Below are 57,271 nucleotides of genomic sequence, written 5' to 3' on the forward strand. Positions count from 1 at the left end.
GGGCGCCAGCTCGCGTGGAGCCATCCTTGAAATACCACCCTTGAGGTCTCTGGCATCTAACCGCGCTCCGTGATCCGGAGCCGGGACCCTGCATGGCGGGTAGTTTGACTGGGGCGGTCGCCTCCCAAAGCGTAACGGAGGCGCGCGATGGTTGGCTCAGAGCGGTCGGAAATCGCTCGACGAGTGCAATGGCATAAGCCAGCCTGACTGCGAGACGGACAGGTCGAGCAGAGACGAAAGTCGGCCATAGTGATCCGGTGGTCCCACGTGGACGGGCCATCGCTCAACGGATAAAAGGTACGCCGGGGATAACAGGCTGATGACTCCCAAGAGTCCATATCGACGGAGTCGTTTGGCACCTCGATGTCGGCTCATCACATCCTGGGGCTGGAGCAGGTCCCAAGGGTTCGGCTGTTCGCCGATTAAAGTGGTACGTGAGCTGGGTTTAGAACGTCGTGAGACAGTTCGGTCCCTATCTGCCGTGGGTGTCGGAGTTTTGCGAGGATCTGTCCCTAGTACGAGAGGACCGGGATGGACATACCTCTGGTGGACCGGTTGTGACGCCAGTCGCATCGCCGGGTGGCTAAGTATGGACGGGATAACCGCTGAAAGCATCTAAGCGGGAAACCCACCTCTAAACCAGAACTCCCTTGAGAGCCGTGACAGACCATCACGTCGATAGGAGGCATGTGGACGGGCGGCAACGCCTGAAGCTGAGCCTTACTAATCGCTCGATCGGCTTGATCCCACCGCGCAGCACCACGCGCAGCGGCCAGCCCACACAAGCAAGCACCCCAACTCCGCCGCAAGAACAAAACGTCCTCACTTACCAAAGCCCGTCCGGTTGGATGGCTCGCGTGTGCCTTGGTGACCTGGTGGTCATGGCGAGGCTCCCAACACCCGATCCCATTCCGAACTCGGCCGTGAAACGCCTCAGCGCCGATGGTACTGCGTCTCAAGACGTGGGAGAGTAGGTCGCCGCCAGGTCACCACGGCACACGCCAATCCCTTCCGGCTGGACGGCGATCGTCAGTCACTTACGCACGTCTTCACGAACACACGAAAAGCCGGCGCTCCCCTCAGGAGCGCCGGCTTTTCGTTGTTGGCGCGTTGGCTGGACCGGAAAGCGCCGGGCGTTGGGCCCCCACCCCGGCCCTCCCCCGCTGGGCGGGGGAGGGAGAGAAGCTCAGTCTTTGTAGGATTGCACCGTCTGCTGTTGTTCGCCGAGGCCCTCGATGCCGAGACGCATCGTTTGGCCGGGCTTCAGCCAGGGCTGTGGCTTTTGGCCCAGGGCGACGCCCTGCGGCGTGCCGGTGGCGATGATGTCGCCGGGAAGAAGGGTCATGAAGCGGCTGATGTAGGAGACGATATCGGCGACCGTGAAAATCATGTCGCCGGTCGTGCTGTCCTGCCAGCGCTTGCCGTCCACCTCAAGCCAGAGGCGGAGCGCCTGGGGATCCGGGACCTCGTCGCGCGTGACCATCCAGGGGCCGAGCGGGCAGAATGTGTCGGCGCTCTTGCCCTTCACCCACTGGCCCGTGCTCTCGATCTGGAAGGCGCGCTCCGACACGTCGTTGACGACGCAATAACCGGCGATGTGATCGAAGACGTCGGCCTTTTCGACATAGCGGGCGGTCTTGCCGATGACGATGCCGAGTTCGACCTCCCAGTCGAGCTTCGTGGAGCCTTTGGGGGCGATCACCGGGTCGTTGGGGCCGCTGATCGACGTGGTCGCCTTCATGAACAGCACCGGTTCTGCCGGTTCGGCCATGCCCGACTCGGCGGCGTGGGCGCGATAGTTCAGGCCGACGCAGACGACCTTCGACACGCCGGCGACGCAGGGACCGAGACGCGCGCCTTCCGGCACCGCGGCCAAGCGCTCCGGGTCGAGGGCGCGCAGCCGCGCCAGCCCTTCGTCGGTGAGGGTGGCCGGATCGATGTCGGCCACGACCCCCGACAGGTCGCGGACGACGCCGTTCCCGTCCAGAAGACCCGGCCGCTCGTGCCCCTGCGGACCGAAACGCAACAGCTTCATGACAGACCTCTTCCCTTCCCGGTTTGGTTGGACCGCGCCTTCGCCGCTGAACGCGTGCGGTTGGGGACGCCCGCAAAGGGGCTGTTCCGTCGCGGTTTGGTCTGGTGTACGCTTTTTTCAGGGATGGGGAAACCAGACGGGAGGCGGACATGCCGGTGTGGCGCCGTTACCTCGTGAAGGAAACGTCCGGGCGGTTGGTCGAACTGCCGAGCCGGCTGTACGACCGCGCCGACGACGGCACCGCGCCCATTCCCGACTTCGCCGGCCGTTGCGTAGAAATGGTGGCCGCCGTCATGGTCGGAGCGACCGGCCGGGACGTCCAGGTGACGGAAGTCAGCTTCACCAAGCTGTATTTCGACCAGTCCGGCTTCGTTGACCAAGCCAAGCGGGACCGCATGATCCGGTTGATGCTGGAGAGTTGCGCGGACCGGCGCTGCCCGGAGGACGCAAAATCCCCTGCGCGGCTGGTGGTCGACGGGGCGGGACGCTCGTCCGGTAAGAGGAGCTGTGCAAAGGACTGCGCGATGCTGGCCCGCCGCGCCGACGCTGCACGCCACGAACTGATGCGCGACTTCGGCTGGAAGCCCGCGCCTGCGGATATGGACGCAGTGCGTCACGTGCTCGACGTGCATGGGGTTGGCGACCGGACCACGACCCCGGCTATGACAAAGCCGGCTATGACAAAGAGTGAGCACGGCGCGCCGACGGTCCATTGACGGGAGCGGGGAGGGCGTCGGCCCCTGGTCCTGCGGCGATCCGGCCCCATATGGGACTGGGTAGCCAAGGAGAACCGCGCGCCCATGCATCGCCCCGACACCGCCCGCAGCCTGTCGCTCGCCCGCTTGCGGCAACTCGCCCTGATCGGCATGGGGTGGACGATCATCGGGCTGGGCGTGCTGCTCGCGCCCTTGCCGGGTCCGGGCGGTCTGCCCGTCATGCTGCTCGGTGGGGCCATCCTTCTGCGCAATTCCGCGGACGCGCGTCGGCTGTTCGTGCGCATGAAGCGCCGATACCCGCGCCTGTTCCACCCCGTCGAACGCATCCGCCTGCGGCTGCGCCGCCGCCGCTACGAGGCCCGCGCCGGGAGCATGGCGGACTGACAGGGCTGGACAGGCGTTCGCCGCTACGGCAATCCTGTGCTCCCCCGGAGAGAGGTCCGGCGGTGCACTGGAGGCTGTGGTGAAGTCCGGCAACGCGATCCTGTCGAGCTACGGAACGACGATTTTCGAGGTGATGTCCCGCCTGTCGGAGGAGCATGGGGCGATCAACCTCGGCCAGGGCTTTCCCGACGACCGTGGTCCCGCCGATGTGCTGGAGGCGGCGTCGAAAGCGTTGCTGGAGGGCTGGAACCAGTATCCCTCGATGATGGGCACGCCGGACCTGCGCCAGGCGCTCGCCGCGCACGGCAAACGTTTCTACGGGCTGGACGTCGATTGGAAGACCGAGGTGATGGTCACCTCCGGCGCCACCGAGGCGCTGACCGCCTGTCTGCTCGGCCTGATCAATCCGGGCGACGAGGTGGTGCTGTTCCAGCCGATGTACGACAGCTATCTGCCCATCGTCCGGCTGGCCGGCGGCGTTCCCCGCTTCGTCAGCCTGAAGGCGCCGGACTGGAGCTTCAGCCGGGCCGACCTGGAGGCGGTGTTCTCGCCGAAGACCAAGCTCGTCCTCATCAATGATCCGTTGAACCCCGCGGCCAAGGTCTTCTCCCGCGCGGAGTTGGAGTTGCTGGCGGAGTTCGTGCAGCGGTTCGACGCCTTCGCGGTCTGCGACGAGGTGTACGAGCACATCGTCTTCGACGGCCGCACCCACATCCCGCTGATGACCCTGCCGGGAATGCGCGACCGCTGCCTGAAGATCGGTTCGGCCGGGAAGACCTTCTCGCTGACCGGCTGGAAGGTCGGCTACGTCACCGCGGCGGCGCATCTGCTGCAACCGGTCGCCAAGGCGCACCAGTACATCACCTTCACCACGGCGCCCAACCTCCAGACCGCGGTGGCCTACGGGCTCGGCAAGGAGGACGCCTATTTCGGCGGGCTGGCCTCCGGGCTTCAAGGCAAGAGGGACCGCTTGGCCGAGGGGTTGCGCTCCGTCGGATTCGATGTGCTGCCGTCGGCCGGCACCTATTTCGTGGTCGCGGACGTGTCGCCCTTCGGCTTCGACGGCGACGACGAGGCCTTCTGCCGCCATCTGACGGCCGCGGCCGGCGTGACCGCCATCCCGGTCGGCGCCTTCTTCGTCCAGGATGCCCCCAAGACCTTCATTCGCTTCTGCTTTTCGAAGAAGGACACCATCCTCGACGAGGCGGTGGAGCGTCTGCGGCGGCATTTCGGGCGACGCTGATCCCCTGCGACAATTCGCCAGGGATGCAGTCCCTTTTCGGGAGGATTTTCGGCGTGCTTATGGTTTAGTGTCGATATCATCGCGACACGATCTTGCGCCGCGCGGCACGACCGCGCGTGGCGTCGGGGATGAACCAGATGCAGGCACCGGTGTCCTTCCGATGGGGCGTGGTTGTTGCCACCGCGGTCGCCCTGGTGGTCGTGTGGGGAGGCTACGCCCATGTCGCCCGCACGGTGCTGCACGACCACATCAAGGTGACGGTCGCCCAGGCCGAGACCATGGCCCGTGGGTTTGAGAACAGCACCCACCGCGCCGTCCGCGAGGTGGACATCAGCCTGCGGAACCTGGGGATGGAGCTGGAGGAGGGCGGGGTGGAGCACGCCCGCCGGATCGCCGACCAGGACCTCTACGACCGCAACCTCATCCGCCGCTTCACGGTTTTCGACATCGACGGACGCCCGGTGTTCCGCAGCGACGGCAACGCGGGGGCCCAGTCGCGCTGCGAGTCCGCGGCCTTCGCCCATTTCAAGGGCGGCGGGCCGGATGAGCTGCGCATCGGGCAGCCCTACGCGGACCCGAACTGCGGACCGGGCATCCCGTTCAGCCGGCGCGTGGCCGGGCCCGACGGCCGGTTCGACGGGATCGTCGTCGCCAACGTCGACCCGCAGGTGCTGGCCGACTTCTACCGCCAGGCGAACCTCGGGCCGCGGGGATCGGTGACCCTGGTCGGGCTCGACAAGGTCATCCGCGCCCGCGGGGCGTGGGGCGAGCAGGACGCGGTCGGGCTGGACATTTCCCACTCGCGCCTGTGGGAGGAACTGGACCGGGCGCGGGCCGGCGTCTACTGGCAGGAGACCAGAACCGATGGGCTGCTGCGCGCCTACGCCTACCGCGCGCTGGAGGGATACCCGCTCCTGGTCGCGGTGGGCGTGGCCATGGCCGACATGGAGGACGGCGTCGCCGACCTGCGGCGCACGCTGCTGATCATCGCCGCGCTGCTGACCAGCTCGACCGTGCTGGTGGCCGCTTTCCTTCTGGTGCAGCACCGGACGTCGGAGCGGCTGCGCGCCGCGCTGACCGTGAACCGCGATTTCCTGGCCCGCATCAGCCACGAGCTGCGCACCCCGCTCAACGCGATCCTCGGCTTCTCCGAGGTGATCCGCGACCAGCTTCTGGGGTCGTCGGCCGGACCGCGCTACGCCGGTTACGCCAAGGACATCCACGACTCCGGGCGGCACCTGCTGTCTCTGATCGACGACATCCTGGACCTTGCGCGGTTGCAGGCCGGCGATTTGCCGCTGGACCCGCGTCCCCTGGACATCGCCGCGACCGTCCAATGGGCGATCCGCATGATGGCGCCGCAGGCGCAGGCCAAGCACATCCGCCTGGACATGCACGTCGATCCCGCAACGCCGTCGGTCACCGCCGACGACCGCGCGATGAAGCAGATGCTGCTGAACCTGTTGAGCAACGCCGTCACCTTCACGCCGGAGGGTGGGCGCATCCTGGTCCGCGCGGCGGGCGCGCGGGGCTGCTGCCGGATCGAGGTGGTGGACAACGGCATCGGCATGACGCCGGAGCAGCTCAATCAGGCGGTGGTGCCGTTCGGGCAGCCGACGGCCATGGTGGTGCGGCCGGGGCAGGGCAGCGGGCTTGGCCTGTCCATCGTCAAGTCGCTGATGGAAGCGCACGGCGGGCGCCTGCGCATCGACAGCCGCCCCGGCGAGGGCAGCCGCTTCACGCTCGAATTCGGTGGCCGCGCCCTCTGCTGACGGCCCCTGTGTTGAACGTCGCCCCTTGTTGCACTTTTTGACGGCGTGTTGCGTTTTTCGGGGACGGACCGCAAAGCCATAGCGAAACCACAAACGCTTGGGCATACTCCGCGCCGATTTTTCTAAAGCGCCGTCCCGGCCGCCTGCGGGCGAGGATGGCTGGTCCAGGGAATCTCGTATGCTGCGTGCTTTGGCGCGTGTCTGTGCCGTTCTCGTCGCCTCATCCACCCCCGTCATCGCCGCCGACGCCCCGCCGCCGGAGCCCGCGCCCTTTGGCGTGTCCGGCGCCGAGGTGGTCGCCGAGCGCGACGTGCCGCAAGCCTGCTTCACCTTCACCGACCGGCTGGAGAAGTCGCGCGCGGTGAACTACCGCGACTATGTGGAGGTGGTGCCGCTGGGCGAGGGGGCGGCCCGGGCCGACGGCGCCCAGCCGCCGGCGCGCGACGTCGTCGCCCGCGACCGCACGCTGTGCGTGGACGGGCTGCAGCACGGGCAGAAGTACCGCATCACCCTGCGCGACGGCCTGCCGGGCAACGACAGCAAGCGCCTGCCGACCGCCGATGTCCGCGAGATCGAGGTGCCGAACCGCAAGCCGTCGCTGGCCTTCCGCGGCGCCGGCTACATCCTGCCGCGCATCGGGGCGGACGGGCTGCCGCTGCGCTCCATCAACCTGGACCGCGCCAAGCTCCAGGTGCTGCGGATCAACGACCGCTCGCTGGTCGAGAAGATCTATTTCGGCCGCATCAGCCAGCAGCTGTCCGACCACGAGGTGGGCGAGATCCTCGACCGCTCCGGCCAGGAGGTGTGGCGTGGCGAGATGGCGATCAGCAACAGCCGCAACCAGGCCGTGGTGACGCCGTTCCCGATCGACGCCGTGCTGGGCAAGCTGGAGGCCGGCGTCTACATCGCCGTCGCCAGCACCGAGGACATCAAGCCCGGCGGCTGGGACCACAAGGCGACGCAGTGGTTCGTGGTGTCCGACCTCGGCCTCAACACCATCATGGGGGACGACTCGCTGGTCGTCTTCGCCCGATCGGTCGCCACCGCGGCGCCGGCGGAGGGGGTGGAGCTGCGGCTGCTCGCCCGCAACAACACCGAACTCGGCAAGGCGCAGACCGGGCCGGACGGGCTCGCCCGCTTCGACCTCGCGGCGCTGCGCGCGGCCGGCACGGAGCCGGCGCAGGCGCTGTTCGCCTACCGCGGGGCGGGCGATTTCGGCTTCCTCGACCTCGCCACGCCGACGGTGTCGAACAGCACGCCGAACGCCGGGAGCCCCGGCGGGGCGCCGGCGGGTGCCGCGCCGGTCCGCGTCACCCTGCGGCCGGGCCAGCCCGACGCCTTTCTCTACACGGAACGCGGCATCTACCGGTCGGGCGAGACCGTGAACCTGGCGATGCTTCTGCGCGACGCCGACGCCAAGCCGGTCACCGGCCGCCCCGTCACGCTGGTCATCCAGCGCCCGGACGGATTCGAGGTGGAGCGGCGCCCGCTGGCGGAGTCCGGCGGCGGCAGCGCCTCCACCCGCATCGAGCTTCCGCCCAGCGCCTTCACCGGCACCTGGACGGTCACCGCCCATGGCGAGCCGGACCCGGCGGCCGGCAACAGCGGCCAGGGCAGCGGTCAGAATGGCGGCCAGGGCAGCGGAGTCGGGCCGGTGCTCGGCCGCACGGAGTTCCTGGTGGAGGACTTCGTTCCGCCGCGCCTCGACGTGGCGCTGAGCGCGGACGCGAAGGAGTTGCCGGCGGATGGTGCGACGACTCTGACGCTCGACGGCCATTTCCTCTACGGCGCCCCGGCGGCGGGCCTGCCCGGCGAATTGTCGGTGACCCTGCGCGCGGCGGCCAACCCCTACCCGAACCTGCCCGGCTACCGATTCGGCCTCGCCCAGGAAGAGGTGAAGCCGCAACGCGCCGACCGGCCCGGCTTCACCACCAACCGCAACGGCCAAGCCAAGCTCGACCTCAGCCTGCCCAAGGCGCCGGAGAGCACGAAGCCGTTGGAGGCGGTGGTCCGCGCCACCCTGCTGGACATCGGCGGCCGTTCGGTCAGCCGCGACCTCGTCCTGCCGGTGCGCCACCAGCCCTTCGCCATCGGCGTCCGCCCGCGCTTCGAGGGAGAGGGGGTGCCGGAAGGCGCCACCGCCGGATTCGACGTCGTGGCGGTCGGCCCGGACGGGCAGCCCATGGACAAGGATGACCTGTCCTACGAGCTGTTCGAGGAGGACTACGACTATGTCTGGTTCGAGGCGAACGGGCGCTGGGACTACAAGGTGACCGTGCGCGACCAGCGCGTCACCGGTGGAACGCTGGCCGCGCAGGCGGCCAAGCCGGCCTCGGTGGAGGCGCCGGTCGGCGCCGGCCGCTATCGGCTGGAAGTGTTCGATTCCAAGACGGGCGTCGCGACCAGCCTGCGGTTCGCCGCCGGCTGGTGGATGACGCCGACGGCCGGCGAGCGGCCGGACGAGGTCGACGTGACCGTCATGCTGCCGGCCTACAAGGGCGGCGAGACGGCGTGGGTCTATGTGAAGCCCCCCTACGACAGCCAAGTGATGATCGCGGTCGCCGACCGCCGAATCCGGCAGGCCACCACCCGTCGTATCGGGCCGGAGGGCGCCTTCCTGGAAATCCCGGTCGACCCCACCTGGACCGGGGGCGTCTATGTGCTGGCGACGGCCTTCGCCACGCCGGACGCCCAGAACGCGGCGGGGGGCACCGCTGGCAAGGGCGGCGGCCCGCGGCGCGCCGTCGGTTTGTCCTGGCTGGGCGTCGACGCGGGGCAGCGGGCGCTCGACGTGCGCGTCGCGGCCCCGGCGGAGACCGAGCCGCGGCGCCCGGTGACCGCCGAGGTGACGCTGAACGGCGTGCCGGAAGGCGCGCCGGCCTTCGTGACCGTCGCCGCGGTGGATGACGCGGTGCTGCAGCTGACCGACCAGCACACGCCGGATCCGAACGACCATTACCTGGGCAAGCGCCGCCTGGGTGTGGAACTGCGCGACGTGTTCGGGCGGCTGATCGACCCGGCGGTTCTGGACGCCACCCGCACGCGCCCCACCGCCGCGCCGCGCCTGCGGCAGGTCGGCGTGACCGTGCCGCAAAAGTCGGAACGCGTGGTCTCGCTGTTCTCCGGCGTCGTGCCGGTGGGGGCGGACGGCAAGGTGTCCGTGCCGCTCGACATTCCGGATTTCCAGGGGCGCCTGCGCCTGATGACGGTGGCCTGGGCCGGCGACAAGCTGGGCCACGACGAATCGTCGATGCTGGTCCGCGACCCGGTCCTGGCCGACCTGGGCGTGCCGCGTTTCCTTGCGCCTGGCGACAGGGCCGTGGTGCCGGTCACGCTGGACAACATCGGCGGCCCGGCCGGCGATTATCAGGTGAAGCTGATCGCCAGCGGCGCCGTCTCGCTGAGCGATCCGGAGGTCGCCGTGAAGAACCTCGGCCGCGGCAAGCGCGCGTCGGCCGGCCGGGTGCTGACCGCGACGGGCGTGGGCGCCGGCCATGTGGCGCTGGACGTCACCGGGCCGGATGGGCTGCGCATCACCCGCCAGTGGGAGGTCGCGGTGCGGCCCTCCACCCCGCTGGTCACCCGCCGCATGGCCATCATGGTGCCGCCGGAAAAGCCGGTGGAACTGCCGACCGACCTGTTCTACGGCATCCGGCGCGAAACGGCCGCGGTGTCGCTGTCCTTCGGCGCCCTGCCGGACATCGACGTGCCGGGGCTGCTGGCGTCGCTTGAGCGGGCCGGCGCCAACGGGCTGGAGGCGACGGTCAGCCGCGCGCTGCCGCTGCTGTCCATGGGCGACGTGGCGGTCGGGCTCCGCATGGCGTCCGACGAGCGGGTCAAGGCGCGCGTGCAGCGCGCCGTGGACCGCGCGCTGACCTTCCAGCGCCAGGACGGCTCCTTCGCCGCCTGGTCGCCGAAGGGCGACGCCGACTCCTGGCTCACCGCCTACGCGCTGGACTTCCTCAGCCGCGCCAAGGCCGCCGGCTATCGCGTGCCCGAGGTGCCGCACCGCCGGGGGCTGGACGGGCTGCGGGCGACGCTCGACAACGCCTGGGTGGAAGGCGACGAACTGCCGGGCCGCGCCTACGCGCTCCATGTGCTGGCGCGCGCCAAGATGATCGACGCCGGGGCGGTCCGCTATTTCCAGGAAAACTTCTGGGACAAGCTGCAGACCGACTTCGCCCGCGCCCAGGTCGCCACGGCCATCGCCGCGCTCGGCGACGGCAACCGCGCGGGCGAGGCCTTCGCGCGGCTGAGCGGCGCGCGGGTCGTGTCGGCCAGCCTGCGCGACTACGGCTCATCCCTGCGCGACGACGCCGGGGTGGTGGCGCTGATGGCGGAAAGCGGAGTCGTGGACCGCGACCGCCTGGCCCAGGCGGCGGAGCGCCTGTCCAAGACCTACGCCGCGTTGCGCGTCACCAGCGCGCAGGAGCAGGCCTGGACCCTGCTCGCCGCCAAGGCGCTGATCGACCGGGCGCCGCCGGCGAAGATCGCCCAGGGCGATCAGATCGTGGAGGCGGCCAAGCCCCTGTTCCAGCGCGTCGATCCGGCGGCGGTCCCGGCGGTCCGCAACGCCGGCGGCGAACCGCTGCGCCAGATCGTCTCGGTCGTGGGCATCGCCGAGCAGGCGCCCGCGGCGGAGGAGCAGGGCATGACCGTCACGCGCGGCCTGTTCGACATGACCGGCCATCCGGTGGACCCGGCCGGCGTGCGGCAGAACGACCGCTTGGTGGTGATCCTGGAGGGCTCCGCCACCGATCCGGTGGACCACCAGACCTTGGTCACCGACCTGCTGCCGGCCGGCTTCGAGATCGAGGCCGTGCGGCTGGCCGGCACCGGCGGGCCGCTCGGCGACCTGTCCTGGCTGGGCGAGCTGACGACTCCGCGCGCCGTGGACTACCGCGACGACCGCTTCGTCGCCGCCGTGGATCTGACCAAGCAGGCGCCGCGCTTCCGACTCGTCTACCTGGTGCGCGCGGTGACTCCGGGCGAGTTCACCATGCCCGGCGCCGTGGCGGAGGACATGTACCGCCCCTACCAGACCGGTCGCACGGCCGCTGTCCGGCTGCGCGTGCTGCCGGAGTGAGGGGAGCGATGTGATCTGTTGGGTTTCGCTTCGCTGCACCCAACCTACGGCTCAGCCCGACGGGACGGTCGTAGGTCGGGTGAAGCGAAGCGCAACCCGACAAATCCCTAGATCAAATCCCTAAATCAGTTTCCGGCGGTCGTCGTCGCGCTGCCGCGTGATCAGCATCATGATCACCACCACGACCGCGAAGAAGGCGGTCAAGGCCACGTAGAACAGCAGCGCGAACCCAACGGTCATGGTGCCGACCAGCACCATGGCGAGTATCCAGACCCCCAGCGATACGATGGCGCGTGACGACATCGGCTGCCCCAACCCGTGCTGGTCCGCCCTGGGCCGCGGCGTCTGGGCGGCGGTGACCGGCGGATCTTTGTTTGCGATTCGAAGGTGCCATAGTTTGGTGTCCAAACGATGTGGCATCCTGTCACAGCGCGCGTGCGCCGCACCCCGTTTGAAACAGCCAAGGGTAGAGGCCGTTGCGGTACCCCGCAGTCCGGCTTGACAGCGATTGGAGTCGGCCTTACCTTTACGTAAACGTCAACCAATGACGGACGCGGCCATCAAACGGGGCCGACAACGGGCATGGGAAGGGTGGGACGGCATGGCGCAGCCGGCGCGAAGCATGGGCTGGGACGCCCGCGACACCGAAGGCCAGGGCGCAGGCACGCCTGACGATGGGCGCAGCTACAGCATCGGTGCGCTCGCCGACGAGTTCGGCCTGACCCACCGCACCATCCGCCATTACGAGGACGAAGGGCTGCTGGCCCCGGCGCGCGAGGGCACGGCCCGAGTCTACAGCCGCCGCGACCGGGCGCGCCTCGCCCTGATTTGCCGCGGCAAGCGGCTGGGCTTCAGCCTCGCCGAGATCAAGGAATTCCTGACCCTCTACGACGCCGACGAGGCGCAGTTGGAGCAGATGCGCTTCATGCAGCGCATCGCCCGGCGGCGCATCGGCGACCTTGAACGCCAATTGCAGGATGTCCAGCAGACGCTGGCGGAACTGCGCACCATTGACACCCAGATCTCCGATCACTTCCGCCGCAGCGGAATCACGGAGACGCAGACCCCGGAGGAACCGCGCTCATGAAATCGGTCGTCATCGCCGGCTATGCCCGCTCTCCCTTCACCTTCGCCAGCAAGGGCGAACTGACCAAGGTCCGTCCGGACGACCTGCTGGCCCACGTGGTCAAGGCGCTGGTCGAGCGCACCGGCGTGAACCCGGCGGACATCGAGGACGTGGTCGTCGGCTGCGCCTTCCCCGAGGGCGAGCAGGGCATGAACGTCGCCCGCACCGTCTCCTTCCTGGCCGGCCTGCCGCAGAGCGCCGCCGCGACGACGATCAACCGCTACTGCGGATCGTCCATGCAGGCGATCCATCAGGCGGCGGGCGCCATCCAGATGGGCGCCGGCGAGGTCTTCGTCTGCGGCGGCATCGAGTCGATGACCCGCGTTCCGATCATGGGCTACAACCCGCTGCCCAACCCGACCCTGAAGCAAAGCTATCCGGAGTCCTACTGCTCCATGGGCATCACGGCGGAGAACGTCGCCCGCCGCTATGAGATCGCCCGTGCCGACCAGGAGGCCTTCGCCGTGGCTTCCCACGCCAAGGCCGCCGCCGCGCAGGCCGAAGGGCGTCTTTCGGAGGAGATCGTCGCCATCCCGACGACCGGCGGCGCCGCGGTGGAGCGCGACGGCTGCATCCGCCCGGGCACGACGGCGGAGGGGCTGGCCGGCCTGAAGCCCGCCTTCATGGCCGACGGATCGGTCACCGCCGCCACCTCCTCCCCCCTGACCGACGGCGGCGCCGCGGTGCTGGTGACGACGGAGGAGTACGCGAAGGCCAACGGCCTGCCGATTCTCGCCCGCATCCGTTCGGTCGCGGTCGCCGGCTGCGCTCCGGAGGTGATGGGTCTCGGCCCGGTTCCCGCCGCCCAAAAGGCCTTGCAGCGCGCCGGCTTGTCCGTCGGCGACATCGACATCATCGAGCTGAACGAGGCCTTCGCCTCCCAGGCCATCGCCTGCATGCGCGACCTGGACATCGACCCGGCCAAGGTGAACCTGGACGGCGGCGCCATCGCGCTCGGCCACCCGCTGGGCGCCACCGGCGCCCGCATCACCGGCAAGGCCGCGGCCCTGCTGAAGCGCGAGGGCAAGCAGTTCGCGCTGGCCACCCAGTGCATCGGCGGCGGCCAGGGCATCGCCACCATCCTGGAAGCGGTCTGACGGCGCGGCCGGGAAGGGAGGCAACGACCATGACCATCAAACGCGCCGCCGTGATCGGCTCCGGCGTCATGGGCAGCGGCATCGCCGCCCATTTCGCGAACGCCGGCATCCCGGTCGTCCTGCTGGACATTCCGGCAAAAGAGGGTGACGACCGCAGCGCCATCGCCAAGGGGGCTCTCCAGAAGCTGCTGAAGGCCGACCCCGCGCCCTTCATGCACCCCAAGAACGCCAAGCTGGTCACCCCGGGCAACCTGGAGGACGACCTGCACCTGCTGGCCGACGTGGACTGGATTGTCGAGGCGATCGTGGAGAACCCGGCCGTGAAGGCCGACCTCTACAAGCGCATCGACCCGGTGCGCAAGGACGGCTCCGTGGTGTCGTCCAACACCTCGACCATTCCGCTCGGCGTGCTGGTGGAGGGCCAGTCGGAGTCGTTCCAGCGCGACTTCATGATCACCCACTTCTTCAACCCGCCGCGCTACATGCGCCTGCTGGAGATCGTGGGCGGGGAGAAGACAAGGGGTCACGCGCTGGCCGCCGTGGCCGACGTCTGCGACCGGCAGCTCGGAAAAGGCGTGGTCCGCTGCAAGGACACGCCGGGCTTCATCGCCAACCGAATCGGCGTCTACTGGATCCAGACGGCCATCAACGCCGCCGTGGACCTGGGCCTGACGGTGGAGGAGGCGGACGCCGTCGTCGGCCGCCCCATGGGCATCCCGAAGACGGGCGTGTTCGGTCTGGTGGACCTCGTCGGGCTCGACCTGATGCCGCACATCGCCAAGAGCCTGCTCGCCACCCTGCCGGAAAACGACGCCTACCGCAGCGCCTTCCGGGAGCATCCGGTGATCACGCGGATGATCGCGGAAGGCTACACCGGCCGCAAGGGCAAGGGCGGCTTCTACCGCCTGAACCGCGCGGGCGGCGGCAAGGTCAAGGAAGCCATCGACTTGGTTACCGGCGAATACCGCCGCTCCGACAAGCCGAAGCTGGAGAGCGTCACCGCCGCCGGCCGCGACCTGCGGGCGCTGGCGGAATTCCCGGACAAGACCGGGCAGTACGCGCGCCGGGTGCTGGCCCACACGCTGGCCTACGCCGCCTCGCTGGTGCCGGAGATCGCCGACAGCATCGTCGCGGTCGATGAGGGCATGAAGCTCGGCTACGCCTGGAAGCAGGGCCCGTTCGAGTTGATCGACCGGCTGGGCACGGACTGGTTCGCGGAACTCTGCCGCAGCGAGGGCATCCCCGTGCCGCCGCTGGTCGAACAGGCCGCCGGTCGTCCCTTCTACCGGGTGGAGGATGGCAAGCTCCAGCACCTGACCACCGCCGGCGTCTACGACACGGTGGTGCGGCCGGACGGCGTGCTGCTGCTGGCCGACATCAAGCGGGCGTCGAAGCCGGTGTGGAAGAACGGCTCGGCCAGCCTGTGGGACATCGGCGACGGCGTGCTGTGCGTCGAATTCACCAGCAAGATGAACGCGCTGGACGGCGACGTGATGGCCGCCTATGGCAAGGCCATGGGGCTGATCGGCGACGGCAAGGGTGACTGGAAGGCGCTGGTCATCCACAACGAGGCCGACAACTTCTCCGTCGGCGCCAACCTGGGCCTCGCCCTCTTCGTGCTGAACATCGGCCTGTGGCCGCAGATCGAGGAGATGGTGGAGGCCGGCCAGCGCACCTACCGCGCGCTGAAATACGCGCCCTTCCCGGTGGTGGCGGCCCCCAGCGGGCTGGCGCTCGGCGGCGGGTGCGAGATCCTGCTGCATTCCGACCACGTCCAGGCCCACGCCGAAACCTACATGGGCCTCGTCGAAGTCGGCGTCGGGCTGATCCCGGCCTGGGGCGGCTGCACGGAGATGCTGGCCCGCGCCGCGGCGAACCCCAAGGTGCCGAAGGGGCCCATGCCCCCGATCGCTACGGCCTTCGAGACCATCAGCCTCGCCAAGGTCGCCAAGTCGGCGGCGGAGGCCAAGGACCTGATGTACCTGCGCCCCTCCGACGGCATCACCATGAACCGCGACCGGCTGCTGGCCGACGCCAAGGCAAAGGCGCTGGAACTGGCGGCCAACTACAGCCCGCCGGAAAAGACGACCTACACGCTGCCCGGCCCGACCGGCGCGGCCGCGCTGGAACTGTTCCTGGAAGGCTTCGCCCTGCAGGGCAAGGCCACGCCGCACGACGTGGTCGTCTGCGGCAAGCTGGCCGGCGTGCTGACCGGCGGCCCCAAGGCCGACGTTACCCAGCCGGTGACCGAGGAGCAGATGCTGAGCCTTGAGCGCAAGGCCTTCATGGAACTGGTGCGCACCGCCGGCACCATCGACCGGATCGAGCACATGCTCACCACCGGCAAGCCGCTGCGGAACTGATCGGGGAGGACGCAAGAATGCCGATTTACAAGGCTCCGCTCGAGGATGTGCGCTTCGTCCTCGACGAGATCGTGGGCGCCGGGAAGCTGGCCGAACTGCCGGGCTACCAGGACGCCACGCCGGACCTGATCGCCCAGGTGCTGGAGGAAGGCGCAAAGCTGTGCGAGGAGGTGCTGTTCCCGTTGAACCAGTCCGGCGACGCGGAAGGCTGTACGTTCGAGAATGGCGTGGTGCGTACGCCGAAGGGCTTCAAGGAAGCGTACGGCACGTACATCGAGGCGGGGTGGCAGGGCCTGTCCTGCGACCCGGCCTATGGCGGGCAGGGCCTGCCGAAGCTGGTCAACACGATGCTGGAGGAGTTCATCTGCTCCGCCAACCTCAGCTTCGGCATGTATCCGGGCCTGTCGCTGGGCGCCTACAACGCGCTGTCCACCTATGGCTCCGACCCACTGAAGCAACGCTTCCTCGGCCGGCTGGTGGACGGGACCTGGGCCGGCACCATGTGCCTGACGGAGCCGCATTGCGGCACCGACCTCGGCATGATCCGCACCAAGGCGGTCCCGCAGGAGGATGGCAGCCACAAAATCACCGGCACGAAGATCTTCATCTCCGCCGGCGAGCATGACCTGACCGAGAACATCCTGCACCTCGTCCTGGCGCGCCTTCCCGACGCGCCGGCCGGGACGCGTGGAATCAGCCTGTTTCTGGTGCCCAAGTTCCTGCCCAACGAGGACGGCACGGTTGGCCCGCGCAACGGCGTCGCCTGCGGTTCCATCGAGCACAAGATGGGCATCAAGGCGTCCTCGACCTGCGTCATGAACTTCGAGGAGGCCACCGGCTGGCTGGTCGGCGAGCCCCACAAGGGCATGCGCGCCATGTTCGTGATGATGAACGCGGCCCGCCTCGCCGTCGGCATCCAGGGGCTGGGGCTGGCCGAAGTCAGCTACCAGAACGCGGTCGCCTACGCGAAGGAGCGTCTGCAGGGCCGGTCGCTGAAGGGCGCACAGCACCCGGACAAGCCGGCCGACCCGATCATCGTCCATCCGGACGTGCGGCGGAACCTGATGACCGCCCGCGCCTTCACGGAGGGCGCTCGTGCGCTCGGCGCATTGGTCGGTTACCAGCTCGACGTGGCCGAACGCCACGCCGACGAGCGGACGCGGAAGGAGGCCGACGAGTTCGTCCAGCTGATGACGCCGATCGTCAAGGCCCTGTTCACCGACATCGGCTTCGACGCCGCGAACATCGCGGTCCAGGTGCATGGCGGCCACGGCTTCATCTGGGAAACCGGCGTGGAGCAGTATGTCCGCGACGCGCGCATCTGCCAGATCTACGAAGGCACCAACGGCATCCAGGCGCTCGACCTCGTCGGCCGCAAGATGCCGCAGGACATGGGGCGCCTGCTGCGCCGCTTCTTCCATCCCGTCGCCGCGGACATCGAGGCCGACATGGAAACGGAGGATCTGGCCGAGTTCGTCCTGCCGCTCGCCAAGGCCTTCGCCAAGCTGCAGCAAGCGACCGCGGTCATCGCCCAGAAGGGCCTGAAGGACCCGGAGGAGGCCGGTGCGGCCGCCAGCGACTACCTGCGTCTGTTCGGCTTGGTGGCGCTCGGCTGGATGTGGCTGCGGATGGTCAAGGCCGCCCGAATGAGGCTGGCGACCGAGGAGGGCAACGCGGCCTTTCTGGAGGCCAAGGTCAAGACCGCCCGGTTCTACATGGCCAAGCTGCTGCCGCAGACCAACGCTCTGTTCATCACCATCATGGCCGGCGCCAAGCCGCTGATGGAGTTGGAGGAGTCCGCCTTTTAAAACCTTTCCAGACGAGCTTCCCGCTGTCGGGCCGGGTCTGGTGTGAAAGCACCAGTTCCGGCCCATTTTCATAAAGAAGAGCGCATAAGGGGAATGCGGACTTGTCTCTTGCGACCTCTTCCTTTAGATGCCTTTTTGCTGTGCGAGCGGTTTCCACCCGCCGTCGAAGGCTATATGATGCCAATACCATATCCCCGGTCGCCGTGTGGCTTTCTATGCCGGTGTATGCCTATGAGTGTGACAAAGGTTAAATTCAGGTTGTCCGCGCACGCCGAAATGTGGTACATCTGAATAGACATTACACTAGGTATGGCCTTTTTATATCTTTTGGATTTGGGTCATATGATGGTTGAAAGTGGCCCGAATTTTTTCCGTAACCGTGTGACAGAGCATTGATAGCACTGCGTACAGGAGCATCGCTCATGAAGATCCTGATCGGAGACGACCACGTGCTGTTCCGGGAGGGATTGCGCAGGCTGCTGGAGCAGCTGAAGGAAGGCGCTTCTTTCCAGGAAGCCAGCAACTTCGATGAGCTGCTGGAGAAGGCCGGGGCGGGGGAGACCTACGACCTCGTCCTGACCGACTTGCGCATGCCGGGTTGGCCGGGCTTCAGCGGCATCCAGATGTTGCGCGAACGCCAACCGGACGCCAAGGTCGTGGTGGTGTCAGCGTCGGAAGCGCATCACGATGTGCGCGACGCGCTGGAGCATGGTGCTTCCGGCTACATTCCCAAGTCGTCCAGCGTGAAGATCATGCTGAGCGCCCTGGATCTGATCTTCTCCGGCGGCGTCTATGTGCCGCCCACCGTGCTGCGCGAAGGCACCGAGGCGGAGACGCGGATCGGTTCCGGTGCCGGCGCGATGCCGCCGACCGACCCGCAGCTGGAGCAGCTGCTGACGCAGCGCCAGCGCGAGGTGCTCGACCGCCTGCGCGAGGGCAAGTCCAACAAGCAGATCGCCCACGAACTTGGGCTGTCGGAAGGAACCGTGAAGATCCACATGACGGCGATCTTCAAATCGCTCGGCGTGCGCAACCGCACCCAGGCGGCGATGGCCTTCCCGCAATCCCATTCCGCCTGACCGGCCGGTCGCCAAGGCGGCTCGACATGCGAAGCGCCCGCGGCTCTCTCCGCGGGCGCTTCGCGTTTCAGGGTATTCCGTCCGTGACGCTGGTTCAGCCCATGCCGGCGACGTAGCCGCGCAGCGACTCGACCTCGAGTTCCGCGTCGTCGAGCCGAGCCTTGACCACGTCGCCGATGCTGACGAGGCCAACGAGCTGGTCGTTCTCCATGATGGGCAGATGGCGGATGCGGCGCTCGGTCATGACCGCCATGATGCGGGATACGGTGTCGCTTGGCCGGCCGGTCACCAGATCGCGCGTCATCAGGTCGGCGGTCGGCCGGTCCAGTGCCTGGGCGCCGTCCGCCGCAACGGCGCGGACAATGTCACGCTCCGACAGGATGCCGACGGGTACTCCGTCGTCCCCCATGACCAGGACGGCACCGATGCGGTGCTGGGCGAGCGTGCGGGCGACGGCGGAAACCGGGTCGTCAGGACGCGCCGCGATGATGGCGCTGCCCTTCCGCTTCAGTACGGCGGCGATGTGCATGTTGCTCGTTCCTCCCTTGCGGATGTCGCATGGCTGATGCTCCCGCAGCATCGGCTGTGGTGGAAGGCTCGAAAAAGAACAGGCCGGGCACCCCCAACGGAGTACCCGGCCTGTTTTCGACCACCGCGATGCGCGCCCGAGAGCGCGCCCCGGCCTGATGATTAGAAGCGGTAGCCGATGCCGACGCCGACCAGCCACGGGTCGAGGTGGACCTTCGACTTCACGACCGGGCCCAGGTTGGTCTGGGCGGTCACGTCGGTCTTCAGGAAGATCTTCTTGACGTCGAAGTTCAGCGACCACGGGCCGGAGATGGCCACGTCCACACCGGCCTGCAGGGCGAAGCCGAAGCGGTTCTCATAGTCGGTGTTGGTGATGGCGAGGCCGATGCCGTTCGGGGTCTTGGCGGCGTCCTCACGGTAGAACAGGGTGTAGTTGATGCCGGCGCCGATGTAGGGGCTGACGCGCTCCTTCGTGAAGAAGTGGTACTGCGCGGTCAGGGTCGGCGGCAGCAGCGACACCTTGCCGATGTCGACCGAGTTGCCGAGGCCGTTCAGCGAGCCCGACACCTTGTGGCGGCTGGTGCCGGCGATCAGCTCCAGCGCGATGTTGTCGGTGACGAAGTAGGAGAAGTCGAGTTCCGGGATGTAGTCGTTGCCGACGTTCGCCTCACCGATGTCGGTGGCGCCGTTCAGCTTCAGCTTGCCATCTTCCTGCGGCAGCACGGCCAGGCCACGCGCGCGGATCACGATGTCGCCCGCGGACTTGCCCTTGAAATCCTGGGCCAGCGACGGAGAGGAAACGGCGGCGAGAGCCGTGGTCGCCAGCAGGGCGGCGGCGGCGCGCTTCAGGAAAGTCATGGGATTTCGCTCCAGGGCAATATTGTGCTGATGTTCGTTCGTTGGCTTATGCCTGGAGATGTATTACCAGAGTTTTTCTAGGGTTGCTACACGAGTGCAACCAATCCGTCGCGCTGCGGCGGCTTTGCAACAGCGGCGAGATGTCGCATGGACAGGTTCTCCTACTGCGGCGGTCGGGTACCCGGCGGTGCTGTGTTCCGCGGGATCTGCGCCAGGCAGTTCTGCACGATGGCGTAGCACTGGCCGAGCCGGGACGACCCGTAGGACGCCCCGCCATAGACGATCCGTTCCACCACGCCGTTGCGCAGGGTGAAGGTGGCCTCGCAATCCACGCTGTAGACGTCGGCGGCGTAATAGCCGGGCCACCCGCCCCAGCCGTAGCCGTAGGGCGCGCCCCAATATCCGCCGTAGCCGCCCCAGGCCGGGTAGGACACCAGCTTGCTGCTGTTGTAGGTGAAGAATTCCCGGTCGCCGGCGGTGGCCTGCCGGTTGGGCACGCCGGCGCAGGACAGAAGCGTCTGCTTCGGGAGGCCGATCAGGGCGTCCTGGGCGAACATGGCGTTGTCCGCGGCGGGGTTGGCGCAGGCCGCGACCGCGCAGAGGCCCGAGAACGTTAACAACCGGAACGCAACGCGACTCGTCCTGCCTATCATGGTCGCTCCCTCCTCAGGCGCCCCGCAGGCGGGAGGGCGCCAAATCCTCCGCACGCACGCCCAGCGCCGCGACCTCCGCCGGCAGGGAACCGCCGGTCGCCAGCGCGGCGGCGGTGCGGCCCATGGCCGGCGCCGTCTGGATCCCATAGCCGCCCTGGCCGGCCAGCCAGAAGAAGCCGTCGGCCGTACCGTCGAAGCCGGCCACCGGCACCTTGTCGGCGACGAAGCTGCGCAGCCCCGCCCACTTGTGCGCGATTCTCCGAACAGTGAAGCGGGCCGCCTGTTCCAACCGGTCGATGGCGATGGCGACGTCCAACTCCTCCGGTTGAATGTCGCAGGGTTCCACTGGGGTTTCGTCGGCCGGGGAGAGCAGGAGGCGACCGGCGTCGGGCTTCACATAGAACTGTTCGTCCACGTCGATGACCATGGGCCAGCCGTCCAGCCCGGCGGAATCGGCCGGATCGGCGAAGACCGGATCAAAGGTCAGGGCGGTGCGCCGCTTCGGCATCAGCCCGAGCGGCCGGACCCCGGCCAGTTCGGCCACCACGTCGGCCCAGGCGCCCGCGGCGTTGACCAGCACGGGCGCGGCGAAGCTCCCCGCCGGAGTCTCCGCCACCCACAGACCGTCGCGGCGCGCCAGCGCCTGCACGCCCGCGTCGGTGATCAGCCGGCCGCCGCGCGCCTTCAGCCTGCGCAGGTAGCCGGTGTGGATGGCGTGGACGTCCATGTCCATGGCGTCGGGCTCCCAGACCGCGCCGGCTACATAGTCGGTACGGAGGAAGGGCGCGCGGGCCAGGGCCTGGGCGGCGTCCAGCCGTTCCACGCTGGGGGTGAGGCGCCGCCCCTCGGTGAAGTCCCGCTCCAGCGCGGCGGTCTGGTCGGCGCGGCCGATCAGCAGCACGCCGCGCGGGGTCAGCAGCGGGTGCTCGGAAAAGCCGTCGGGCGGGTTGGTGTAGAAGTCCCAGCTCGCCACCGTCAGGGCGCGGACCGTCGGATGCCCGTAGGTCTGGGTGTAGAGCGCCGCCGACCGGCCAGTGGAGTGGTAGCCCGGCTGGCTTTCCCGTTCCAGCACGATGACGGTGCCGTGCGCGGCCAGTTCATAGGCCGCCGATGCCCCGGCCATGCCGCCGCCGATGATCAGGAAATCCGCGCGCTCCACTGTGCTCTCCTTGCCGATCTGAAGTCCGGATTGTTCGGTTCCACGGTTCATCGTAAGCGCCGGGAGTGGCCGAATGAAACACTGTGAAACGCTGTGAGACATGAAATTCGGTGATGTCGCACGGCGGGGTTTCCGGTGTGGTCTGTGGGGAAAAAATCCTACAGTGAATGTGGCGCCGGAGCAAGGAGGTTCCGGGCCGTGCGGAAACCTTGGAAATCTTGAAGCACTCACCGAAGGGCGGGAGAGGGGATGGACGGACGTCGCGGTTCTTTGGTGGGTTCGGCATACGTGCATCCCCCTCACCCTAACCCTCTCCCCGGAGGGGAGAGGGGATTGACGTCGCGTAGCAAGGGTGTCGGCACACGTGACGCTTCACGGGCCGTTACGCCGCCCCCCTCAGCTCCTCTGCCCGCTTCAAATCGACGCTCACCAGTTGCGACACGCCGCGCTCTACCATGGTTACGCCGAACAGGCGGTCGACGCGGGCCATGGTCAGGCGGTGGTGGGTGATGATCAGGAAGCGGGTGTTGCCCTCGCGCGCGATGTCGTCGACGAGGTCGCAGAAGCGGCCGACGTTGGCCTCGTCCAGCGGGGCGTCCACCTCGTCTAGCACGCAGATGGGTGCCGGGTTGGAGCGGAAGACGGCGAAGAGGAGGGAGAGGGCGGTCAGGGCCTGCTCGCCGCCGGACAGGAGGGAGAGGACCTGGAGCTTCTTGCCCGGTGGGCTGGCGTAGATCTCCAGGCCGGCCTGCAAGGGATCCTCCGCGTTCACCAGCTCCAGGTGGGCCTTGCCGCCGCCGAACAGGCGGGTGAAGAGGTCCTGGAAGTTGCGGTTCACGCTGTCGAAGGAGGCGACCAGACGCTCCCGCGCCTCGCGGTTCAGGCTGGCGATGCCCTGGCGCAGGCGGGCGATGGCGCTGATCAGGTCCTCGCGCTCGGTCTGGAGGGCGGTGATCTGCGACTCCAGTTCGGCGACCTCGATCTCCGCGCGCAGGTTGACCGGGCCCATGTTCTCGCGCTCGCGGGTCAGCTTTTCCAGGCGCGATTCCAGGACCGTCACGTCCGGCATGGGCTCGTCGGGGTTCAACTCGGCGGCGGCGCGGGTCTGTTCCGGGCGGCAGTTCAGCCGTTCGGCGATGCGCTCGGTCAGCGACTGGCCGTTCTGGAGCGCGGCGGAGACGGCGGCCTCGGCGTGGGCGCGGGCCTCGCGGGCGTCGGCGAGGCCGGATTCGGCCTGTTTCAGAGCCTTTTCGGTCTCGGCAAGGCGGGTTTCCGCCTCCGCCAGCACGTCGGCGGCGCGCTTGCGGGCGCGCTCAGACTCGCTGATCTTGCCGAGAAGGGCTTGGCGGTCGGCTTCGATGGCGGCGGGGCGGCTTTGCAGCTGGGCCAGTTCGGATTCGGCGGCGTCGGCGCGCTGCCTCAGCTCGGCGACGCGCCCGCCGGCACCGGCGGAGCGGGTGCCCCAGGAGGCGACGTCCTGCTGGATGGCCGACAGGCGCTGGCGGCGCGCCTGGGCCTCGCGGGTCAGGCGGTCCAGCGCGTTCTGCTTCTCGGCCAGCACGGTGCGCCGCTCGGCCAGCGTGGCGCGGCGGTCGTTGACGGCGTCGCGGCCCTCGCGCGCGTCGGGCAGGGCGTCGAGAAGCTCGCGGGCTTCCGACAGCTTGGCGTCGGCGTCCTGTTGGTCGGCGGTCAAGCGCTCGATGCCGTCCACCAGGGCGGCGAGCTTCGAGGCGGCGGCGTCGGCCTCGCGGGCCAGCTTGGCGTGGCGGTCGCGCGCGGCGGTCACGCCGGCGAAGGCTTCGCGCACCGCGTCGCGGGCGCGGCGGTCGGCCTGGGCGGCCTCCTCCACCGTGCGGCGGGCGTCGTCGAGGGCGGCGCGGACCACCTCCAGCTGTTCGTCGGCGAGGTCCAGCTCGCCGCGCAGCTCGTTCAGGCGGTTGCGCTGCTTCAGGCGCACGGCGGCGGCGGTGGGGGCGCCGGCCTGGACGGTCAGCCCGTCCCAGCGCCACGCGCCGCCATCGCGGCTGACCAGGATCTGGCCAGGGGCGAGGGAGGGCGCAAGGGAGGTGCCGGTGACGGCGTCGGCGACCACGCCGATGTGGGACAGGGCGCGCGCGGCGGCCGCCGGTCCCTTGACGCGCTTGGCCAGCGGCTCGGCGCCGGCAGGCAGGGGGGCGGCGGAGTCGTAGGGCGGCAGGTCGCGCCAGTGGACGGGGGCGGCCTCGTCCAGCGGGGCGGTCAGGGCGTCGCCCAGTGCCGCAGCCAGCGCGCCCTCGTAGCCGGGGGCGACGGTGACGGCGTCCACCAGCGGCGGGAACAGGTCGCCGGAGCCGGCGGCCAGAAGCTCGGAGAGGGCCTTTTCCTCGGCCTTCAGCTTGGCGCGGGCGGATTCGGCGGCCTGCACGGCTTCGCGGGCGCGGGCCTGGGCGGGTTCGGCGTCGGATTTGGCACGCTCCGCCCGCTCGGCGGCGTCGCGGGCCTCCTCCAGGCGCTGCTCGGCCAACTCGACGGCCAGTTCGGCCTCCGCCACGTCGGCGCGGGCGGCGATGTCCTTTTCGAGGGAGTCGCGCTGCGCCTGCTGCTCGGCGAGGCGCTTGGCGAGGCCGGCGGCCCGCGTTTCAAACTCGGCGACCTGACGCTGGGTGGACGCGCGGCGGGCCTCGTCGGCGGCGACCTGCTCGGTCAGGCGGGTCAGCTCGCGGTCGAGTTGGTCGACGGCTTCGCGCGCTTCGGCCAGGGCCTCGCGGGCGGCCTCCTCCAGCATCTCCTCGTCGTCCTGGGCGGCCAGCAGGCGGTCGCGTTCCGCCTCCAGGCGGGCCAGGGCGTCGCCGGCGTCGGCGGCGAGCGCTTCCTCGCGGCCGAGGTCGCCAGCGATCTGCTGGAGGCGGGAGACGAGCGCGCGCTGCTGCTCGGCGACGCGCTTCTCCTCGGTGTCCAGCTGCTCCTTGGCGATGACGAGGCGCTGGAGGCCGGCCGCGGCGGCGGCCTCGGCCTGACGCTTTTCCGGCAGGCCGGCGGCGTGGTCCGTGCGGCGGGTGGTCAGCTGGGTGACGGCCAGCATCAGCTCCCGCACCGCGCCTTCGGCGGTGGCGTGGGCGGCGCGGGCGCGCGACAGCTCGGCCTCGTGCGCGATCCAGCGCAGGTGCCAGAGCACGGCCTCCGCCTTGCGGATCTGTTCGGAGAGGTTGCGGTAGCGGGCGGCCTGCCGCGCCTGCTTCTTCAGGCTTTGCAGCTGGGTGTCCATCGCCCCGATGACGTCGTCGAGGCGCATCAGGTTGGACTCGGCCGCCTTCAGCCGCAGTTCCGCCTCGTGCCGGCGGGAGTGCAGGCCGGTGATGCCCGCCGCCTCCTCCAGCAGCATGCGGCGGTCCTGCGGCTTGGCGTTGATGATCTGGCCGACCTTGCCCTGGCTGACCAGCGCCGGGGAATTGGCGCCGGACGCGTTGTCGGCGAACAGAAGCTGGACGTCGCGGGCGCGCACCAGCTTGCCGTTGATGCGGTAGTCGGAGCCGTTGCCGCGCTCGATCCGCCGCGTCACCTCCAGCTCGTCGTGCTCGTTGAAGCCGGCGGGGGCGGTGCGCGTGCGGTTGTCGATGAGAAGGGCGACCTCGCCCAGGTTGCGCGCCGGACGGTTGGCCGTGCCGCCGAAGATGACGTCGTCCATGTCGTCGCCGCGCATCTTCTTGGCGGAGGTTTCCCCCATCACCCAGCGCAGCGCCTCCACCAAATTCGACTTGCCGCAGCCGTTCGGGCCGACGATGCCGGTCATGCCGGGCTCGATCACAAGCTCGGTGGCGTCGACGAACGACTTGAAGCCGGACAGGCGGAGGCGCGTGAACAGCACGGTCTTACTTCAGCAGCTTGTCGATCGCCGCGGCGAAGGTCTCGAACGACTGCGCGCCGCCGATGGTCGCGGCCCCGTCGTTCAGGATGAAGGTCGGGGTCGACTCGACCTTGTGCTTGTCGGAGCCCGTCAGGCGGCTTTGCAGGATGCCGTCGGCCAGCTGCTGGTTCGTCAGGCAGGCGTCGATGGTCGCCTGGCTCATGCCCGCCAGCTTGCCGTACTGGGCCAGCGCCTTGGCCGGGTCGGAAGCGCGGCTCCACTGCCCCTGGCTCTTGAACAGGACGTCGATCAGCGGGTAGTAGCGCTCCGCCGGGGCGCAGCGCTGCAGCATGGAGGCGCGCAGCGCCGCCTGGTCGAGCGGGAAGTCGCGGAACACCAGCTTCACCTTGCCGGTGTCGATGTACTTCTCCTTGATCTTGGGCAGGGTTTCCGTGTGGAAGGTGGCGCAGTGCGGGCAGGTCATCGACGAATAGTCGAGGATCGTCACCGGCGCCTTCGGGTCGCCCAGCACGCGGTCCGCGAGCATGTCCGCCAGCGGCGGCAGGGTGGCCGTTTCGGCCACCTGCGTGGGGGCCACCGGCGCGGGCAGGGTCTGCCCGTTGGACGGCCGGGATCCGACGATGGCAAGCCCGACGATCAGAGTCATCCCGATGCCGAGCAGGGTTAGAATGCCCAAAAGGTTGCGGTTCACTTTGGCCTCATCCCTACCAGATGTTGATATTATACTGAAGACGACCGCTTTGCGGCAAGAGTATGGCCCAGCCTGTGCTGGCCGTTTGGAGGCTGTCCCGCGGGATCAGCGCTTCTGCGGAAGCTTCGGGACCGGCCTGGGGCCCGGTTTCGCGGCGGGACGCGCCAGGAGGGAGCGGCCGAAGCGCTCCAGCGTGGCGCGGAGATCCTCGTCCTCAATGGCGGCGGTGGTGGTCATCACCGACAACTCCTCGTCCATGGTCAGCGTGCGGGGGCGGACCACCGGCGTGGGCGAGGATATCGGGGCCGCGTGGATCAGCTTGATCTTCGCCACCGCGCGGTAGCCGAAGAAGCTGTTGATGCGCTCCACGATCTGCGGTTCCAGGTGTTGAAGCTCCAGCGCGATGGCGCCCATGGCGCGGATGTGCAGCACGGCGTCCTCCCGCTTGCCGCGCGGGAAGCTCAGCTTGTCGGGGGCGGTGCGCAGGCTCAGTTGGTGGCCGACGATGGACGGCCAGTCGTTGATCAGCGCCCCGAAGGCCAGCCCGCGCTTGCCCAGCGCCTTGCCGGCCACCTCCGGCACGGCCTGCCCGATGCGTCTTGGTCCGTTCATGGCGGTCCGTTCATGATGGCTGTCCTGTCTCGCCCGTGCCCGATGTCGCATGCCCTGTCACGCGTCAGCCGCACCCTAGCGCAGCCGTCCGGGGAGCGCCAGCACCCCACCGGAGGCTTTCTTGTGGCGGACAAGATGCCTATGTGTTGGGGCCATGATCAACGACTCCCGTATCGCCGCCGAGCGGCTTCTCACCTGGTACGACCATCACCGCCGCGACCTGCCCTGGCGATCCCGCCCCGGGGAGGAGGCCGACCCCTACCGGGTCTGGCTGTCGGAGATCATGCTCCAGCAGACCACAGTGCCGGCCGCCGCCCCGTACTTCCGCAACTTCACGGAACGCTGGCCGACAGTGCGCGACCTAGCATCGGCGCCGCTGGACGATGTGCTGGTCGCCTGGGCCGGGCTCGGCTACTACGCGCGGGCGCGCAATCTCTATAAGTGTGCGCAGGTCGTGGCGGGGGAACTGGGCGGGCGCTTCCCGGACACGGAGGCGGGGCTGCTGGAGCTGCCGGGGGTCGGCGCCTACACCGCCGCGGCGATCACCTCCATCGCCTTCGGGCGCAAGGCGACCGTGGTGGACGGCAACGTGGAGCGCGTGATCGCCCGCGTCTTCGCGGTGGAGGAGCCGCTGCCCAACGTCAAGCCGAAGCTGAAGGCGCTGGCCGCGACGCTGACCCCGGATGCCCGGCCCGGCGACTATGCCCAGGCCATGATGGACCTCGGCGCCACGGTCTGCACCCCGCGCAAGCCGAAATGCATGCTCTGCCCCTGGGCCGAGTGGTGCGCGGCGCGGGCGGCCGGCATCCAGGAGGAGCTTCCGCGCAAGGCCGCCAAGGCCGACAAGCCGACCCGGCGCGGCGTCGCCTACTGGCTGCTGAACCCGGAGGGCGCCGTCCTGCTGCGCCGGCGCGCGGAGGAAGGGCTGCTCGGCGGCATGACGGAGGTGCCCTCCACCGCCTGGACCCCAACGGCGCCGGATGAGGCCGCGGTGAGGGCCCAAGCGCCGCTGGAGGCCGGCTGGCGCCGGCTGCCCGGCACGGTCCGCCATACTTTCAGCCATTTTCACCTGGAACTTGAGGTCGTCGCCGCGAAGGCGGGCGACGGCTGGCGGCGTGCGGAGGGCCTGTGGGTCCCGGTCGACCGGCTGGGCGGGCAGGCGCTTCCCTCCGTCATGATGAAGGTGGTGCGCCACGCGCTTGCCCATGCGTGACGTGTGGCGAATGGGTGAAGCATGGTGCGGCGGGCGTTCCTGGTTGTCCTAACGGTGCTGGCGCTGGGCGGGTCGGTGTTGAGCGGGCCGGCGCTGGCGGCGGAACCGAAGGCGAAAGAGAAGGCGCCGGCGGCGCGGTCGGTGTCGCTGGAGCTGGTGCTGGCGGTGGACGGCTCCGCCTCCATCACCGACGGGGACCTGGATTTCCAGCTCCAGGGCCACGCCGCGGCCTTCCTCGACCCGGCGCTGGCCGACGCGGTGTCGGCGGGCGGGGTGGCGGCGACGCTGGTCGTCTTCTCCGGCCCGCACAGCCTGAAGGTGCTGGTGCCCTGGACGATCCTGACCAGCGGGGAGGACGCCAAGGCTTTCTCCCACAAGATCGCCGCGGCGCCGCGCGGGCTCCAGGCCGACAGCACCGCGCTGGGCAGCGCCATCGACGACTCGGCCCGCCTGTTCGACGGCAATGGGATCGAGGCGCCGCGCAAGGTCATCGACCTCGTCTCCAACGGATTCTCCAACAGCGGCCCGGACCCGCTGGAAGCGCGCGCTCGCGCGGAAAGGCGCGGGGTCACCATCAACGCGCTGGCGATCCTCGACGAATTTCCGTGGCTTGAAGAGTATTACCAGGAAAATGTGATCGCCGGTCCCAATTGCTTCGTCAAGACGGCCATGGACCGCGAGAGCTTTGTCGAAGCGTTGCGCCAGAAGCTGATCCAGGAGATCGCGTCGGCCATCCCGCAACAGCCGGCAATACGGCGCGCAACACTGGGGCAACCGCGGCCGGTTATCACAGCCGGCAACTATTGACCGCGCCGCGGCCTGCGGTGCTAAGCCGCTGGCCTTTGAGTTAAAATCGTCTGGTGACCGGGCGCGAGCGGCGTTAAGTTACCCAGGCGTGCAGTCGCCAGCTCATGAACATCCTCGGGTATGCAGTGCCCGGAGCCGGCGCCCACCTGCGCGAGCGTCTGGGAAACGGGCATGCAGGATCGGGTGTCGGCGGGGCTTGCGGACATTGCCGTGGCGGACATCGCCGCGGCGGCTGGTATCGATACCGGCGGCTTGGACGCCGGTGACGGCGTGCGCCCGATGGATGGGGCCCCCGCGGCCGCGCGGCCGGCCGTCGAGGACCGGCGCGATCATCAACATTCCGGCCAGCACTCCGGCCAGCATGCCGGGCGAGCCCGCAAGCCGCGCCTGCAGGGCGTCGCCATCGCCTTCATCGGCGCGGTCGCTCTGGTGCTCGCCACCCTGACCGCGGTGGTCGGGGCGGCTTTCCTCGGCATCGTCGGCATCGCGGAGGAGGCGCGCAACGCCACCGTTCCGCGCATCGGCGCCCAGCACCAGAACGCCATGACGGCGGCGCAGCTCAGCCGGCTGGCCGAGGTGATCCTGAACAGCCGCGACCGCGCCCGCCGTGCCGCCGCCCTGGAGGAGGCGGAGGCGCTGGCCAGCCAGTTCGCCCTGGTGGTGGACGTCTCCGTCCTGGACAAGCTCGACCGCGCGGTGAACGCCGTGCGGCGGAGCAACCACCGCGCCGACCTGATCGACGCCCTGTCGGCCAGCATCCGCGAGACCCTGGCGCAGGTGGACGACGCGCTGGCGGTCGCCACCTCGCTGCTGGCGGAACCGGACAAGGCCGTGCAGGACTATGCCTTCCTCAGCAACCTGTACCACCTGCGCCGGCTCTACGGCGAGGCGGTGGCGGCCGACACGGCGGAGGCGCTGGCCCAGACGGACGGCGACATCGTGGCGCTGCTGCGGACCCAGCGGGCCATGCTCGGCGGCCTGTCCGTCGCCAGCCGGCCTGCGGGGGAGGGCGACCAGCCGAGGCGACTCGCCGCCGTGCTGGACCGCTTCGCGGCGGCGCGCTCCCTGGCCGACCTGCACCGCGGCCGGCTGACCGTGCAGGCGCAGGTCCGGCAGGACAGCGACCTCGCCTACCGGCAGCTCCGGCAACTGGCGGAAAGCCTGTCCAGCGACGCCGCCGCCACCACGCTGGGCATGGCGGAGCGCATCGTCGAGTACGGCCGCCGCGGCCTGTGGAGCAGCGTCGCCGGCATCGCCGCCACCATCCTGCTGCTGGGCGCCGTGGCGGTCCTGCTGCGCCGGCACGTGGTGGCCCCGGTGCTGCGGGTCAGCGATTCGCTGAACGTGCTTCAGGAGGATCCGCAGCCGGTGGCGCTGCCGCCCGCCTCGCTGGAGGAGTTCGACCGCATCGGCCGCGCGGTGGAGCGCTTCGCCGACGTGATGGTCGCCCTGCACACGCAGACCGCCGCGCTGAAGGCCAGCGAGGGGCGGCTCAGCACCATCCTGCAAAGCTCGCCCTTCCCGATCGTCATCGCGCGCCGCGCCGACGGGCGCATCCTGTTCGCCAACGCGCCGACCACCGACCTGCTGGAACTGCCGTCCGCCGACGCGCTGGGCCGGGCGGTGCCGGACTTCGTGGAGGACGCCATCGGCTGGCGCTCCTTCGCCGACGACGTGTTCCGCCGCGGCCGGCTGACCGATTTCGAAACCCGGCTGCGGACGGCGGACGGGCGTCCCTTCTGGGGCGTCCTGTCGGCCATGGCGATGGATTACGAGGGCGATGCGGCGATGTTCCTGGCGCTCCACGACATCTCCGCCCGCAAATACGCGGAGAACGCGCTGGTCGCCGCCAAGGACCAGGCGGAGCGCGCGCTCCACGACCTGCAACGCACGCAGAAGAGCCTCGTTCAGGCGGAAAAGCTGGCGTCGCTGGGCGCGCTGGTGGCCGGCGTCGCGCACGAGATCAACACGCCCGTCGGCATCGGCGTCACCGCCGCCTCCTACCTCGGCGAGCTGACGCGCCAGTTCAAGCGCAACGTCGCCGACGGCGGCCTGCGCCGCCGCGACCTGGACGACTTCGTCGACCGGATCGAGGAGGCCGCCTCCATGATCCTCGCCAACCTGGAGCGCGCCTGCACGCTGGTGCAGAGCTTCAAGCAGGTGGCCGTCGACCAGACGTCGGAGGCGCGGCGCCCCTTCGACCTGCGCGGCTACCTGGAAGGCGTGCTGGGCAGCCTCGCCCCGCAGCTGAAGCGCACGCCCCACCGCGTGACGCTCGACTGCCCGGACGGCATCACCATGGACAGCTACCCGGGTGCCCTGTCGCAGGTGGTGTCGAACCTCGTCATCAACGCGCTGGTGCACGCCTTCCGCCCGGACACGCCGGGCCTGATCACCATCGCCGTCCACCGCGACGGGGCCGCGGGCGTGGTGATGGACTTCACCGACGACGGCCGGGGAATCCCGCCGGAGAACCTGGAGCGGATCTTCGAGCCCTTCTTCACGACCCGCCGCACCGAGGGCGGCAGCGGGCTGGGGCTGCACATTGTCTACAACATCGTGGTCGGCACGCTGGGCGGCCGCATCGCCGTGGCGTCACAGCCGGACTCCGGCTGCCGCTTCACCATCGGCCTGCCGCTGACCGCCGCCCCCATGGCCCAGCCGGCCGTGGCCGCGGGACGCGTGGAGGCACCGCAGACGGAGTTGGCGTGATTCCCACTCAGTGGGGCTATGCGCGCGCCCGTTCGATCTCGACGCCGACGCTGGCGGCGTCGGGGAAGACGTCCAGCTTTTCCACGCGCACCCGCGCGGCGCTGACGCGGTCGTCTTCCAGGCAGCGGTCGGCGATGCGCTCGGCCAGCGTCTCGATCAGGGTGACGTGACCCTGGCTGACCAGCCCCTTCACCACCGCGGCCATGTCCTCGCCGGTCACGCCGGGGGCGGCGAGGTCCAGTTCCAGGTTCAGGCGGATCCGCTGCGACTTGATCCGTTCATGGGCGTAAACGCCGATCAGGGCGTCCATGACGAGATCGCGCACGAAGCAACGGGTGGACGTCGTCGTCTGGGCCGGGCGGGGCGCCGGGGCGGTGGCCGAGGCGGTGGCCGAGGCGGTGATGGTGGCGAAGAGCTTGTTCATGGCGCACACGCGTATCACGCCGCCACGAGCCTGCCAAGGCGTCGCGGCGGCGTTTCCCGGTGGTCTCCCCTGCTGATAAGGAAGGGCGGCTCTTACGCCGAGGCTTCGGAGCGGATGCGCTCGCGCAGCACGTCGATGGGGCGCAGGTCGTCCCCGTCCTCGTAATGCCAGAAGGTCCAGCCGTTGCAGGCCGGCAGGCCGGCCATCGCCGCACCCACCTGGTGGATGGAACCGCGGTGGTCGCCGCGCGCGTTGGAGCCGATCAGCGTCCCGTCGGCGCGCACGAGCGCGCGGTTGAGGCGCCGCTGGTCGAACAGCGAGGTGCCCGGGCGCAGCAGGCCGCGCTCCACCACCCAGCCGAAGGGGATGCGCGGGGCGGAGCGCTTGGGCGGCGTGTCGAGCACCGACGGGTCCGGCGCCTCCTCCACCGCGTCGATGCGGGCCTGGGCGGCCTTCACGTAGGTGTCGTCGCGCTCCAGACCGATCCAATTGCGGCCCAGGCGCTTGGCCACGGCGCCGGTGGTGCCGGTGCCGAAGAAGGGGTCGAGCACCGTGTCGCCCGGCCGCGAGGAGGACAGCAGCACCCGGTACAGCAACGATTCCGGCTTCTGCGTCGGGTGGGTCTTCCGCCCGTCCTCGTCGCGCAGCCGCTCCCCGCCGCTGCAGATCGGCAGCAGCCAGTCGCTGCGCATCTGCAGGTCGTCGTTCAGCGCCTTCATGGCGTCGTAGTTGAAGCGGTAGCGCGCGTCCTTGTCGCGTGAGGCCCAGATCATGGTCTCATGCGCGTTGGCGAAGCGCGTGCCGCGGAAGTTCGGCATCGGGTTGGTCTTGCGCCAGATGATGTCGTTCAGAATCCAGAAGCCGAGATTCTGCAAGGTGGCGCCGACACGGAAGATGTTGTGGTAGCTGCCGATCACCCACAACGATCCCTCGGGTTTCAGGATGCGGCGCGCGGCGGCCAGCCAGTCGCGGGTGAAGTGGTCGTAGGTCTCGAAATCCTCGAACTTGTCCCAGTCCTCTTCCACTCCATCGACCTTGGAATGGTTCGGGCGCAAGAGTTCGCCCCCCAATTGGAGGTTATAAGGCGGATCTGCAAAGACAAGATCGACCGATTCGGCCGGCAATTCATTCATGAGGGCGATGCAATCGCCCACCAGAATTTTGTTCAGGGGGAGCATTGACGCAAACCAACAGCAGCGACTCACTCGCTTGGACAATGATTCGCCGCCGAGTCGCCGTCAACTGGTTTCTTACCCCGGAATCCCGGCGCTCAGTCCGCCAGCGCTTTTTGCGCGCGCACTGGTGCAAAACTGACTCGGTGGTGCGCCGTGCCGCCGTGCCGGCGCAGGGCCTCCAGATGCTCCGGCGTGGGATAGCCGGCGTTGCGCTCCCAGCCGTACTGGGGGTGCAGGGCGGCCAGCCGGGTCATCTCGCGGTCGCGCGCCACCTTGGCGACGATGGAGGCGGCGGCGATGGACTGGCTGCGCCCGTCGCCCTTGACGATGGCCTCCGCCAAGCAGGGCAGGGCGGGCTTGAACTTGCCGTCGATCAGCGCGACGGCCGGCGCCTCCCCCGGCAGCGCCGCGTAGGCGCGGGCCATGGCGAGCAGCGTGGCCTTGTGGATGTTGAGGTCGTCGATCTCCGCCGCACTGGCCTCGGCCAGCGCCACGGCCAGGGCGTGGGCGCGGATTTCCGGCTCAAGCTCCTCCCGGACGCGCTGGCTCAGCGCCTTGCTGTCGTTGATCGCGCGGGCGACGTGCGCCGGCAGCCCGTCCGGCGGCAGGACCACGGCGGCGGCGACCACGGGACCGGCCAGCGGACCGCGCCCGACCTCGTCGATGCCGCAGACGAGCTGCCCCTGGCCGAGCGAAAGCTCGAAGGACAGGTCGGGCTGCGGGCGCGGCGCCTTGCTGCCCTTGGTGGCGCGGGTGGGCTTGGTGCTGGTCGTCGTCATGGTCGCATCTCGGCAAGGGGCGCGCAGAATAGCCACGGGGGCGGCCGGCGCAAGGAATCCTATGGGGCGTTCCGGCCGTCTGCCAATGGTCCTTCCTGCGGCTGCCCGCCCGGCGTGCGCCCGCTCGCCAGCTGGTCGATGTAGATGCGGGTCAGCGAGCGGAGAATCGGTGGCATGGTGCCGACCGCCTTCACGAACTGGTCCTTGCGGATCACCTCGCAGACCGTCGCCTCCAGCGCCACGGCGGACGCCGCGCGCGGCCGGCTGGTGAGCAGGGCCAGTTCCCCGAAGATGCGGCCGGGGCCGAGCACGGCGATCTGCGTCCCGTCGCGCCGGATGCCGACCGCGCCCGACTGGATCAGGTAGGCGGCGGTGCCCTCGTCGCCCTGCTGGAAGAAGGCGTGCCCCACGCGGAACATCCGCCGGTCCATGACGGTGGTGTGGGAGGCCGAGGAGCGGATGCCGGCGCCGCCCTCCCGCCGTTCCGGCTGCGGCAACCCGTATGTGCGGCGAATGGCCGCGATCAGGCTTTCCAGCAGATAGGCGGCGAGCGGCGGGCATTTGCACAGCAGCGTCCGGAAGGTCTCGCGCGACAGCTCGACCGCGGTCACGTCGCTGGCCGCCCGGACGGTGGCGCTGCGCACGCCGTCGTCGATCAGCGCCATTTCGCCCACGACGGCGTTGGCGCCGACCGTGCCCAGGCAGCGCTGCCCCTCCGGCCCTTCCAGCAGGATGTCCAGCGTCCCGTCCTCGACCAGCCAGGCGCGGTCGCCCCGGTCGCCTTGGCGCATCAGCACGGTGCCGGCGGAAATCCGCCGGCGCGGCAAGGTGGCGTCGGTCATGCCCTGGCCTGTGCAGTTCGTCCGCTTTCCCGCGCATTCTAGCCGAATTGCCGCATTCGCAGGGTGGTTTTTGCCGGGACGTCTCGCGGCGGTCGGCTCCGGTTATCGGCGATTGGCAATGGTCTTGGCGGACGGCGGCTGCTGCGCTATGCATGGCGCCCTTGACGACGAGAGGCGACGACGAGAGGCCCGACCGATGACCGACAGCTCCACGAACGAATGCCCCTGCCGTTCCGGGAAGGCGCTGGACGCCTGCTGCGGCCCCTACCTCGACGGCACCGCCGCGGCGCCGACGGCCGAGGCGCTGATGCGCTCGCGCTACTCGGCCTTCGCCACCGGCAAGATCGACTATCTCCAGGAAACCCTGCTGCCGGAGACGCGCGAGGACTTCCACCGCACGGAGATCGAGTCCTGGGCCAAGAGCAGCCAGTGGACCGGGCTTGAGGTCCGCTCGACCGAGGCCGGCGGCGTGGACGACGAGGAGGGCGTGGTCGAGTTCGTCGCCAACTTCGTCACCGGCGGCAAGCCGCAGAAGCATCACGAGACCAGCCGCTTCACCAAGCGCGACGGGCGCTGGTACTACGTCGACGGCGTCCTGGGCGCCCGCCCGCGCAGCGGCCCCAAGGTCGGCCGCAACGAGCCGTGCCCCTGCGGCAGCGGCAAGAAGTACAAGAAGTGCTGCGGCGCGAACGCCTGATCTAAAGCCCAATCGGGGGCCTGAAACCGCGGGCATGCGCCGATTTTCGAGGCAATTGAGACATTTTGGGTCGCCCGGCGTCTCCGGGCGGCCCTGAACGCGCTTTTCGGCGGTCGTTTCATGCCCTTGGCGCGCAATCTCAATTGAAAAGCCGGGCGGAACCGATCATCTTCGAACCGCCGCGCCCCGTTCGCTGGGTTGCGGCCGATCACGACAGATGAGACCACGTATGTTCGACCGTCCGCAGCGCAACAGCTTCCGCGCTCCTGAGATTACCCAGCGCAACGTCCGCGCCACCGTCAAGTGGTTCAACGCGACCAAGGGCTTCGGCTTCGTCACGCCCGAGGATGGTTCGCCCGACGCCTTCCTGCATTCCACCGTCCTGCAACTCCTGGGTCACGACAGCCTGCCCGAGGGTGCCACCATCACGTGCGACCTGTCGCGCGGCCCGAAGGGCCCGCAGGTCGCCACGATCGCGGACGTCGACCTGTCGACGGCCAGCGCCTCCCCGGCCCGCTCCTCCTCCCGCCCGCCGCGCGGCGACAGCTATGGCGGCGGTTATGGCGGCGGCGGCAGCTATGGTGGTGGCGGTTTTGGTGGTGGCGCCGAGGAGACGGTCGACGGCACCGTGAAGTGGTTCAACACCTCCAAGGGCTTCGGCTTCATCGCCCCGGCCTCCGGCGGCAAGGACATCTTCGTTCACATCCGCGCCCTGGAGCGCTCGGGCCTGGACGTGCTCGCGGACGGCGAGCAGGTGCGGGTGACCGTCCGCCAGGGCGTCAAGGGTCCGGAAGCGCAGCGCGTCGAAGTGGTCTGACGTCGAACGGTCCCGTCGCGGCGGAAAGGGGCGGACCCTTCCCGCCGTGGCCGACCGAAGGTCTTCAAAAGAAAAGCCCTCCGCTCAGGTCGAGCGGAGGGCTTTTTTCTAAAGCGAATTTGCATTCGCTTTCGATTCATATGGCCTCATTCGCCGGCCGGGCTTCGGCCGCACGTGCGGCCGGGACCGCGGTCGCGGTCCAAAGCGGATCACAATCCGCTTTAGCGTGGCGCCGCGGACTTACGGCCGGCCGATCAGCGTGCCCATCAGGCGGGTGCGGATGGCGGCGACGGCGCATTCCAGCGGCCGGTCGGAGTCCGGCTTCGGCGGGACGGCGGCCACGTCCGGGCACAGCTCCTCCATCTTCCAGGCGCGCGGCGGGGACGGGGGCGTGGCGTTCGGGTCGCAGGTCGCCGGGTCGGGGTGCGTTTCCTCGCTGTTGTCGTTGGCCGGCTTGATCTCGAGGTTCGGCGTTACGCCGAAACAGTCCACCAGCCCGCCCGACGGGCGGAAATAGCGCGCGGTGGTCAGGCGGATGCCGATGTCGCCGGTCAGCGAGGAGATGGTCTGCACCGACCCCTTGCCGTAGCTGCGCGTGCCGAACAGCAGGGCGCGGCTGTGGTCCTGCAGGGCGCCGGCGACGATCTCCGACGCCGACGCCGATCCGCTGTTGACCAGAAGGACGATGGGCAGGCCGGCCATCAGGTCGCCGGGCGTGCCGGTGTAGCGGCGGTTCTCGTCCGGGTCGCGGCCGCGCACGGAGACGATGTCCACCGCCTCCAGGAAGCGGTCGGCGACGTTCACCGCCTGGTCGAGCAGGCCGCCGGGGTTGTTGCGCAGGTCCAGCACCGCACCGGCCAGGCGACCGTTGGCCTGCCGGCGCATGTCGTCCACCGCGTCGTCCAGCGCGTGGGAGGTCTGCTGGTTGAAGGCCGCGATGCGGATGTAGGCCACGTCGCCCTCCAGCCGGTAGCGCACGGGCTGGATCTTGACGACGGCGCGGGTCAGAGACACGCGGAACGGGGCGTCGCCGCCGTTGCTGCCTCCGTTGCCACCGCCGTTTCCGCCCCCATTTCCGCCCCCATTTCCACCATTTACCGCCGTCCCCCCATTGGCCGCCGCCGTCCCGCCGCCGCCGCTGCGGCGCATGGTCAGCGCCACGGAGGTGCCGACCGGACCGCGCATGCGGGCAACGGCGTCGCGCAGGTTCATGCCCTTCACCTGCGCGTCGTCGATCTTGGCGATCAGGTCGCCGGTGCGCAGGCCGGCGCGGGCGGCCGGGGAGCCGTCGATGGGCGACACGACGCGGATCAGCCCGCTGTCGTCGTCCATCGTCACCTCGATGCCCAGGCCGCCGAACTCGCCCTGCGTCTGCTCCCGCATGTAGCGGAAATGCTCGGAGTCGAGGAAGCTGGAATAGGGATCGAGCGAGGACAGCATGGAATCCAGCGCCGCCTCGGTCAGGACGCGGTCGCTCGCGGCCGGCTCCTCCTTCTTCTTCTTCTGGAGGCCGGCGACGGCCTTGTCGACCAGCGTCTGGGGGGCGGCCGGCTTCACATGCTCGGCCAGCACACGGCGCATCACGTCGGCGAACAGGATGTAGTTTCGGTCGGTCGTGGACGGCGCGGCGGCCGTGCCCTTGACCTTGGCGAACTCCTGCCGGTACCGCTCCAGCGCGACGCTCGTGTCGGCGCGGGATGACGGCGCCACCGCGCAAGCGGGTCCAACAGCCGCCACAAGCAGCAACAGCGCCACCAGCAGTTTCGCCATCCTGCGCCCCTCTCGACAGGCCGGCCCGGCCGGCGGATAAACTGACATCGAGCCTACTACACGCTTCATTATACCAGGGGTTTCACGCGCCGGAAGAACATGGGGCCATATCCTGAAGTTCGGGTTTCCCAAGGCAATGGACACGCCCTTCCGGTCCGCGAGGAACGGCCCATAAGGGCAGCCTCTTCGGGCTTCATGGTGCAACCGAGCACGGCGCCCAAGCAATCCCAAAAATTTGCCCGGCCGGATCGCCAGCCGGCCGCCGGTCCATCCGGCGCCGGCGACACCGCTTCCGCGAAAGCCTTTGTCCCGCAACAATTCGCATCGAAACGAATATGAGGATTCCGCGGTGTCGCGGCCATCCTCCGGGCGGGGGAGGGTGCGTGCGCCGAGACTCTAGCCCGGAATGGACACCCTTTCGCGCTGTCCCGCCGTCAACAGGCGCCCTTGCGTCAATAGGCGCCCTTGCCGCTGACCATCACGCCGACCGTGCGCAGAAGGATCCTGATGTCGCCCCAGAGCGTCCAGCCCAGCAGATAGGCGGTGTCGAGCTGGACGCGGCGTCCATAGTCGACGTCGTTGCGCCCGCTGACCTGCCACAGCCCGGTCAGGCCCGGGCGGCAGCGCATGTAGAAGGGGAAGCAGACGTGGTAGCGCGCGACCTCCTCGTCCACGATGGGGCGTGGGCCGACGAGGCTCATGTCGCCGGTCAGCACGTTGACCAGCTGCGGCAGCTCGTCCAGGCTGGTCCGCCGCAGGAAGCGGCCGACCCAGGTGATGCGCGGGTCGTTGCGCAGCTTGCGCGTCGCGGCCCATTCGGCGCGGGCCTCCGCGTTGCTGGCCATCAGCCGCTCGAACACGGCGGGCGCGTCCACGACCATGGAACGGAACTTCCAGCAGGTGAAGTCGCGACCGTCCGCACCGATCCGACGGTGCCCGAAGACCACCGGCCCGCCGTCCATGACGATCAGCAGCGCCACCACCAGCATCAGCGGCCCGAACAGGACGACGAGACCGAGGGCACCCACCACGTCGAAGGCGCGTTTCACCCGGTTGCGGTGCAGCGGTTCCGTGGCCGGAAGCCTGGCCACCAGCTCCGCGGCCGAGGCGGCCCCGGCAAGGTCGCCCGGCTCGAGCGGAGCGGCCCCCAACTGGATGGACTGCGGAATTCCCATTGACCCCCTCGTCGAATAAAACGTTCTGACAAACGCGTCACCCGGCGGAGGCAACGCGCGGCGACGCGTTCGGGGTCCCCCGGCTTGGCCGCCGCGGGGTGGATCCGTCGCGGTACACCCGGCAGCAGGGGATGGCGCGAGAAGGGGCAACCCTTATGGGAGGACTCAACAAATCCGGGGGAGTTGCTCGCCGGACAGCCAGTCGACGATGCGCTTGCCGCCGAAGCGGGTCTGCATCTGGACGAAGCGGTGCGCGTCCTCCACCACCGTTCCGATCGCCGCGGCTTCCGAGCCCAGGGGGTGGGCGCGCATGGCGGCGAGCAGGCGGTCGGCGTCCTCCGGGGCGCAGATGGCGATCAGCTTGCCCTCGTTGGCGACGTAGAGCGGGTCGAGTCCCAGCAGCTCGCAGGCGGCGGCGACCTCGTCCCGCACGGGAATGTCGGCCTCGCGCAGCAGCATGCCGACGCCGGACTGGTGGGCGATCTCGTTCAGCGTGGTGGCGAGCCCGCCGCGCGTCGGGTCACGCAGCACATGAACGCCCGGCACCGCCGCGACCATCGCGGCGACGAGCCCGTGCAGCGCCGCACTGTCGGACCGGATCGCCGTCTCGAAGCTCAGGTTCTCGCGCGTGGACATGATGGCGACGCCGTGGTCGCCCATGGTGCCGCTGACCAGCACCACGTCGCCCGGCCGCGCCCGGTCGCCGGACGGCGCCACGCCCGGCGGCACCACGCCGATCCCGGTGGTGGTGATGAAGACGCCGTCGCCCTTGCCGCGCTCCACAACCTTCGTGTCGCCGGTGACGATGGACACGCCGGCCTCGCGCGCGGCAGCGGCCATGCTGTCCACCAGCCGCTTCAGCTCGGACAGCGGAAAGCCCTCCTCCAGGATAAAGCCGGCGGTGAGATAGAGCGGCACCGCCCCGGCCATGGCGACGTCGTTGACCGTGCCATGCACCGCCAGCGAGCCGATGTCGCCGCCGGGGAAGAACAGCGGCGAGACGACGAAGCCGTCGGTCGTCACCACCATGCGCCCGGCCGGAGCGTCGAAGGCCGCCTGGTCATTGCCCTGGTCGAGCAGCGGGTTGGCGAAGGCGGCGGCGAACAGCTCCCGCACCAGCTGGGCCATGGCCTTGCCGCCCGACCCGTGGCTCATGTCCACGGCCCCGGCGGCGAGGTCGAGCTTGCGGGTGAACAGGCGGCGGTCGGTCATGGCAGGGGCTCGACGCGGTTGGAACGAAAGCGCGCGAGTGTATCACTCGGCCAGAACTTCGCCATCCTCGTGCGCGGGCTCCTCACGCTCCTGCGCGCCGTGCCAAATGCGGAGGATTTCGACGTCGTCCTGCCGGCCGGCCGACCAGCCGTCTTCTCCGCTGACGTGGTAAACAATGACGAACGGAAAAATGCTGGTCAGCTCGCGCGTTCCAGCCTCCTGCCCAAGGCGCCCGATTCGCGGGTGCTCCCGCAAAACACGGGTGGCGGCCCGCAATTTCGATACAATGGACGCTGCGGATTGCCGCCCCCAGGTCCGCATTGTGTAGTCGTGAATCCCCGCCAAGGTCTGGATGGCTTCCGGGGTCCAGCGAACGCGACCAGGCACGATCGGAGTCAGCGCGACTGTGGCCGGACCTTAGGTTCCGGCATGGGTAATTCGTGTTCTGTGCCCCAGCTGTCCACCCAGGCCCAAACCTCTTCATCGTCGACGAGAAGGCCGGCCTTGGCGGACTCCAGCGCCTCCTGCACCGCACGATGATAAGCCTCCACGTCGCCGTAGACGGGATCCCAGTTCCGCGGCTTGCGGTCGGGCGTCTCTTCGGGGGCGCAGGGCTGTGGCTTGGTCATGGTGGGAAGGCTATCACGCGGGCAGGGCACCGGCAACGGCATCCCCGGCCTCGGCGAGCAGGGCGAGCGTGCGTTCCGCCTCCGCCGGGTCGAGCTTGTTCAGCGCGTAGCCGACATGGACGATGACGTAGTCGCCGACCTCAACCCCCTCGACCAGCGCGAGGGAGCAGGCGACCTTCACCCCGCCCAGGCTGACCGTGGCGCGGTCGTCGTCCAGCAACTCCACGACGCGGGCGGGCACGGCAAGGCACATCGTTTCCCATCCTTTCCTAGAATCAAGGCCCTTACAGCAGCGCTTGCCCGGCGACCCACGCCTGGCCGAGGCTGAGGCCGCCGTCGTTGGCCGGCGCGCGGCGGGGCAGCAGGGGGGTGATGCCACGCTCCGCGAAGCCTGCCGCCAGCCCGTCCGACAGCACCGCGTTCATCAGGCAGCCGCCCGACAGCGCGATCCGGTCGAGCCCGCGCGCCGACAGCGCGGGCGTCGCCCAGTCCAGCAGGGCCGCCACCAGCGTGCCATGGAAACGGTCGGCGCCCTCCTGCGCATTGATCTGCAACAAGCTTTCCAGCAGAGGCGTGAGGTCGAGGACGCCGTCGGTGAGCCGCCAGCCGCCCGGAAGGACGGTGGGGCGGCGGACCAGCGATTCCAGGACCATGGGCGCTTCCCCCTCGAAGCCGGCAACCGCTCGCACGCCGAGCAGGCCGCAGGCCGCGTCGAACCAGCGCCCGCAGGAGCTGGTCGGCGGCGCGTGGACACCGGTTTCGATCAGCCGCCGGACGCCATCCGCCGGGCCGCAGTGCCGGAACCGCTCGGCGATCTCCGCGCCGCGCCCCATGCGGGCGAGCGCCGCCGCGCCCATGCGCCAGGGCTGGCGGGCGGCCACGTCGCCGCCCGGCTGGGCGAGCGGGGCGAGATGGCCGAGCCGTTCGAAGCGCGTCCCCCCGACCAGCAGCATCTCCCCGCCCCAGGAGCCACCGTCCGCCCCCAGCCCGAAGCCGTCGAGCGCCAAGCCGAGCGCCGGTCCTGTCACGCCGTGTTCGGCCAGAACCGCGGCGACGTGGGCGTGGTGGTGCTGCACCGGGATGGTGGGCAGGCCGAGGGACTCGGCGAAGCGCGTGGACTGGAAGTCGGGGTGCAGGTCGTGGGCGACGGCGACCGGCTCCACCTCCAGGATGGCGCGCAGGTGGGCGACGGTCTCCCCCAGGAAGGCCAGCGTGGCGGCGTTGTCCAGGTCGCCGACGTGCTGGCTGAGGAAGGCCTCCGTCCCGCGGGTCAGGCAGACGGTCGTTTTCAGATGCCCGCCGACCGCCAGCACCGGCGGTACGGCGCGCGGCAGGCGGATCGGCACCGGCACATGCCCGCGCCCGCGCCGCAGGAAGGCCGGCGCGCCGGCCACCACGCGCATCACGCTGTCGTCGGCGCGGACGAGGATGTCGCGGTCGTGGTCCACGATCAGGTCGGCGATGCCGGCGAGGCGTTCGTGCGCCTCGGCGTTGCCGATCACCAGCGGCTCCCCGCCGGGGTTGGCGGAGGTCATGACGAGCGTCAGGTCCTGGGGATCCTCCAGCCACGCCGTGCCCTCCGGGCGGCCGGCGGCCTCGTGGAACAACAGGTACTGGATCGGCGTGCAGGGCAGCATGACGCCGATCCAGGCTAGGTCGGGGGCGATGGAGGGGGGGAGTGCGTGCTCCGAGTGCCCCCACCCTAACCCTCCCCCGCTGGGCGGGGGAGGGAACTCCGCCGCTTCGCGAATAAGCCCTCCCCTGCGCAGCGGGGGAGGGGGGGACCCGCGAAGCGGGAGGGTGGGGGTAGCGCGCCGCCTAAGCAGCACGATGGGCCGGGCCACCTCCTCCAGCAGCGCGCGCTCCGCCGTGCCCACCTCGGCGAGGCGGGCGGCGGAGGCGGCGTTGGCGACCATCAGGGCGAAGGGCTTGCCGTTGCGCTGCTTGCGCTCGCGCAGCCGCGCCACGGCGTCCGCGTCGAAGGCGTCGCAGGCGAGGTGGAAGCCGCCAAGCCCCTTGATGGCGACGATCTTTCCGGCCTTCAGCGCCGCGAGGATGTCCTCGATGGTATGCGACAGGCGCGGGCCGCAGGCCGGGCAGGCGGTCGGCTGGGCGTGGAAGCGGCGGTCGGCAGGGTCGGCGTATTCGGCGGCGCAGGCGGGGCAGAGTGGGAAGCCGGCCATGGAGGTGTTCGGCCGGTCGTAGGGCAGGCGGCGCGTGATGGTGAAGCGCGGGCCGCAGTGGGTGCAGGTCAGGAACGGGTAGCGGTAGCGGCGGTCGCGTGGGTCGAACAGCTCGGCGAGGCAGGACGGGCAGACGGCGGCGTCGGCGGAGACGCCGGTGGTCACCGCCCCGCCGCGCGAGGGGAGGATGACGAAGCGGGACTCGCCCGGCTCGACCGGGACGTCCGCGACCTCCACCGCGTCGATGCGGGCGAGCGGCGGGGCCTCCGCCTCCAACGCCGCGAGGGCCGGTCCGGTGTCGTCGCCCTGCAACTCCGCCAGCACGCCCTCGCCGTCGTTCAGGACCCAGCCGGTCAGGCCGAAGCGATGGGCCAGCGCGTGGACGAAGGGGCGGAAGCCCACCCCCTGCACCTGCCCGCGGACCCGGACGCGGACCCGCTTCACCGCTTCGCGCCGGCCTTCGCCAGACCGTCCGCGATCCAGGCGTACCAGTCCTCCAGCCCCTGGCCGCCGGTGGCGGAGACCTCGATTACCCGCAGCCCGGGCTTCAGCCGGCGGGCGTAATCGATCATGCGCGCCACGTCGAAGGTCAGGTGCGGCAACAGGTCCACCTTGTTGACCAGCAGCAGGTCGGCCGCGGCGAACATGGCCGGGTATTTCAGCGGCTTGTCCTCCCCCTCCGTCACCGACAGGACAACGACCTTGTGCGCTTCCCCCAGGTCGAAGCCGGCCGGGCAGACGAGGTTGCCGACATTCTCGATGAACAGGACGCTGTCGTCCGCGACCCCCAGGCGGCCAACGGCCTGGGTCACCATCTGGGCGTCCAGGTGGCAGCCCTTGCCGGTATTGACCTGGATGGCCGGCGTGCCGGTGGCGCGGATGCGGTCGGCGTCGAAGCTGGTCTGCTGGTCGCCCTCGATCACCGCCATGGGGAAGCGGCCCTTCAGGTCGGTCAGGGTGCGGGTCAGCAGGGTCGTCTTGCCCGACCCGGGGCTGGACATCAGGTTCAGCACGAACACACCCTTGGCCGCGAACAGCTGGCGGTTCACCGCGGCGAAGCCGTCGTTCTTGGCGAGGATGTCCTGCTCGATGGTCACCAGCCGCGCCTGCGACAGGCCGGGCACCTCCGTCCCCGCCGGGCCGCGGCTGAGGTCGATGGTGCCGTGGTCGTGCCCGTGGTCATGATCGTGCCCGTGATCATGCCCGTGATCATGCCCGTGATCATGATGGTGATGGCCGTGGGTATGGCGGTAGACCTTGCCGTCCGGGCCGACATGCTCGTGCCCATGATCATGATGATGATCGTGGGCATGATCGTGATGGTGGTCATGATCATGGTGACCATGGTGATGGTGGTGATGGCCGTGGGCGTGGCCGGATTCGATTTTGGTTTCGCCTTCGGCGCAGCCGCAGACCGTGCACATCACTCCACCTCCAGTTCCTTGACGCGCAATTCCTCGCCGCCGGTGACGACGAGCTGGTGCCCCCCGCAATGCGGGCAGGGATCGGACCGCTCGGCGAGCGGGACGGGCTTTTCGCAGCCCAGGCAGAAGGCCTCGCCGGGCGGGCGTTCGATCTCCAGCGCCGCGCCTTCCGCGACCGTGCCGCGGCTGACGGCGTCGAAGCCGAAGGCGATCGCCTCCGGCTCGACGTGGGACAGGGCGCCGATGACCAGCCGGACGGTCTTCACCCGCGTGAAGCCCTGCGCGGCGGACTGGTCGCGGATCACGTCGATGATGCCCTGGCTGAGCGCCAGTTCGTGCATGGGGTCAGTCCTCCCGCTCAATGACGATGGCGCTGGCGACGCAGGGATCGAGTGCCGCCACCAACATCCCGGCGCGCTCCTCCAGTCCGGCGTCCGTCACCGCCCCGACCAGCCCTCGAGCCAGCGGCCCGTCGGCGGCGAAGTTCCATTCGGTGGGCGCCACGATGCGGCAGTCGGCGATCCGCCCGTCCTCCAGCCGCACCCAGTGCGCCAGCCGCCCCCGCGCCGTGTCCACCGCCCCGGCGCCGTTTCCGGGGCCGCCGTCGCCCCGGCCCGGATCGGCGGGCTCCAGCCCGGCGGCCAGCTCCGCCATCAGGGTTGGCAAGGCGGCGATCTCCACCAGCCGGGCGGCGAGGTGCGCGGCGACGCCGTCTCCATGGCGGGTCAACAGCGCGGCGACCAGAGAGTGTGCTTGCTGCCGGGCCAGGGGGCCGGTGTGGGCCGGCGCGCCGTCCTGGTGGGGCGCGGTCGCAAATCCGCGGGAGGCCGCCAGCCGCTCCCCGAACCAGGGGGCGGGGTGGGGGAGCAGCGGCGCGGCGCCCGCGGCGCCGAAGCCGGCGAGGTCCGGCGCCAGCGCGCGGCGCATCAGGCGCGCGGCGGGCGTCGCCCCCTCCGCGGCCCAGACGTCGAGGTCGGCCAAGTTGGTCAAGGTGGGGCTGGCCGGGGCGGGGCCGGCGAACACGGCGTCCGCCAGGGGCTTGGACAGGCGGGAGAGTGCGGCGTCCAGCAGGGCGCGGTCGGGGCGCAGGACGCCGCCGCCGAGCCGCCGCCCGTCGCGCGCCGGGTAGAGCGCCGCCGACATTGACGCGGTGGCGTGGCGCAGCGCCGCCAGGGCCTGCGGCTGCGGCCCTTCGCCCAGCCGGGCCGGCCAGCCCATCAGGACCTGCCAGGCGTGGTTGTCCAGCGTCTCCGCCGCGATCATCAGGGCGCGGGCGCCGCCGTGGGCGGAGGCGTCGATGCCCAGCGCCGTCTCCAACGCTTGCGCGGCGGCCAGCGCCTGGGCGGTGCCGCACAGGCTGAACAGCAGCGGCACCAGACCCAACGCCTCGTCCGGTGTGCGCCCGACCAGGGCGCGGGCGGCGGCGGGGCGGGCGATGGTCACCGTCGCGGCGCGCACCCGCCCGTCGGCCACGGCCAGGCGGACGGCGACGGACCCTTCGAGGCCTCCGGGCGCGGGGTTCACCGGCGCCCGCCGCGGAACAGGGAGCGGCGGGACAGGGCCGGCGTTTCCGGCTTCGCGGCGGGCGGTTCCGGCGCTGGCGTCGGGGCGGGCGCCCTCAGAAGCGTGTCGAGCGCGAGGAATGCTGCGGCGCGCGCCTCCTCCTGGCTGGACAGGACGTTCATGGCGGACACCAGCGGGATCACCAGCAGCGTGCCCAAACCGTCCATGCGCGCGGCGGTGAAACGGTAGGCGCCCGACGGCAGGGTGATCTCCGTCTTGTCGCCGTCCAGCAGCGCGGCCCAGGGTGCCGGGTCGCGCGGGATCAGCACGGCGTTGAGGAACCAGGGCGCGATCACGCAGCCGAGCCAGCCCGGCCCCTGTTCGCGGAAGCCCACGGCCTCCACCGACAGGCCGGCGTTGCAGATCGGCACGTCCGCCATGTCGCGCGCGCCGATCGCGCGGTAGGCGTCGACGAGGGCGGCGACGCGGGCGTCCATCAGGCCGGGGTCCCGGACGGGGTGGCGAGGTCGGCGAACAGGTGGTCGACGTTCTCGCCGCGCGCGGCCAGCAGGATGGCGTCCAGCGCGTCGTTCAGCGGCTTGACCTCCTCCTCCTCCTCCAGCGCGCGGACGGCGTTGTCCAGGTGCACGAGCAGCCAGCCGCCGGGCGGCACCTCCTCGATCAGCATGACGTTGACGCGCCGCTCCTCCCCCCGGCCGGCGCACAGCGCGGTGAAGCCGTCGGTCTCAAGGACCTGCATCGGGATGCCGAGACACATGCGCGCGCCCTTCCTGGATTCGCCGTGCATATTGACCGGGGGCATCTTGACCGGGGGCCGCACGCGCACATTGATGTGCATCAAAGATACGGTTCCCAAACGGTTTCCCTGCGGACGGATGTTTCCAAACGGTACCGGTCTGCTAGAGTGGCGGTCACAATGCGCGCGATGGAAAGGGGTCGGTCGCGCGCGGCTTAACGAACGTCAGGGGAATGCTCGGATGAAACGTCTCGCTCTCGCGTCGGCCGCCGCGGCCCTCGCCGCGCTGCCCAACGCGGCGCTCGCCCACACCTTCGGCGCCCACGACGCCGGGCTCGTCCATGGTTTCCTGCACCCCGTCGGCGGCTGGGACCACCTGCTGGCCATGGTCGCGGTCGGCCTGTGGGCCGCGCAGCGCGGCGGCAACGCCCTGTGGCTCCTGCCCACCGCCTTTGTCGGCGCCATGGTCGGCGGCGGCCTGATGGGCATGGCCGGGATCGACCTGCCGCAGGCGGAGCTGGGGATCCTGCTGTCGGTGGTGGCGCTGGGCGGGCTGGTCGCCCTGCAGTCGCGCCTGCCGCTGCTGGCCTCGGCCGGCGTGGTCGCCCTGTTCGCCGTCTTCCACGGCCACGCCCACGGGACGGAGATGCCGGAGGCGGCTCAGCCGCTGCTCTACGGCCTGGGCTTCGCGGTGTCCACGGCCCTGCTGCACGTGGCCGGCATTGGTGCTGCGCTGTCGCTGCGCCGTCTGGTCGAGGGCCGTCGCGGGACCCTGGCGGTGCGCGGCACCGGCGCGTTGGTCGGTCTGGCCGGCGTGGCGCTGATCGCGCTCGGCTGACGGTCCCCGATTCGGAGCGGAAAGGCCCGGCGGGGTGCTCCGCCGGGCCTTTTCCATGTCCGGATCCGCTGTCGATCGGCGCGATAAACCAATGGTTTGGCGTGCGGCGAAGCGCACGCTTTCCCGGCGGGGCGCGGGAGGCCATTCTGGCCGCCGTTTCGTCCACCGGGGAATTTCGTCCATGACCTTGTCCATTTCCGGCGCGCTGCGCGGCGCCCTGCTCGCCATGGCCGTCGCCGGCGCCGCCGTGACGGTCGCGGGTTCGGCCCAGGCCGCCCCGCCGGCCCAGCAGCGCACCCAGGCGCCGGGCTTCTACCGCATGGCGCTGGGCGACATCGAGGTCACCGCGCTGTACGACGGCTTCATCGACCTCGATCGCAAGATCCTGAGCGGGGCGAGCGCGGAGGACATTCAGGGCCTGCTCGCCCGCATGTTCCTGGCCGACACGCCGGGCGTGCAGACGGCGGTCAACGCCTTCCTCGTGCACACCGGGACCAACCTCGTCCTGGTGGACACCGGCACGGCCAAGGCCTTCGGCCCGGCCCTGGGGTTCATCGCCGACAACATCCGCGCGGCCGGCTACGACCCCGCGCAGGTCGACGCGGTGCTGCTGACCCACCTGCACCCCGACCACGCCAACGGCCTGCTGGCCGCCGGCGGTGCCATGGCCTTCCCCAACGCCGAGGTGCGCGTGGCGAAGGCGGAGGCCGATTTCTGGCTGAGCGAGGAGGTCGCCGCCAAGGCGCCGGCCGACGCGCAGCCCTTCTTCGCCATGGCGCGCGCCGCGGTGGCCCCCTACGCCGCCGCCGGCAAGCTGAAGCCCTACCAGCCGGGCGAGGCGCTTCTGCCGGGCGTGTCCAGCGTCGCGGCCCCGGGGCACACGCCGGGCCACAGCGGGTACCTGTTCAGCGCGAAGGGCACGAGCATCCTGATGTGGGGCGACATCGTCCACAGCCACTCGGTCCAGTTCGCCCGGCCGGAGGTCGCCATCGAGTTCGACGTGGACAAGGCGCAGGCCATCGAGACGCGCAAGCGCCTCTTCGCCGACGCCGCGGCGCAGAAGCTGTGGGTGGCCGGCGCCCATCTGCCCTTCCCCGGCATCGGCCACGTCCGGGCCGAGCCGACCGGCTACGCCTGGGTCCCGGTGGAGTACGGGCCGATCCGCACGGATCGGTGAAACCCGCTTACGACGCCGCGCGGGGGACGGCCGTCACGCCGTGGCGCTCCAGTTCCTCCGCGATCAGCGTCACCATCTCCGGGATTTGCGCCTCGATTTCCGGCGACAGCATCAGGCCGGTGCCAAGCGCCATCGGCACGCAGCCGATCACCGTCACGCTCTGCGGCGCTTCGTCCTGGAGCTTCAGCGAGGCCAGCAGGTCGCTGAGGCCGAGCTGGTGGGGCGACAGCTTGCCCTTGAAATAGGCCGGCACCTCGTCCCCGCGCAGCACGACCAGCGTGGCGGGCGGGGCGCCGGTCTTCACCGCGTCCACCGCGATCAGGTGGTCGTGGCTGGCGATCAGGTCCAGCATGTCCATGCCGCAGGTGCCGCCGTCCACGACGCTGACATGGTCGGGCACGGTCCAGGCGGCGTCGAACGCCTCCATGGCGCGCACGCCCACCCCTTCGTCCATCAGGAGGATGTTGCCGAGGCCGAGGACGAGGATGGACATGGGGTTTGGGCTCCGTGACGAGGGGTGGAGACGACGCCGATAGCCGGATTCGGCGGTGTGCGCCGTGAACTGGATCAATCACAAAGAAAATGCCCCTCTTCCGGGTGGAAGAGGGGCCAGGTCATGGGCGACTAGAGAAGGGACTCAGAGCACCTTCACCTGATAGTGCGACTTCGTCTCCGTGTCGGTCAGGTGCACGGCGCAGGCCAGGCACGGGTCGAAGCTGTGCAGCGTGCGGATGATCTCCAGCGGCTGGTCGGCGACCGCCACCGGGTTGTCGAGCAGTGCGGCCTCATAGGCGGAGATCTGGCCGGTCTCGTCGCGCGGGCCGGCGTTCCAGGTGGTCGGCACGACCGCCTGGTAGTTCTTGATCTTGCCGTTCTCGATGACGACCCAGTGGGACAGCATGCCGCGCGGCGCCTCGTGGAAGCCGAAGCCGCGGATCTCGCCCTTCGGGAACACCGGCTTGTTGAAGGTCGTGGTGTCGCCCTTCGCGATGTTCTCCATCAGCAGCTTCCACTGGTTCTGCAGCTCCTCGTACAGGACCACGCAGCGCACCGCGCGGGCGGCGTGGCGGCCGATGGTGGAGTGCAGCGCGTCCACGCCCACCTTGCTGCCCAGGTGCTTCGACACGGTGTCGAGCACCGCGTGCACCCAGTACTGCGTGCGCTGGTGGCCCGACGCGTACATGCCCAGCACGTTGGCCAGCGGGCCGACCTGGGCGCGCTTGTCGTAGAAGGTCGGCGACTTGATCCAGCTGTACTTGCCCTCGTCCTGCCAGTCGGTGAACTGCGGGATCGTCTCCCCGTCGTAGGGGTGCAGGGGGCCCTTGCCGCCCTGGTACCAGGAGTGCTTCACGCTCTCCTTCACGCCCTTCTCGAAGTAGGGATCGTTGAAGCCCTTGACGGGGGTGAAGCCCTTGGCGAGGTCGCCGTTCTCGATGAAGCCGGCGGGCAGGGCGAAGACGGTCCCCTTGGTGTCCAGCGGCATGTCGGGGATGGACAGGTAGTTCACCACGCCCCGGCCATACTGCGTCCAGTCGGCGTAGAAGGCGCCGATGGCCGCCACGTCCGGCAGGTAGACGGCGGTGATGAAGTCGCCCACCTCGTCGATCAGCTGCTTGATGTACATCAGCTTTTCGAGCGTCAGGGTGGACTGGCTGTTCATGTTGATCGGGTTGGTGACGCCGCCCACCGCCATGTTCTGGATGTGCGGGGTCTTGGACCCGAGGATCGCCACCACCTTGTTCATGCGCCGCTGGTAGTCCAGCGCCTGGAGGTAGTGCGCCGCCGCCATCAGGTTGGCTTCCGGCGTCAGCTTCATCGCCGGGTGGCCCCAGTAGCCCGAGCCGAAGATGCCGAGCTGGCCGGAGTTGATGAAGGCCTGCAGCTTCTTCTGCGCGGTGGCGAATTCCTGGACGCTGTTCTTCGGCCAGTCGGAGATGGACTGGGCGAGCTTCGCCGTGGCCGCCGGGTCGGCCTTCAGCGCCGAGGCGATGTCGACGAAGTCCAGCGCCGACAGGTGGTAGAAGTGCACGATGTGATCGTGGACGTTGTGGGCGCCCTGGATCATGTTGCGGATGTACTGCGCGTTGAGCGGCACCTCCAGCTTCAGCGCGTTCTCCACCGCGCGGACGGAGGTGATGGCGTGCACGGTGGTGCAGACGCCGCAGATGCGCTGAGCGAACACCCAGGCGTCGCGCGGGTCCTTGCCCTGAAGGATCAGTTCGATGCCGCGCCACATCTGGCCGGACGCCCAGGCCTTGGTGACCTTGCCGCCGTCCACTTCGCAATCGACCCGCAGGTGACCCTCGATGCGGGTGACCGGATCAACAACAACTCGCTGAGCCATAACAGAAATCTCCTAAACTCAGCCGTGCTTCGCTTGGACGGCGTTGGACGTGGGGGCGCCTGAATTGGCGGAATGATCTTCGATGGCGTGGAGGACCGGCAGCTTCTTCACGAAGACCAGGTACAGCGCGATCTCCAGCGCGAAGACGCCGACGGTGACCATGATTTCCTTGACCGACGGGAAGTAGTGCCAGGGGCCGACCGCCGGCGTGAAGCCTATGAGGTAGACGTTCAGGCGGTAGAGGATCCCGGCCGTCAGCAGCATGGAGGAGGACAGGAACAGCGCGCGCGACCGCCCGCGGTTCGCCTTCGGGATCAGCAGCGCGAGGCCGCCGACCATCAGCACCGACTCCACCCAGAACCAGCCGGCCTGCGGGCCGCCGAACATCTGGCCGAACTGGCCGCGCACCAGGAGGTCGACGACGCGGAGCGCCACGAAGACCGAGGCGACGACCAGCATCAGGCCGGCCAACTTCTTCAGCACCGGCGTTTCCATCGGGCGGCGGAAGTTCAGCGAGGCCATCACCGACTCCCACACCACGATGGCGAAGCCCATCAGCACCGCGGTCAGCAGGAAGAAGACCGGCAGAAGCTGCGTCTGCCACAGCGGCGACAGCTTGTGCCCGACGATCACCATCATGGTGCCGAGCGAGGACTGGTGCATGGTCGGCAGCAGCACGCCCAGCGCGATGAAGACCCACAGCACCTTGTTCAGCTTGCGCCGCAGCCCCTCGATGCCGAAGCGCTCCAGGAAGGCCGGGGCGAACTCCACCACCAGCACCAGCGTGTAGGTCGCCACGCACAGCCCGACCTCCAGCATCACGGAGTTCGGCTGGGCGTACCAGGGCAGCATCAGGTGGTAGAAGTGCCAGTAGCGGCCGAGGTCGATCAGCACCGCGGCACCGGCGAGGCCGTAGCCGAACAGGCTGGCCATCACCGCCGGGCGGACCATCGGGTGGTATTCGCCCTTGTTCAGGATGTAGCAGAGCATGGCCATGACGTAGCCGGCGCAGCCGAAGGCCGAGCCGATGACCACGTCGATGGCGACCCAGATGCCCCACGGGTAGCCGTCGGACAGGTTGGTGACCGCCCCCAACCCGTGGCCGTACCGCTGCGCCAGGATGAAGGCGGCGATGACCACGAGGACGGAGCAGACGAGGAAGGGCAGGGTCAGAAGACGCCCGCCGATGGGCTGATGCGCGTGAGCGTGTGAAGCCATGATCGCGCCCTCACTCTTCCGTGTGGTCTTTGGTGTTGCGGTGCGCCAGGTAGGCGAGGCCGCCGAACACCACCGCGGGGCCGATCATGCCGGCGTAGAGCGTGTGCTGGATGCCTTCCGACAGGGTCGGATAGCCGGTCTCCGGCACCTTCGTCGGCAGGTTCAGCTTGTCGAAGGGCACCGCCGACACGGCCAGGCACTGGGTGCCGCCCAGCTCCTTCTCGCCGTAGATGTGCGTCTGGTAGGCGGCCTCAACCAGCTTCTCGTGGCCCGACCGCGCGCCGCCGACCTTGCCGGCGATGTCGCCGCGCGGGAAGTGCGTGTACTCGCCCGGTTTCAGCGCGGTGCGGCGCTTGGCCTCCTTCAGCAGCTCGTCGGAGCGGCCGAACAGCGTGGCGCCGGTGGGGCAGACGTCGGCGCAGCCCGGCAGCTCGTTCTGGGCGAGCCGCTGCTTGCACAGCTGGCACTTCTTAATCTCGCCGAAGGCGTCGTTGTAGTCGTACTTCGGCACGCCGAACGGGCAGGACAGCACGCAGTAGCGGCAGCCGATGCAGGCGTCCGGGTTGTGGCTGACGATGCCGCTCTGCGGGTCCTTGGTCATGGCCGAAACCGGGCAGACCGACACGCAGGACGGATCGGCGCAGTGCAGGCACTGGCGCTTGATGAAGGCGAAGCCGTTCTCCGCCGCATCCTTGGTGGCGCCGGTGCCGTGGACGTAGGCCTTGATGACGTTCAGCGTCTTGGCCGACAGCTCCACCGGCGTGTCCCAGGTGGGGTTGCCGGGGGCGCCGTTCCACGCCTGCTGCTCCGGCCCCACCTCGGGCGGCATGTGGTTCACGTCCTTGCAGGCCGTGACGCAGGCCTTGCAGCCGATGCACAGCGTGCTGTCGTACAGCAGGCCGACGGCCTCCGGCGGCAGGGGCTTGGGCGGGCGTTGCAGCGCGTTGGCCTCAGGCGGGGCGGCCACCACGGTGGTGCAGGCGGCCGCCGTCGCGGCGGCGGTGCCCTTCACCGCGTTCCTGAGGAAGCCGCGCCGGGAAACCGATGTCTTTCTCTCAGACGTCTTTTTCTCAGACATGGCGCGACCTCACTCCGCCGGGGTGGAGGAGGACTCGGATTTCTCGTCCTGCTTGCCGAGGCGGCTGGAGATCACCGCACCCGCACCCACCGCGGCACCGGCGATGCCGGCGACGACCGCGGCGGCCCCCGCCGAGATGCCCTCGCCCTTGTCGGTGGCGACCGCCGGGTAGCTGTTCGGCGGGGACACCGATTTCAGCGACGCCAGCTCATGGATGCTCTTGGTGAAGCCCACGCCCTTCTCGGTGCAGCCGAAGCAGGGGTGGCCGGTGCCGACCGGCCAGGTGCCCTGGCCGACGTCGTTGAAGCCGATGGACGGGCAGTTCGCGTAGGTCTCCGGGCCCTTGCAGCCCAGCTTGTACAGGCAGTAGCCCTGGCGGTGGCCGGTGTCGCCGAACTCCAGCGCGAAGCGGCCGGCGTCGAAATGCGGGCGGCGCTCGCAGTTCTCGTGGATCAGGCGGCCGTAGGCGAACTTCGGGCGCATCTTGTCGTCCAGCTCCGGCAGCTTGCCGAAGGCGACGAAATGCAGGACCAGCGACAGGAAGTTGTAGGGGTTCGGCGGGCAGCCGGGGATGGTGACGACCGGCTTGTCCTTGATGATTTCGTTCAGGCCCACGGCGCCGGTCGGGTTGACGCCGGTGGACGGCCAGCCGCCCCACGACGCGCAGGACCCGATGGAGATCACCGCGGCCGCACCCTTGGCGCATTCCAGCACGGCCTCCTTGAAGGTCTTGCCGGCGACCTTGCAGTAGACGCCGCCGTCCTTAGTCGGCACGGCACCGTCGGTGACCATCAGGTACTTGCCCCAGTTGGCCTTCATGGCCTGCTGCTTCCAGTTCTCGGCCTGGTGGCCGGACCCGGTCATCAGCGTCTCGTTGTAGTCGAGCGAGATGGTGTCGAGGATCAGCGTCTCGAGCGTCGGGTGGTTGGTGCGCAGCAGCGTCTCGGTGCAGCCGGTGCAGGCCTGGCCGGACAGCCAGATCACCGTCGGGCGCGGGGCGGCGACGGCGGCGTTGGCGATCTTCACGCCGAAGGCGGGGGACAACCCGAGGGTCGCGGCCACGCCGGTGCAGTATGTCAGGAATTCCCGGCGCGACATGCCGGCGAGCGCACCTTCGTACTCGTCGAGATCGCCGATGTGCTCGGCGTCGAGATCCACATGACCATCGGGCATGACTTTCCCCCAAAGACCCTTCATTAGGACCGCAGGCCGCCCTTATGGACCGTTGTGGCCCGGGCGCCGCAAGCGCGACACGACGCAACGCGCCGCGGCAGGGCCACGGCACGGCATTTTCCCCATATTTTGTATGGGTATTTTGACGCGAAGCGCTCCGCGTCATTGCACCAGTTGTCTCAGGGGGCGGGCATTGATCTACATCAAACGAGCGATTTGATGCGTAAGCATCGTTCTTTTGCCGTGCAGCAATCGCAACGTTGCGTCGTTGGAGGGGAATCCCCGGTCCGAACGCCCTCGCCCCTCCGGGGAGAGGGAGGGGACCCACCGCGCAGCGGTGGGGAGGGTGAGGGGGCTGGCGCGCTCGCGCGCCGCCAAGGGGCATTCTGCCCCTTGGCAATCCCCTGGCACAGGCAAGCCTGTGCTGCCCCCTCACCCTAACCCTCTCCCCGGAGGGGAGAGGGAAAACGCGCTACGTCATGAAACTAGCATTGTTGCCCAGGTCCCCCCCAGGTCCCCACCCCAGGCCATCTCCCACCATCCCCGCGGCACGCTCCTTGCTTTAATTTGTACAACAAACAATACGGGGAGGAAACACGATGGCGATGTCGGTCGACCTGCGGCACAAGCTGCCCGCGATGATTGTGTCCGCGTCCTTTGTCTCCATTCTTGCGGCCGGTGTCCTCGGCTATGTCTCGGCCGCCGACAGCCTGAAGGCGGGGGAGCGCAACAAGCTGGAAGCGCTGGCCGCGGCCCGGCAGGCCACGCTGTCCGACTATCTGGACAGTCTGAAGGATGACGCGCTGGTGACGGCCAACGTGCGCATGCTGCGCGACGGCTTGCTGGGGATGGTCAACGGCTACCGGCTGGAGGCGGCGAACGGGGCGGCCGACGCCATCGTCCGGCGGAAGTACCTCGACGAGAATCCGAACCCGCCGGACCAGAGGTCGAAGCTCGACCAGGGCGGAAACAGCATCTACGACTCAAGCCACGGCAAGATTCACCCCTGGCTGCGCGAACTCGCCGCCGGGCGCGAGTACGACGACATCCAGCTGATCGCCCCGGACGGGACGGTCCTGTACAGCGTCGCCAAGCGCGACGACTTCGTGACGAACCTGAAGACCGGCCCCTGGAAGGACACGGCGCTGGCCGATGTCTTCGCGCGGATCAGCGCGGAGCCGAAGGCCGGGCGCGTCGCGATGAGCGACCTGACCGCCTACGCCCCGGCCGGCGGGCGCCCGACCGCCTTCATCGCCAGCCCGATCACACTCGCCACCCCGGCGGGGGAAGAGCAGCTCCTGGGTGTGCTGGTGCTCGTCCTGTCGGACGCCAAGCTCAACCGGATCATGCAGGCGGCCCAGGGGCTGGGCGCCACCGGGGAGACCTATGTGGTCGGGGCCGACCGGCTGCTGCGCAGCAACTCCCGGCTGTCCGCCGCTCCGACGGTGCTGTCCACCCGGGCAGACAGCGACACGGTCGCGGACGCGCTGGCCGGGCGCGGCGGCGTGGGCGAGACCCGCAACCACCGCAGGGCTGAGGTGATCTCCGCGTATCGCCCCATCGACCAGCTCGGCCTGCGCTGGGCGGTGATGGCGGAGGCGGAGCTGGACGAGGTGCTGGCCCCGGTCGCGGAACTGCGCAACCGGATGGTGCTGGGCGGGCTGCTCCTGCTGGCCGCGCTGTCGGCGGCCGGCCTGTGGTTCGCGCGCGGCGTCACCGGCCCCCTGTCGGCGATGACCGAGGCGATGCGGCGGCTGGCCGGCGGCGACCACGCGGCGGACGTCCCGGCGCGGGAGCGGCGCGACGAGATCGGGGCCATGGCCGCCGCGGTGCAGGTCTTCAAGGACGCGCTGATCCAGACCGACCGCCTGCGCGCGGAGGAGGAGGAGCGGCGTGCCCGCCAGGATCGGCGCACCCGGACCGTGGAGGGCCTGACCGCCCGCTTCGACGCGGAGGTCAGCGGCGTGGTCCGCACCGTCGCCGACGCCGCGGTGGAGTTGGAGGCGACGGCGCAGTCCATGCGCGCCATCGCCGACCGGACCAGCGGGCAGGCGGCGACGGTCGCCGCCTCCGCCGACCAGACGTCCGACGGCGTGAACACGGTCGCCGCGGCGACGGAGGAGCTGTCCGCCTCCATCCAGGAGATCGCCGGGCGGGTCGCGGACTCCGTCCGCATCACCCGCAACGCGGTGGAGGAGGCGCAGCGCACCAACAGGGTGGTGGAGGCGCTGGTCCAGGCCGCGGGCAAGATCAGCGCGGTGGTCGGCCTG

48 protein-coding genes and 2 rRNA genes (1 of these 50 cut by a window edge) are annotated in these 57,271 nt (G+C 69.7%); 20 read left to right on the forward strand and 30 right to left on the reverse strand.

Annotated elements, in window-relative coordinates; genetic code table 11:
* Positions 1-748: ribosomal RNA gene (locus tag J2851_RS11185) — 23S ribosomal RNA — on the forward strand; the annotation flags it as partial.
* Between the two features lie 123 nt (positions 749-871).
* Positions 872-987 (forward strand): 5S ribosomal RNA (gene rrf / locus J2851_RS11190).
* A 199-nt stretch (positions 988-1,186) separates the two neighbouring features.
* Here the strand turns inward: rrf and J2851_RS11195 are convergent.
* Positions 1,187-2,035: a fumarylacetoacetate hydrolase family protein gene (locus J2851_RS11195; RefSeq protein ID WP_209766359.1), complete on the reverse strand. Its 849-nt coding sequence runs from the start codon at positions 2,033-2,035 to the stop codon at positions 1,187-1,189.
* Between the two features lie 149 nt (positions 2,036-2,184).
* On the opposite strand from J2851_RS11195, the gene J2851_RS11200 reads away from it, so the two are divergent.
* From J2851_RS11200 to J2851_RS11220, 5 genes are all read left to right on the forward strand, one after another.
* A complete protein-coding gene (locus J2851_RS11200) occupies positions 2,185-2,751 on the forward strand; it encodes a hypothetical protein (RefSeq protein ID WP_209766360.1) in 567 nt (188 codons plus the stop codon).
* A gap of 84 nt (positions 2,752-2,835) precedes the next feature.
* Positions 2,836-3,135: a PGPGW domain-containing protein gene (locus J2851_RS11205; protein ID WP_209766361.1), complete on the forward strand. Its 300-nt coding sequence runs from the start codon at positions 2,836-2,838 to the stop codon at positions 3,133-3,135.
* Between the two features lie 79 nt (positions 3,136-3,214).
* Positions 3,215-4,378, forward strand: coding sequence for an aminotransferase (locus J2851_RS11210; protein WP_209766362.1), 1,164 nt, complete (start codon positions 3,215-3,217; stop codon positions 4,376-4,378).
* A gap of 137 nt (positions 4,379-4,515) precedes the next feature.
* Positions 4,516-6,150, forward strand: coding sequence for a sensor histidine kinase (locus tag J2851_RS11215; protein ID WP_209766363.1), 1,635 nt, complete (start codon positions 4,516-4,518; stop codon positions 6,148-6,150).
* A 178-nt stretch (positions 6,151-6,328) separates the two neighbouring features.
* Positions 6,329-11,236, forward strand: a complete 4,908-nt coding sequence (locus J2851_RS11220) for an alpha-2-macroglobulin family protein (protein WP_209766364.1) — start codon at positions 6,329-6,331, stop codon at positions 11,234-11,236.
* Positions 11,237-11,356: 120 nt separating this feature from the next.
* On the opposite strand, the gene J2851_RS11225 is transcribed toward J2851_RS11220, so the two are convergent.
* On the reverse strand, positions 11,357-11,539 hold the full coding sequence (locus tag J2851_RS11225) for a hypothetical protein (RefSeq protein WP_209766365.1): 183 nt from the start codon (positions 11,537-11,539) through the stop codon (positions 11,357-11,359).
* A 298-nt stretch (positions 11,540-11,837) separates the two neighbouring features.
* Between J2851_RS11225 and J2851_RS11230 the strand changes: the two genes are divergently transcribed.
* The 5 genes from J2851_RS11230 (at position 11,838) to J2851_RS11250 (ending at position 18,709) form a co-directional block, all read left to right on the forward strand.
* Positions 11,838-12,323: a MerR family transcriptional regulator gene (locus J2851_RS11230; protein ID WP_209766366.1), complete on the forward strand. Its 486-nt coding sequence runs from the start codon at positions 11,838-11,840 to the stop codon at positions 12,321-12,323.
* Complete coding sequence (locus J2851_RS11235; RefSeq protein WP_209766367.1) at positions 12,320-13,459, forward strand: thiolase family protein; 1,140 nt, start codon at positions 12,320-12,322, stop codon at positions 13,457-13,459. The genes J2851_RS11230 and J2851_RS11235 overlap by 4 nt, the downstream gene beginning before the upstream one ends.
* A gap of 29 nt (positions 13,460-13,488) precedes the next feature.
* Positions 13,489-15,822: a 3-hydroxyacyl-CoA dehydrogenase/enoyl-CoA hydratase family protein gene (locus J2851_RS11240; RefSeq protein WP_209766368.1), complete on the forward strand. Its 2,334-nt coding sequence runs from the start codon at positions 13,489-13,491 to the stop codon at positions 15,820-15,822.
* A 17-nt stretch (positions 15,823-15,839) separates the two neighbouring features.
* Entirely contained in the window at positions 15,840-17,630 is a 1,791-nt protein-coding gene (locus J2851_RS11245) for an acyl-CoA dehydrogenase C-terminal domain-containing protein (RefSeq protein WP_209766369.1), read from the forward strand.
* Between the two features lie 422 nt (positions 17,631-18,052).
* Complete coding sequence (locus J2851_RS11250) at positions 18,053-18,709, forward strand: response regulator (RefSeq protein ID WP_209766370.1); 657 nt, start codon at positions 18,053-18,055, stop codon at positions 18,707-18,709.
* 94 nt (positions 18,710-18,803) lie between these two features.
* On the opposite strand, the gene J2851_RS11255 is transcribed toward J2851_RS11250, so the two are convergent.
* From J2851_RS11255 to J2851_RS11285, 7 genes are all read right to left on the reverse strand, one after another.
* Positions 18,804-19,238 (reverse strand): CBS domain-containing protein, encoded by a 435-nt coding sequence (locus J2851_RS11255; protein WP_209766371.1) that lies wholly within the window; start codon positions 19,236-19,238, stop codon positions 18,804-18,806.
* Positions 19,239-19,399: 161 nt separating this feature from the next.
* Complete coding sequence (locus J2851_RS11260; protein WP_209766372.1) at positions 19,400-20,095, reverse strand: OmpW/AlkL family protein; 696 nt, start codon at positions 20,093-20,095, stop codon at positions 19,400-19,402.
* Positions 20,096-20,256: 161 nt separating this feature from the next.
* Positions 20,257-20,652, reverse strand: coding sequence for a hypothetical protein (locus tag J2851_RS11265; RefSeq protein WP_246500585.1), 396 nt, complete (start codon positions 20,650-20,652; stop codon positions 20,257-20,259).
* 109 nt (positions 20,653-20,761) lie between these two features.
* Positions 20,762-21,907: an NAD(P)/FAD-dependent oxidoreductase gene (locus J2851_RS11270; RefSeq protein WP_209766374.1), complete on the reverse strand. Its 1,146-nt coding sequence runs from the start codon at positions 21,905-21,907 to the stop codon at positions 20,762-20,764.
* Positions 21,908-22,289: 382 nt separating this feature from the next.
* Positions 22,290-25,751, reverse strand: coding sequence for a chromosome segregation protein SMC (gene smc, locus J2851_RS11275; RefSeq protein ID WP_209766375.1), 3,462 nt, complete (start codon positions 25,749-25,751; stop codon positions 22,290-22,292).
* A 4-nt stretch (positions 25,752-25,755) separates the two neighbouring features.
* Positions 25,756-26,442, reverse strand: coding sequence for a DsbA family protein (locus J2851_RS11280; protein ID WP_307419518.1), 687 nt, complete (start codon positions 26,440-26,442; stop codon positions 25,756-25,758).
* A 105-nt stretch (positions 26,443-26,547) separates the two neighbouring features.
* Positions 26,548-27,054 (reverse strand): DUF721 domain-containing protein, encoded by a 507-nt coding sequence (locus J2851_RS11285; protein ID WP_209766376.1) that lies wholly within the window; start codon positions 27,052-27,054, stop codon positions 26,548-26,550.
* A gap of 154 nt (positions 27,055-27,208) precedes the next feature.
* Between J2851_RS11285 and mutY the strand changes: the two genes are divergently transcribed.
* From mutY to J2851_RS11300, 3 genes are all read left to right on the forward strand, one after another.
* Positions 27,209-28,267 (forward strand): A/G-specific adenine glycosylase, encoded by a 1,059-nt coding sequence (mutY, locus tag J2851_RS11290; protein ID WP_209766377.1) that lies wholly within the window; start codon positions 27,209-27,211, stop codon positions 28,265-28,267.
* Between the two features lie 21 nt (positions 28,268-28,288).
* Positions 28,289-29,074, forward strand: a complete 786-nt coding sequence (locus tag J2851_RS11295; RefSeq protein WP_209766378.1) for a DUF1194 domain-containing protein — start codon at positions 28,289-28,291, stop codon at positions 29,072-29,074.
* A gap of 171 nt (positions 29,075-29,245) precedes the next feature.
* On the forward strand, positions 29,246-31,786 hold the full coding sequence (locus J2851_RS11300) for a sensor histidine kinase (RefSeq protein ID WP_209766379.1): 2,541 nt from the start codon (positions 29,246-29,248) through the stop codon (positions 31,784-31,786).
* Positions 31,787-31,802: 16 nt separating this feature from the next.
* Here the strand turns inward: J2851_RS11300 and J2851_RS11305 are convergent, their stop codons facing one another.
* The 4 genes from J2851_RS11305 to J2851_RS11320 form a co-directional block, all read right to left on the reverse strand.
* Positions 31,803-32,210 (reverse strand): dihydroneopterin aldolase, encoded by a 408-nt coding sequence (locus J2851_RS11305; RefSeq protein ID WP_209766380.1) that lies wholly within the window; start codon positions 32,208-32,210, stop codon positions 31,803-31,805.
* A gap of 92 nt (positions 32,211-32,302) precedes the next feature.
* Positions 32,303-33,388 (reverse strand): site-specific DNA-methyltransferase, encoded by a 1,086-nt coding sequence (locus J2851_RS11310; RefSeq protein WP_209766381.1) that lies wholly within the window; start codon positions 33,386-33,388, stop codon positions 32,303-32,305.
* A 92-nt stretch (positions 33,389-33,480) separates the two neighbouring features.
* Positions 33,481-34,164: a ribonuclease HII gene (locus J2851_RS11315; protein WP_209766382.1), complete on the reverse strand. Its 684-nt coding sequence runs from the start codon at positions 34,162-34,164 to the stop codon at positions 33,481-33,483.
* 59 nt (positions 34,165-34,223) lie between these two features.
* Positions 34,224-35,006, reverse strand: a complete 783-nt coding sequence (locus tag J2851_RS11320) for a cyclic nucleotide-binding domain-containing protein (RefSeq protein WP_209766383.1) — start codon at positions 35,004-35,006, stop codon at positions 34,224-34,226.
* A 196-nt stretch (positions 35,007-35,202) separates the two neighbouring features.
* Between J2851_RS11320 and J2851_RS11325 the strand changes: the two genes are divergently transcribed.
* Entirely contained in the window at positions 35,203-35,703 is a 501-nt protein-coding gene (locus tag J2851_RS11325; RefSeq protein ID WP_209766384.1) for a YchJ family protein, read from the forward strand.
* Positions 35,704-35,932: 229 nt separating this feature from the next.
* Entirely contained in the window at positions 35,933-36,520 is a 588-nt protein-coding gene (locus J2851_RS11330) for a cold-shock protein (RefSeq protein WP_209766385.1), read from the forward strand.
* 240 nt (positions 36,521-36,760) lie between these two features.
* On the opposite strand, the gene J2851_RS11335 is transcribed toward J2851_RS11330, so the two are convergent.
* From J2851_RS11335 to J2851_RS11390, 12 genes are all read right to left on the reverse strand, one after another.
* On the reverse strand, positions 36,761-38,290 hold the full coding sequence (locus J2851_RS11335) for a S41 family peptidase (protein WP_209766386.1): 1,530 nt from the start codon (positions 38,288-38,290) through the stop codon (positions 36,761-36,763).
* Between the two features lie 452 nt (positions 38,291-38,742).
* A complete protein-coding gene (locus tag J2851_RS11340) occupies positions 38,743-39,465 on the reverse strand; it encodes a sugar transferase (protein WP_209766387.1) in 723 nt (240 codons plus the stop codon).
* Positions 39,466-39,630: 165 nt separating this feature from the next.
* On the reverse strand, positions 39,631-40,677 hold the full coding sequence (gene hypE, locus J2851_RS11345) for a hydrogenase expression/formation protein HypE (RefSeq protein ID WP_209766388.1): 1,047 nt from the start codon (positions 40,675-40,677) through the stop codon (positions 39,631-39,633).
* 42 nt (positions 40,678-40,719) lie between these two features.
* Complete coding sequence (locus J2851_RS11350) at positions 40,720-41,064, reverse strand: type II toxin-antitoxin system RelE/ParE family toxin (protein ID WP_307419516.1); 345 nt, start codon at positions 41,062-41,064, stop codon at positions 40,720-40,722.
* 8 nt (positions 41,065-41,072) lie between these two features.
* Entirely contained in the window at positions 41,073-41,306 is a 234-nt protein-coding gene (locus tag J2851_RS11355) for a CopG family transcriptional regulator (RefSeq protein ID WP_209766605.1), read from the reverse strand.
* A gap of 13 nt (positions 41,307-41,319) precedes the next feature.
* A complete protein-coding gene (locus tag J2851_RS11360; protein ID WP_209766390.1) occupies positions 41,320-41,559 on the reverse strand; it encodes a HypC/HybG/HupF family hydrogenase formation chaperone in 240 nt (79 codons plus the stop codon).
* A gap of 31 nt (positions 41,560-41,590) precedes the next feature.
* Positions 41,591-43,933 carry a carbamoyltransferase HypF gene (locus J2851_RS11365; RefSeq protein WP_209766391.1) on the reverse strand — a complete coding sequence of 781 codons (2,343 nt, stop codon included), beginning with the start codon at positions 43,931-43,933 and terminating at the stop codon, positions 41,591-41,593.
* A complete protein-coding gene (hypB, locus tag J2851_RS11370) occupies positions 43,930-44,913 on the reverse strand; it encodes a hydrogenase nickel incorporation protein HypB (protein ID WP_209766392.1) in 984 nt (327 codons plus the stop codon). Before hypB ends, J2851_RS11365 begins: the two co-directional genes overlap by 4 nt.
* Entirely contained in the window at positions 44,913-45,254 is a 342-nt protein-coding gene (gene hypA / locus J2851_RS11375; RefSeq protein ID WP_209766393.1) for a hydrogenase maturation nickel metallochaperone HypA, read from the reverse strand. The genes hypB and hypA overlap by 1 nt, the downstream gene beginning before the upstream one ends.
* Before the next feature lie 4 nt (positions 45,255-45,258).
* Positions 45,259-46,437 (reverse strand): nickel-dependent hydrogenase large subunit, encoded by a 1,179-nt coding sequence (locus tag J2851_RS36530; RefSeq protein WP_209766394.1) that lies wholly within the window; start codon positions 46,435-46,437, stop codon positions 45,259-45,261.
* Positions 46,434-46,913: a [NiFe]-hydrogenase assembly chaperone HybE gene (gene hybE, locus J2851_RS11385; protein WP_209766395.1), complete on the reverse strand. Its 480-nt coding sequence runs from the start codon at positions 46,911-46,913 to the stop codon at positions 46,434-46,436. The genes J2851_RS36530 and hybE overlap by 4 nt, the downstream gene beginning before the upstream one ends.
* On the reverse strand, positions 46,913-47,194 hold the full coding sequence (locus tag J2851_RS11390) for a HypC/HybG/HupF family hydrogenase formation chaperone (protein WP_209766396.1): 282 nt from the start codon (positions 47,192-47,194) through the stop codon (positions 46,913-46,915). The genes hybE and J2851_RS11390 overlap by 1 nt, the downstream gene beginning before the upstream one ends.
* A gap of 220 nt (positions 47,195-47,414) precedes the next feature.
* Between J2851_RS11390 and J2851_RS11395 the strand changes: the two genes are divergently transcribed.
* Together J2851_RS11395 and J2851_RS11400 are read left to right on the forward strand one after the other, a co-directional pair.
* Complete coding sequence (locus J2851_RS11395) at positions 47,415-48,011, forward strand: HupE/UreJ family protein (RefSeq protein WP_209766397.1); 597 nt, start codon at positions 47,415-47,417, stop codon at positions 48,009-48,011.
* Between the two features lie 181 nt (positions 48,012-48,192).
* Positions 48,193-49,188 carry an MBL fold metallo-hydrolase gene (locus J2851_RS11400; protein WP_209766398.1) on the forward strand — a complete coding sequence of 332 codons (996 nt, stop codon included), beginning with the start codon at positions 48,193-48,195 and terminating at the stop codon, positions 49,186-49,188.
* A gap of 7 nt (positions 49,189-49,195) precedes the next feature.
* Here the strand turns inward: J2851_RS11400 and J2851_RS11405 are convergent, their stop codons facing one another.
* The 5 genes from J2851_RS11405 to J2851_RS11425 form a co-directional block, all read right to left on the reverse strand.
* Entirely contained in the window at positions 49,196-49,681 is a 486-nt protein-coding gene (locus J2851_RS11405) for a HyaD/HybD family hydrogenase maturation endopeptidase (RefSeq protein ID WP_209766399.1), read from the reverse strand.
* A gap of 144 nt (positions 49,682-49,825) precedes the next feature.
* Entirely contained in the window at positions 49,826-51,532 is a 1,707-nt protein-coding gene (locus tag J2851_RS11410) for a nickel-dependent hydrogenase large subunit (RefSeq protein WP_209766400.1), read from the reverse strand.
* Positions 51,533-51,550: 18 nt separating this feature from the next.
* Complete coding sequence (gene hybB, locus J2851_RS11415; protein ID WP_209766401.1) at positions 51,551-52,750, reverse strand: Ni/Fe-hydrogenase cytochrome b subunit; 1,200 nt, start codon at positions 52,748-52,750, stop codon at positions 51,551-51,553.
* 10 nt (positions 52,751-52,760) lie between these two features.
* Positions 52,761-53,828 (reverse strand): hydrogenase 2 operon protein HybA, encoded by a 1,068-nt coding sequence (hybA, locus tag J2851_RS11420; RefSeq protein WP_209766402.1) that lies wholly within the window; start codon positions 53,826-53,828, stop codon positions 52,761-52,763.
* A 9-nt stretch (positions 53,829-53,837) separates the two neighbouring features.
* Positions 53,838-55,001 (reverse strand): hydrogenase small subunit, encoded by a 1,164-nt coding sequence (locus J2851_RS11425; protein ID WP_209766403.1) that lies wholly within the window; start codon positions 54,999-55,001, stop codon positions 53,838-53,840.
* Between the two features lie 599 nt (positions 55,002-55,600).
* Here J2851_RS11425 and J2851_RS11430 point away from each other — a divergent pair.
* A protein-coding gene (locus J2851_RS11430; protein ID WP_209766404.1) for a methyl-accepting chemotaxis protein crosses the window boundary here: on the forward strand, positions 55,601-57,271 show its 5' portion. It continues 498 nt past the right edge of the window; the window shows 1,671 of its 2,169 coding nt (coding positions 1-1,671); it begins with the start codon at positions 55,601-55,603; its stop codon lies beyond the right edge, outside the window.

Source organism: Azospirillum rugosum (genome assembly GCF_017876155.1).
Lineage (GTDB): Bacteria > Pseudomonadota > Alphaproteobacteria > Azospirillales > Azospirillaceae > Azospirillum > Azospirillum rugosum.

Excerpts from the sequence above, each read along its gene's own strand:
- J2851_RS11195 (WP_209766359.1), bottom strand. The coding sequence starts at position 2,035 with ATGAAGCTGTTGCGTTTCGGTCCGCAGGGGCACGAGCGGCCGGGTCTT.
- J2851_RS11200 (WP_209766360.1), top strand. The coding sequence starts at position 2,185 with ATGCCGGTGTGGCGCCGTTACCTCGTGAAGGAAACGTCCGGGCGGTTG.
- J2851_RS11205 (WP_209766361.1), top strand. The coding sequence starts at position 2,836 with ATGCATCGCCCCGACACCGCCCGCAGCCTGTCGCTCGCCCGCTTGCGG.
- J2851_RS11215 (WP_209766363.1), top strand. The coding sequence starts at position 4,516 with ATGCAGGCACCGGTGTCCTTCCGATGGGGCGTGGTTGTTGCCACCGCG.
- J2851_RS11220 (WP_209766364.1), top strand. The coding sequence starts at position 6,329 with ATGCTGCGTGCTTTGGCGCGTGTCTGTGCCGTTCTCGTCGCCTCATCC.
- J2851_RS11225 (WP_209766365.1), bottom strand. The coding sequence starts at position 11,539 with ATGTCGTCACGCGCCATCGTATCGCTGGGGGTCTGGATACTCGCCATG.
- J2851_RS11230 (WP_209766366.1), top strand. The coding sequence starts at position 11,838 with ATGGCGCAGCCGGCGCGAAGCATGGGCTGGGACGCCCGCGACACCGAA.
- J2851_RS11235 (WP_209766367.1), top strand. The coding sequence starts at position 12,320 with ATGAAATCGGTCGTCATCGCCGGCTATGCCCGCTCTCCCTTCACCTTC.
- J2851_RS11240 (WP_209766368.1), top strand. The coding sequence starts at position 13,489 with ATGACCATCAAACGCGCCGCCGTGATCGGCTCCGGCGTCATGGGCAGC.
- J2851_RS11245 (WP_209766369.1), top strand. The coding sequence starts at position 15,840 with ATGCCGATTTACAAGGCTCCGCTCGAGGATGTGCGCTTCGTCCTCGAC.
- J2851_RS11250 (WP_209766370.1), top strand. The coding sequence starts at position 18,053 with ATGAAGATCCTGATCGGAGACGACCACGTGCTGTTCCGGGAGGGATTG.
- J2851_RS11255 (WP_209766371.1), bottom strand. The coding sequence starts at position 19,238 with ATGCACATCGCCGCCGTACTGAAGCGGAAGGGCAGCGCCATCATCGCG.
- J2851_RS11260 (WP_209766372.1), bottom strand. The coding sequence starts at position 20,095 with ATGACTTTCCTGAAGCGCGCCGCCGCCGCCCTGCTGGCGACCACGGCT.
- J2851_RS11265 (WP_246500585.1), bottom strand. The coding sequence starts at position 20,652 with ATGTTCGCCCAGGACGCCCTGATCGGCCTCCCGAAGCAGACGCTTCTG.
- J2851_RS11285 (WP_209766376.1), bottom strand. The coding sequence starts at position 27,054 with ATGAACGGACCAAGACGCATCGGGCAGGCCGTGCCGGAGGTGGCCGGC.
- mutY (WP_209766377.1), top strand. The coding sequence starts at position 27,209 with ATGATCAACGACTCCCGTATCGCCGCCGAGCGGCTTCTCACCTGGTAC.
- J2851_RS11295 (WP_209766378.1), top strand. The coding sequence starts at position 28,289 with ATGGTGCGGCGGGCGTTCCTGGTTGTCCTAACGGTGCTGGCGCTGGGC.
- J2851_RS11300 (WP_209766379.1), top strand. The coding sequence starts at position 29,246 with ATGCAGGATCGGGTGTCGGCGGGGCTTGCGGACATTGCCGTGGCGGAC.
- J2851_RS11305 (WP_209766380.1), bottom strand. The coding sequence starts at position 32,210 with ATGAACAAGCTCTTCGCCACCATCACCGCCTCGGCCACCGCCTCGGCC.
- J2851_RS11310 (WP_209766381.1), bottom strand. The coding sequence starts at position 33,388 with ATGCTCCCCCTGAACAAAATTCTGGTGGGCGATTGCATCGCCCTCATG.
- J2851_RS11315 (WP_209766382.1), bottom strand. The coding sequence starts at position 34,164 with ATGACGACGACCAGCACCAAGCCCACCCGCGCCACCAAGGGCAGCAAG.
- J2851_RS11320 (WP_209766383.1), bottom strand. The coding sequence starts at position 35,006 with ATGACCGACGCCACCTTGCCGCGCCGGCGGATTTCCGCCGGCACCGTG.
- J2851_RS11325 (WP_209766384.1), top strand. The coding sequence starts at position 35,203 with ATGACCGACAGCTCCACGAACGAATGCCCCTGCCGTTCCGGGAAGGCG.
- J2851_RS11330 (WP_209766385.1), top strand. The coding sequence starts at position 35,933 with ATGTTCGACCGTCCGCAGCGCAACAGCTTCCGCGCTCCTGAGATTACC.
- J2851_RS11335 (WP_209766386.1), bottom strand. The coding sequence starts at position 38,290 with ATGGCGAAACTGCTGGTGGCGCTGTTGCTGCTTGTGGCGGCTGTTGGA.
- J2851_RS11340 (WP_209766387.1), bottom strand. The coding sequence starts at position 39,465 with ATGGGAATTCCGCAGTCCATCCAGTTGGGGGCCGCTCCGCTCGAGCCG.
- hypE (WP_209766388.1), bottom strand. The coding sequence starts at position 40,677 with ATGACCGACCGCCGCCTGTTCACCCGCAAGCTCGACCTCGCCGCCGGG.
- J2851_RS11355 (WP_209766605.1), bottom strand. The coding sequence starts at position 41,306 with ATGACCAAGCCACAGCCCTGCGCCCCCGAAGAGACGCCCGACCGCAAG.
- J2851_RS11360 (WP_209766390.1), bottom strand. The coding sequence starts at position 41,559 with ATGTGCCTTGCCGTGCCCGCCCGCGTCGTGGAGTTGCTGGACGACGAC.
- hypB (WP_209766392.1), bottom strand. The coding sequence starts at position 44,913 with ATGTGCACGGTCTGCGGCTGCGCCGAAGGCGAAACCAAAATCGAATCC.
- hypA (WP_209766393.1), bottom strand. The coding sequence starts at position 45,254 with ATGCACGAACTGGCGCTCAGCCAGGGCATCATCGACGTGATCCGCGAC.
- hybE (WP_209766395.1), bottom strand. The coding sequence starts at position 46,913 with ATGGACGCCCGCGTCGCCGCCCTCGTCGACGCCTACCGCGCGATCGGC.
- J2851_RS11390 (WP_209766396.1), bottom strand. The coding sequence starts at position 47,194 with ATGTGTCTCGGCATCCCGATGCAGGTCCTTGAGACCGACGGCTTCACC.
- J2851_RS11395 (WP_209766397.1), top strand. The coding sequence starts at position 47,415 with ATGAAACGTCTCGCTCTCGCGTCGGCCGCCGCGGCCCTCGCCGCGCTG.
- J2851_RS11400 (WP_209766398.1), top strand. The coding sequence starts at position 48,193 with ATGACCTTGTCCATTTCCGGCGCGCTGCGCGGCGCCCTGCTCGCCATG.
- J2851_RS11405 (WP_209766399.1), bottom strand. The coding sequence starts at position 49,681 with ATGTCCATCCTCGTCCTCGGCCTCGGCAACATCCTCCTGATGGACGAA.
- J2851_RS11410 (WP_209766400.1), bottom strand. The coding sequence starts at position 51,532 with ATGGCTCAGCGAGTTGTTGTTGATCCGGTCACCCGCATCGAGGGTCAC.
- hybB (WP_209766401.1), bottom strand. The coding sequence starts at position 52,750 with ATGGCTTCACACGCTCACGCGCATCAGCCCATCGGCGGGCGTCTTCTG.
- hybA (WP_209766402.1), bottom strand. The coding sequence starts at position 53,828 with ATGTCTGAGAAAAAGACGTCTGAGAGAAAGACATCGGTTTCCCGGCGC.
- J2851_RS11425 (WP_209766403.1), bottom strand. The coding sequence starts at position 55,001 with ATGCCCGATGGTCATGTGGATCTCGACGCCGAGCACATCGGCGATCTC.